A 40,372-nucleotide genomic window follows, 5' to 3' on the forward strand; every position below is an offset into this window, starting at 1 on the left:
AGCGCGCTGATCACCGGGATGGGCCTGTTCAGCCCGGTCGGACGGGGTGTCGAGGAGACCTTCGACGCGTTGACGACCGGCCGGTCCGGGCTGAGTGCTGTCGTCCAACTCGCCCAGGGCCAGCGCGGCGAACCGGGCGGCGAACGGCTGCCAGACCTCCTCGACGTCCACCATCACCGAGTCGCAGGCCGCGACCACCAGCTCCGGGTCGTAGCCCAGCTCGGCGAGCAGGGTCGAGTCGGTGGCCCAGTCGGCGATCATCGCGGTGTCGCACTCGATGTGGAACTGCACACCCCACGCCCGGTCACCGAGCCGGAACGCCTGGTGCGGATAGCGGGTGGAGGCCGCCAGCAGCGTCGCGCCCCGGGGCAGCTCGGTGATCTCGTCGGAGTGCCACTGGAGCACGTCCGGGATCAGCGGCACGTACCGGAACAGGGGGTCCTGCTCGGCGGCGTCCCGCCGGCCGACCACGCCGGGGCCGATCTCCGGCCCGGACGGACTCCGCTCGACCAGCCCGGCGTGCGCGGTGGCGAGCAACTGCGCGCCCAGGCAGACAGCCAGGGTGGGCACGCGGTACCGGACCGCCTTGCGCAGCAGGCCCTCCACGGCCGGAAACCAGGGCGCGCCGGGCGCGCCGTCCGACAGCGGGTACGCCTGCTGGTCGCCACCCAGCACCACCAGCGCCACGTACCCCTCAAGGTCCGCGGGGAGTTCGTCACCGGCGTGCGGGCGGAGCACCCGCAGCTCCAGCCCTGCCTCGGTCAGCCATTCACCCAACCGGCGCGCGTCGTCCGTCGGGTCGTTCTCGATCACCAGCGCGGTTGCCACCCGTCGAGGCTAGCGGGTGCCGAGCGCTCCGCCACGTCCCGGCACGGTCCGTGCCACCGGCTGGCGGCCTCCGTGCCGCGACGGTGGTTAGGCTCTGCGGTTGTGATCAACGAGGACACCGCCGCCGTCCGCCCTCCCGTGCTGCGCCCGGGTGACGCGGTGCTGCTCGTCTCGCCGTCCGGGCCGACCTCGCCGGAGCGGGTGGCCCGGGGCGTCGAGCTGCTCACCGGATGGGGTCTGCGCCCCATACCGGCCCCGAACGTGTACGCCCGCCACGGCTACCTCGCCGGCACCGACGACCTGCGGGCCGCCGACCTGAACGCGGCGTTCGCCGACCCGGAGATCCGTGGGGTGATCTGCACCCGGGGCGGCTACGGCGCCCAGCGGATCGTCGACGCCCTCGACATGGCCGCCGTCCGACGTGACCCGAAGGTGGTGGCCGGCTTCTCGGACATCACCGCGTTGCAGCTCGCCCTGTGGCGGGGCGCCCGACTGGCCGGGGTGCACGGCCCCGGGGCGGCCTGGCGGGACGAGCGGACGCCGTTGCGCTCCGCCGAGTCCCTGCACGCGGCGCTGATGACCACCGAGCCGGTGACCGTCGAGGCCGTGCCCACCGAGGAGACCTTCGGCGTACGCGTCCCGGGCCGCGCCACCGGCACCCTGCTCGGCGGCAACCTCTGCCTGATCGCCGCGTCGATCGGCACACCGGACCTGCCCGACCTGACCGGCGCGGTGCTGTTGATCGAGGACGTGCAGGAGCCCCCGTACAAGGTCGACCGGATGCTCACCCACCTGCGCCGGGCCGGCGCGCTGGACGGCCTGGCCGGCGTTGCGGTCGGGCAGTTCACCGGCTGCGGCGACGGCTGGGACACCACGATCGTCGACGTGCTCACCGAACGCCTCGGCGACCTGGGCGTACCGGTCCTCGGCGGCCTCCCCATCGGCCACGGCCCCGACCAACTGACCGTCCCGGTAGGCACCGAAGCGAAACTGGACACCGAAACCCAAACCCTGAAAGTCACCCCCGCAGTCCAGTAACCCCCACCCCCACCCCCACCCCGCCCCCGGCCCCAGCCCCACCCCCAGCCCCCAGCCCCCAGCCCCGGCCCCGGCCCCGGCCCCGGCCCCGGCCCCGGCCCCGGCGATCATGAAGTTGTTGTCACTCGCTACGGCGTGTCGCGGCAATAACTTCATGATCAGCGCGGGTCAGGTGGGCTGGTGCGGGTCAGGTGGGCTCGTGCGGGTCAGGTGGGCTCGTGCGGGTCAGGTGGGCTCGTGCGGGTCAGGTGGGCTGGTGCGGGTCAGGTGGGCTAGTGCGCCGGTTTCTAGGGCTGCCCATACTCCGTCGGGAGTTTGGACGATGCCGTGTGGTTCCGACTGCGGGGTGGGTAGGGCGTAGCTCTCGAATCGTCCGGTCGGATCGAGGTGACCGATCCGGTTGGCGCCCCACTCGGTGAACCAGGCTCCCCCGGCCGGGTCGGCCACGATCGCGTGCGGGCGCGCGGCGCGGTCCGGCAGCGGGAACTCGACGATCACGCCATCAACGTCGATCCGGCCGACCTGGCCGGCGGTGATCTCGACGAACCAGATGACGCCGTCGGGGCCGAGGGCGATGCCGACCGGCCCGGCGTCCGCGGTGGGCAACGGGTACAGCGTCACCGTGCCGTCGAGGGCGATCCGGCCGATCGCGTTCGCGCGGTTGAGGGTGAACCAGAGGGCGTGGTCCGCGCCGGCGGTGATCATCGAGGGGAGACCGCCGGTGACCGGCAGCGGAAAGGCGGTCACCGTGCCGTCGGTGGTTACCCGGCCGATCGTGTCGGAGGTCATCCCCGCGTACCAGAGTGCCCCGTCGGGTCCGACCGCGATGCCACCCGGCCCGGTGCCGGGCGGCAGGGCGACCGTGCGCTGCGCGCCGTCGACGGTGATCCGACCGATCCGGTCATCACCGGAGCGGGTGAACCAGAGCGCACCGTCCGGACCCGTCGTGATGATCAACGGGCGGCCGCCGGCCGGCTCCAGCGGATGGGTTCGGACCGAGCCGTCGGGGTCCAGGCGGGCGATGCCGCCGTGGAGCAACGTCAGCCACAGCGCGCCGTCGGGCCCGACCGTGATGCCGTACGGGCCGGCGTCCGGCTCGACGAGTGCGATCTCCCGGATCTCGACTCTCATCTGGGCGTCCGTCCCTTCGTTGGCGGTGGACTGACCCTGACCGCCCGACAAGCGACAACACAACCGATTTCCGCCTTCGATTGTCAGCCCGCTGACAGGTTCGCCACGGGTCGCACCCAGGCTTACCCGTCACTGTCGGTGACGACATCGCATATCACCTAGCCTTCTGGAGGAGAGCATGTCCCGCACCATCAGTAGGAAGCACATGCTGGCCGGCCTGGCCGCCGCCGGCGTCCTCGGCGTCGGGATCGCGGCCCCGACGATCGCCTTCGCCGCCGACACCCCGACGCCGAGCGCCAGCACCGCCCCGGCGCCCGGGGCCAAGGCCGACCGGCAGGGCCAGTTCGCCGAGGAGTTGGCCAAGGAGCTGGGCGTGCCCACCGACAAGGTGACCGCCGCGCTGGAGAAGATCCGCGAGCAGCACCGGCCGGCCGACCGGCCGCAGCGCCACTCCCCCGAGGAGCGCAAGGCCGCGCTCAAGGAGCGGCTGGACCAGGCCGTCAAGGACGGCAAGCTCACCCAGGAGCAGGCCGACGCCATCACCAAGGCCGTCGAGGCCGGCGTCTTCCCCGGCCCCGCCGGCCGCCCCGGCCCGTTCGGCCACGGCGGCCCGGCCGGACAGGGCGGCCCGGCCGGACAGGGCGGCCCGGCCGGACAGGGCGGCCCGGCCTGATCCACTCGACTTCCGTGAATTCGGGGTGTTCGGCGCTCCCGGATACCCCGACTTCCACGATGTTGAGGTGATCAGCGACTCCGGTTCGCCGATGTGGCGGTGTCCATCGCACTCGGACACCGCCACATCGGCTACCTGGAGTCGACCTTGCGCCTGGCGGGCCGCCGGGCACCCGCCCACCGGCGTCAGCCCTGCGCGGGTGGGGACGCGAACACGCCCAGGTGGTTGCCGGTCGGGTCGGTCAGCCGGGCCAGCGTGAGCCCGGTCGGCGTGGTCCGGGGCGGCATGAGCACCTGACCACCGGCCGCCTCGGCCCGCCGGCAGGTTTCCGCCACGTCGGTGACCTCGGCATAGAAGATCGTGTAGTTCGGCGCCGAGCCGTCGGTCGCCCGGATCGCTCCACCGATTCCGGTGTCGCCACCAGCCCCGGTCGTCCGGTAGGAGCCGGCGGCCCCGCCCTCCTCCGTGAAGGTCCAGCCGAACAGGTCGCCGTAAAAGCGCTCCGCCTCCTCCGGCCGGTCGGTGCCGATCTCGAACCACGTGATGGGCGTCGCGGACATGCTGCCTCCAGGTCTTCGCGTTGCCGGCCGTTCGGCCGGCTTCCGGTGCAGTCTCGAAGCCGCTCGCGACACCGTCCTGTCGGTGTTTCCCGATCACCTGGCCGGGTGACCGCCGGACGCGCGCTCACACCGCGCGCTCAGACCAGGCTCAGCGCACGGACACGCCCGTGCGGGATGTCCAGGTCCTCCAGGCGGAGGTCCCGGACCACCACCTCTGGCCGGGCCTCGACCGACCGGATGCGGTCGGTGCGGAAGCATCGCAGCTCGGCCCGGAGGCGGCACCAGGCCACCAGGTACCAGTGGTGGGTGTTGCCGAGGTAGCCCAGCGGTTCGACGTCGCGGAGCGAGCCGGTGCCGGCGCGGTCGGCGTACCGGATGCGCAGCACCCGCCGCGCGGCGACCGCGTGGGCGACGGTGGCCGGGACGGGCGTGGCCGGCCCGTCACCGACCAGGTGCACCCGGCCGGCGAGCCGGTGCGCCTCGGCGGCGTCGGCGGCCGGCAGCACCGCCAGCAGTTTGCGCAGCGCGGTGGCGCCCGGTGCGGCGAACGGCGAGCCGGCGAGCCGGTGCAGCGCCACGGCCATCGCGACCGCCTCGGCGGCGGTCAGGTTGACCGGCGGCAGCGTGTGGGCGCGGTCCAGGACGTAGCCGCCGGTACGGCCGGGCTCGGCCCAGATCGGTACGCCGGCCTGCTGGAGCGCGCCGATGTCCCGTTCGATGGTCCGGCTGCTCACCTCGAAGCGCACGGCGAGCCAGCGGGCGCTGCGCGGCCGTGGCGACACGGCCCGCAGCTCCTCGACCAGGGCGTAGAGCCGGTCCGTACGGTTCATGCCCGGCACGCTACGACCGGGGTACGACTGCGCTCAGGCAACGCAGGCTCAGGCGAAGCAGGCTCAGGCGATGCAGGCGCAGACGATCAGCGCGGCGCCGAAGTGCGTGGCGGCGCTGACCCGGGCCGCCGGGTGCGGCTCGGACGAGCAGATGACCTCACCGAGCTTGCCCGGGGTGAGCAGGTCCAGGACGAAGAACGCCAGCGCCATGATGGCCAGCCCGAGCAGCCCGAACACCACGGTGGAGGCGAGCCCCCTGGCGAAGTCGCTGTAGCTGGTCAGGATCGCCGTGAAGACGATGCCAGCGATGCCGAGCTGGTTGGCGGCGAGCAGCAGCCCCGCGTTGGCGTTGCGCTCGACCCAGATCAGCTCCCGCAACCGCCCCGGTGTCAGCAGGTCGACGAGCCCGAACCCGGCCGCCATGAGCCCGACGCCCACGACCCCGAACACGACGCTCTGCCAGGCACCGCTGAGCAGGTCCTCCAGCACCGACTGCCTCCCGAATCTCCGCCCGGAAGGGGTACCGGCGCGGTGATCGAGACGATAGCGGCAGCGGGCAACCGCGTCAGCCCCGCGCCTACAGCGCCAGGTAACGCTGCCGCTCGTACGGGGTGACCTCGCGGCGGTACTGCTCCCACTCGGCCCGCTTGTTGCGCAGGAAGAAGTCGAAGACGTGCTCGCCCAACACCTCGGCGACCAGTTCGGATTCGGCCATCACGTCGATCGCCTCGGCGAGGTTCTCCGGCAGCGCCTCGTACCCCATGGCGCGGCGCTCGGCGCTGCTGAGCGACCAGACGTCGTCCTCGGCCCCCGGCGGCAGCTCGTAGCCCTCCTCGATGCCCTTGAGGCCCGCTCCGAGGAGCACCGCGAAGGCGAGGTACGGGTTGGTCGCCGAGTCCAGCGAGCGGACCTCGACCCGGGCCGAGTTCGGCTTGCCGTACGCCGGGACCCGCACCAGCGCGGACCGGTTCAGGTGACCCCAGCAGACGTACGCCGGGCTCTCGGTGATCCGGTCGGGCAGGTGCTGCGGGAAGAGCCGCTTGTACGAGTTGACCCACTGGTTGGTGACCGCCGTGTACTCCCGGGCGTGCACCAGCAGGCCGGCGATGAAGGACTTCGCCACCTTGGAGAGCTTCATCGGGTCGCCACCGTCGTGGAAGGCGTTGCGCTCGCCCTCGAACAGCGACAGGTGGGTGTGCATGCCGCTGCCGGGCTGGTCGGTGAACGGCTTCGGCATGAAGCTGGCCTGCACGCCGGTGGAGAGGGCGACCTCCTTGACCACGTGGCGGAAGGTCATGATGTTGTCGGCGGTGGTCAGCGCGTCGGCGTACCGCAGGTCGATTTCCTGCTGGCCGGGCGCGACCTCGTGGTGGCTGAACTCCACCGAGATCCCGATCCGCTCCAGCGCCAGCACGCCCTGGCGGCGGAAGTCGCGGGCAACGGCGTGGGTGGTGTGCTCGAAGTAGCCGCCGGTGTCGACGGGCGTGGGCACCGAGCCGTCCTGCGGACCGTTCTCCAGCAGGAAGAACTCGATCTCGGGGTGGGTGTAGAAGGTGAAGCCCTTCTCGGCCGCCTTGGACAGCGCGCGGCGCAGCACGTGCCGCGGGTCGGCCCAGGAGGGGCCGCCGTCGGGCAGCAGGATGTCGCAGAACATCCGGGCGCTCTCGCCGCTGACCCCGCCCTCGAACGGGAAGACCTGGAAGGTGGTGGGGTCGGGCATCGCCACCATGTCCGATTCGAAGACGCGTGCGAAGCCCTCGATCGCCGAGCCGTCGAAGCCGATGCCCTCCTCGAAGGCCGCTTCCAACTCCGCGGGCGCCACCGAGACGCTCTTGAGCGTGCCCAGCACGTCCGTGAACCACAGCCGGACGAACCGGATGTCCCGCTCTTCCAGCGTACGGAGGACGAACTCCTGCTGACGGTCCACTTCCCCAACCCCTCGCGACACTCTTTGTCCGCCTTGGCCGGGCTGCGCCCGACCTGACCGCCCAGTGTTCCCGGGCCTGGTTACGCAGACGTTACGCGAACCGCCGCCGCCCGTCCCCTCGTGTCCCGCCCGCCGAGCGGTACCGATGCGGCACGACGGCCGCGCGGTGTCCGCGCGTGGCCGCCGTCTCGTCCGAGGGTACGGATTGCTCCGGCGAGGCTGAGGCAAGATGAGGACATGCCCACCCTGCGTCTCGCCCTGTCCCAGGTCAACCCGAGCGTCGGCGATCTCGTCGGCAACGCCGACCTGGTCCGCAGCTGGACCCGCCAGGCCGCCGACGCCGGCGCCCAGCTGGTGCTCTTCCCGGAGATGATGCTGACCGGCTACCCGGTCGAGGACCTGGTCTTCCGACGCTCCTTCGTCGCCGCGTCCCAGGCCGCCGTGCGGCAGCTCGCGGCCGACCTCGCCGACGACGGCCTCGGTGACCTGCCGGTCGTCGTCGGCTACCTGGACGCCGACGGCCCGCCGCAGGTCAGCGGGGACGCCGAGCCGGGGCGGGGCGCCCGCAACGCCGCCGCGCTGCTGCACCGGGGCGAGGTGGTCGCCCGCTACTTCAAGCACCACCTGCCCAACTACGGCGTCTTCGACGAGGACCGCTACTTCGTCTCCGGCGAGGAGCTGACCGTCGTGCGGATCGGCGGGGTGGACGTCGCGCTGACCATCTGCGAGGACCTGTGGCAGGCCGGTGGGCCGTTCACCGCCGCCCGGCAGGCCGGCGTCGGCCTCGTGGTCAACATCAACGGCTCGCCGTACGAGTTGAACAAGGACGACATCCGCCTGCCGCTGGTCCGCCGCCGGGCCGCCGAGGCGAACGCCACCATCGCGTACGTCAACATGATCGGCGGCCAGGACGAGCTGGTCTTCGAGGGCGACTCGATGATCGTCACCCCCGACGGCCAACTGCTCACCCGTGCCCCGCAGTTCGTCGAACACCTGCTCGTGCACGACGTCGAGCTGCCGGCCGCGACCACGACCCCCGGCAGCGACAGCGTCGCGGACGGCATGCGGATCAGTCACCACACGGTGGAGGCGATCCCGCCCGCGCCGTCCGGCCCGGCCGTCACCGGCGGGCTGATCGAGCCGGTCGCCGACGAGGCCGAGGTCTGGCACGCGTTGGTGCTGGGCCTGCGCGACTACGTCAACAAGAACCGGTTCGCCTCGGTGGTGCTCGGCCTCTCCGGTGGCATCGACTCGGCGGTGGTGGCCGCCCTCGCCGTCGACGCGCTCGGCCCGGACCGGGTGGTCGGTGTGTCGCTGCCCAGTCAGCACTCCTCCGAGCACTCCCGTGAGGACGCCGCCGACCTGGCCAAGCGCACCGGGCTCGACTACCGCGTCGAGCCGATCCAGCCGATGGTGGACGCCTTCCTGGCCAACCTGTCGCTGTCCGGGATCGCCGTGGAGAACCTCCAGGCCCGGGTACGCGGTGTCATCCTGATGGCGCTGTCGAACCAGGAGGGCCACCTGGTCCTGACCACCGGCAACAAGAGCGAGCTGGCGGTCGGCTACTCCACCCTGTACGGCGACTCGGTGGGCGGCTTCAACCCGATCAAGGACGTCTGGAAGACGCTCGTGTGGCGTCTGGCGAAGTGGCGCAACGCGGACGCGGCCCGCCGCGGCGAGACCGCCCCGATCCCGGAGAACTCGATCGGCAAGCCGCCGAGCGCCGAGCTGAGCCCCGGCCAGCTCGACAGCGACTCCCTGCCCGACTACGACGTACTCGACCCGATCCTCATCGGGTACGTCGACGGCGACCTGGGCCGCGACGGGCTGGTCGAGTCGGGCCACGACCCGGCCGTCGTCGACAGGGTGCTGCGACTGGTGGATACCGCCGAGTACAAGCGACGCCAGTCCGCGCCGGGCACGAAGATCTCCATGAAGGCGTTCGGCCGGGACCGTCGACTGCCGATCACGAACCGGTGGCGCGAGCACGGCTGACGTCGCACGGCTCCCGAGTGACATCTTCCACTGGGCCCTGCCGCCAGGCTGTCGCGCGGTGCGACGATCGGCGGAGCCCGGGGACCGCGCAGGCGGCCTCGAGGAAGGGAGACAGTCATGATCGAGTCCACTCCGCACGAGGTGACCGCGCTGTACGGCGGCCCGGTCACCCGACGGGTCCGCACCCGCGACCTGATCGCCGCCAAGGAGCGCGGCGAACGGTGGCCGATGCTCACCTCGTACGACCAGTACACGGCGGGCATCTTCGACCGGGCCGGCGTACCGGTGCTGCTGGTCGGCGATTCGGCGGCCAACAACGTGTTCGGCTACGAGACGACCCTGCCGGTCACCGCCGACGACCTGTTGCCGCTGGTACGGGCCGTGGTGCGCTCGACCCGGCAGGCCCTCGTCGTCGGTGACCTGCCGTTCGGCTCGTACGAGGAGGGCCCGGCCCAGGCGCTGCGCACCGCCGTACGGTTCATGAAGGAGGGCGGCTGCCACGCGGTGAAGCTGGAGGGCGGCCGACGGTGCGCCGCGCAGATCGCCGCGATCGTCGGCGCCGGCATCCCGGTGATGGCGCACATCGGTTTCACTCCGCAGAGCGAGCACACGCTGGGCGGCTACCGGGTGCAGGGGCGGGGCGACACGGCCGACGAGGTGCTGGCCGACGCGCGGGCGGTGACCGAGGCCGGCGCGTTCGCGGTGGTGCTGGAGATGGTGCCGGGCGTGGTGGCCAAGCAGATCACCCACGAGCTGCCGATCCCCACGGTCGGCATCGGCGCCGGCCCGGACACCGACGCCCAGGTGCTGGTCTGGCAGGACATGGCCGGCCTGCGCACCGGCAAGGCGCCGCGCTTCGTGAAGCGGTACGCCGACCTCGCGGACGTCCTCACCGACGCCACCCGCCGCTTCGCCGACGAGGTCCGCGGCGGCGATTTCCCGGCCGCCGAGCACACTTTCTAGCGCGGACCGCCAAGCGGCCGTCATTGATCATGGTCACTGGAATTGTCGTACACCTGTTCTAGTCTCGGATTGTGATTGACGAGTTGGCGCAGGCGCGGGGCGCGGTGGCGGCATCCGCCGCCGCGCCCGTCTGGGCCCTCGCGGAGCATGACCTGGTGGCTGCGCTCGACGCCGCGCACCGGCTCGAGCAGCAGCTCGCGGCGGTCAAGCTGGCCCTGGTTCGGGAGCTGGACGGCCGGGGCACGGCACAGGCGCAGGGCGCGTCGTCGACGGCGGTCTGGTTACGCGACCGACTCCGGCTGACCGTCCCCGCCGCCCGCCGACTGGTCGAGTTCGCCAGCACCCTCGACACGGGCGCTCCCGAAATCCGCCAGGCGCTGGCCGACGGAGATGTCAGCCTGGAGCAGGCCCGGGTCATCGCCGACACCGTCGACACCGTTCGGGCCACCGCCGGCACCGAGGTCGCCGGCAGGGCCGTCGACGTCCTCGTCGACTGGGCCGGCCAGTTCGACCCCACCCTGCTGCGCAAGCTCGCGACCCGCATCCTCGACCACGTCGCCCCCGAGATCGCCGACGCCGCCGCCAAGGCCGCCCTCGACGCCGAAGCCCGTCGAGCCACCCGGGATCGTCATCTCACCCTCTCCGAGCTGACCGACGGCCGGCTCCGATTGAGCGGCACCCTCGACGCGGAGACCGCCGGCCTGCTCCGCACCGCCATCGACCCGCTGACCGCGCCCTCCGGCCAGGACGACCACCGTTCGCCGGGGCAACGACGGCACGACGCGCTCGGCGACCTCTGCCGTCTCGCGCTGCGAACCGGTGAGCTGCCCGAGCACGGCGGCGAACCGACTCAACTCGTGGTCACCACCAGCTTCGACGGCCTGGTCCGGCAGCTCGGCACGGGCACCCTCGACACCGGCTTCGGGCTCACCGTCGAGAGCGTGCGACGGCTCGCCTGCGACGCCGCCATCCTGCCCACCGTCCTCGGCGGCACCAGCCAGACCCTCGACGTCGGTCGGCAACGCCGACTCGTCACCGGGCCCCTGCGCCGTGCGCTGGTCCTGCGCGACCGAGGCTGCGCCTTCCCGGGCTGCGACCGACCGCCCCGCTGGTGCGACGCCCACCACATCCGACACTGGGCCGACGGCGGCGACACCAGCCTGGCCAACTCGGTGCTCCTCTGCGGCCACCACCATCGGCACGTCCACCGGGGCGATTGGGCCGTCCGCCTCGGCGGCGACGGCCACCCGGAATTCGTCCCGCCAGCCTGGCTCGACCCGGAACAGGTCCCCCGCCGCAACCACTACCACCGGCGAACGTGACGGCAGCGAGTCAGCCACGCACCCGATCAGCGCGCCGTTCGACCCCTCCGCTTCCGTGCGCAGGCTAGTTTTCGCGCACCTCGCGGGTGTCGGGCAGATCGAGGTACGCCAGCAGCCGCAACAGCCCGCTCACGTGCGAAAGGTCGTGCCACAGCGACACGATGCCCTCTGGACCACCCCGCCGCAGGAGGCTCGTCAGCTCGGCGACATCGTCGCTGCTCTGCCCGCAGTCGATGTCCAGCTCGGGCTGCTTGACCATCCGAAATGCCGCGCCCAGGTCCATGTTCCACTAGTGGTCGACGTCGAGCTGTGACAGCTGGATCTCCGGACCGAATCGGCTCTCCGCCGCATCCAACAACATGGAGCACGCTCGGCGCAGATCCGCGATCCTCAACACCGCGTCAGCATCGGTCATGCCCCATGATCCCTCAGGGCACTGTCAGAGGTCGGTGACGCGGATGCCGGCGTGGGCCTTGTAGCGCTTGTTGATGGCGATCAGGTTCGCGGTGAACGCCTCGATCTGGTGGGCGTTGCGCAGCCGCCCGGCGTAGATGCCGCGCATCCCGGGGATTCGCGCGGCGAGCGCTCCGACGATGTCGACGAGTTCCCGGTCCTCGGTGCAGATCAGCACGTCGAGGTCGATCCGGTCGACCTCGGGGTCGGCCAGCAGTGGGGCGCTGACGTGGTTGAACGCGGCACACACGCGCGACTCGGGCAGCAGCGCGGCGGCCTGCTGGACGGCGCTGCCCTCGGCGACGGTGAGCGCGTACGGGCCCTGCTTGTCGAAGCCCAGTGGGTTGACGCAGTCGACGACGATCGTCCCGGCCAGCGGCTCGGCGAGAGCGGCGACGGTGGCGGCGTGACCGTCCCACGGCACCGCGATGATCACCACGTCGCTCCGGCGGGCCACCTCGTCGTTGGCGGCGCCGGTGATGCGGACGTCGGCCGGCATCCGGGGCAGCGCGGCGATCTCGGCGGCGGACTCGGCGGCCCGCTCCGCGGACCGGGAGCCGATCAGCACCGTCTGCCCCGCCCGGGCGAGGCGGTAGGCGAGGCCGCGTCCCTGGTCGCCGGTGCCTCCGATGATGCCGACCGTCAGCCCGGACACGTCGGGCAGCGTGCTCGCGTCGTATGCCATGGGCTCATCCTCGCAAACCGCTCGGCGGCGACTCAGGCCAGCTCGAACAGCACCGTACGTGCGGCCGGGTCGGCGGTGACCAGACGGACCCGGACCCGTTCGCCGAGGGGCAGTTCTCCGAGGCAGCGACTGCGGACCGGCGGGGCGTCCAGCGCCACCGTTCCACCTGGCGGGCGCGGCCGGGACTTGCCGTTGGGAGGGGCGTCGACGTCGAGCACCGCCGCGTCGAAGGTCTCCCCCACACGGTGTTCCAGGAGTACCGCCTCGGTCAGCTCGACAGCACCCCGGCTGGCCGCCGAGGCGACGCGGTCGGTGCTGGCCATCACCTCGGGCAGCCGGGGCAGCGCCGAGCGCGCCCAGTCGGGCACCTCCCGGCCCGTGTGCAGGGCCAGGCAGACCTCGGTGGCGTACCGGTCGGCGAGGCGTCGCAGCGGGGCCGTGACGTGGGCGTACGCGGCCGCCACCCCGCCGTGCTCCGGCTGCTCCGGTCGACTGCCGTCGAAGGCGGTGTACGCGGCGCCGCGCATCAGCTCGGCCGCCTGGTCGATGAACGCGGCGGAACGCGGCTGCGCGGCGTCCAGGGCGGCGATCACCTCGCCGGGGCTCATGCCGTCCGGCCAGCGCACGCCCAGCGGCGCGGCGGCGGCCCGCAGGCGTTGCACCGCGTCCGGCTTCGGCGGAGGCATCGTCCGCAGCAGGCCGATCCCGCCAGCCAGCATGAGGTCGGCGGCCGCCATTCCGGTCAGCAGCGAGATCTGGGCGTTGTGCTCCTCCATCGGAGCCGGCCCGCGCAGCACCAGCCGCCACCCGTCGCCGTCGGGCTCCACGTCCTGCTCGGGCAGTGGCAGGTTGATCGCCCCCCGGCGCAGTCCGCGGGCGGTCAGCCGGTCGCCGATCTCGGGCAGCAGCGCGATCGGCTCGGGCAGCCGACCGGCGTCGGCGGCCGCCTGCACCCCGACGTAGTCGAGCTTGGCCCGACTGCGCACCAGAGCGCGCTCCAGCTCGACGGCCACCGTGCCGCCGTCGGCGTCCAGGTCGATGGTCCACACCACGGCGGCGCGGTCGTCGTCGGGCAGCAGGCTGGCCGCGCCCTCGCTGAGCGTCACCGGGTGCAGAGGCACGTTGCCGTCGGGCAGGTAGACCGTCTGCCCGCGCCGCCAGGTCTCCTCCTCGAGCGCGCCGCCCGGCGGGACGTGGGCGGCGACGTCCGCGATGGCGTACCGCACGCGGTAGCCCCCGCCCGGCCGGCGGGCCAGGTGCATCGCCTGATCCAGGTCACGGGAGGTGGCCGGGTCGACAGTGACGAACGGTATGTCGGTGCGGTCGACGGACGGCCGCGGCGGCGCGGCCGCCGCCGCGTCGGCCTCCAGCTGGGCGGCGGCCGGAAAACCCTCGGGCAGGCCGAGCTCGCGGCGCAGCGCGCCGAAGTCGATGCGGGGAGCGAGTACGCGTCGGATGACCACGGATCAATCCTGACAGCGCCGCCGGTGATCCGCTTCCCGTGACCGGCCGGTGGGTCGGCCCGTTCAGCCGGTCGCCTTGCGGGCGGTGCCCGTACCCCGTGTGGTGGTGGCCCGCGCGGTCACCTTGCGGGCCGGCGCCTTGGCCGCGGTGGTCTTCTTGGCAGTCGTCTTCTTCGCCGCGGCCTTGCGCGCGGTGGTCGACGAGGTGGCGGTCACCTTCGCGGCCGGCGCCTTCTTCGCCGCCGCCGTGCGGACGCCGCCGCTCGGACGGGTGGACGTGGCCTTCTTCGCCGGGGCCTTCTTGGCGGGGGCCTTCTTGGCCGTCGTCTTCTTCGCCGGGGCCTTCTTGGCGGCCGTCTTCTTCACGGTGGACGCCTTGGTCGCCACCTTGCGGGCGGGCGCCTTCGCGGCGGCGGTGGCCCTCTTCGCGGCCGACGCCGTGGTCTTCTTCGCCGCGCTGGTGGTCTTCCTGGCGGCGCCTGTCGTCTTCCTGGCCGTACCCGTCGTCCTGGTCGCGGCGGTGGTGCTCTTGCGCGTCGCGGCGGCCGGGGTCCGCTTCGTGGCGGCGGTCGTGCTGCGGGCGGCGGTCGAGGTCCTGGCCGGGGCCTTCTTCGCCGCCGCGCTGGTCGTGGTCGTGGTCTTCTTCGCCGGGGCCTTCTTGGCCGTCGTGGTGGTCTTCTTCGCCGGGGCCCGCCCCGCGCCGCCGGCCGCCTTGCGGGCCGGGGCCGTGGCGGCGGCGGTGGACTTGCGCACGGGGGTGGTCCGGCTCGCCGACGTGCCGCGCTCCGCCGCGGCGGTCTTCTTCGCGGTGGTCTTACGGGCAGCCGGGCGTGTGGTGGCCTGCTGGGTAACGGCCATCGTCGTTCCCTCCTTGGGGACGTGCTCTCGCGTGCGTCCTCGCGGAGCACGAACTACCGCGACGCGGGCCGTCCCGCGCCGTCTACCTGTCCTCCCCGGTCCAACGCGCGTCCTCGGCCTCCCACGCCTCGTTCCGCTCCTGCACTCGCTGCAGGGCGTTCTCCGCGTCGGCCGCCGAGTCGTACGGGCCGAGGACGTGCTTCGCCGGGCACACGTCGGTGTCCGTCTCGACCCGGTGGTGTCGGGTGCACCAGTAGAACTGCCCACTACGTCCGCTGTCGCTCATGGGAAACACTGTGCACCGCGAACCGGCCGACCGCCACCGGATCACGCAAGTCGCCGAACCCTCTCCACAGTAGAGACGCTTGCCGCGGCGCGGGCGAAAACGCCGAAAGAAGTGCAGGTGGGGGCACTGGACGCGCGGAAGCCCGGGGTCGGGCGAGGCGGGACGTGCGGCCTATGATCGCCCGATGGCGGTACCGGACTACATCGTGCGGATGCGCAGGCACGTCGGCCACGACCTGCTGTGGCTGCCCAGCGTCAGCGCGGTCATCCGCAACGACGACGGCGAGCTGCTGCTCGGCCAACGCTCGGACGACGGACGCTGGTCGGTGATCAGCGGCTTCGTCGAGCCGGGCGAGCAGCCGGCCACCGCGCTGGTCCGGGAGGTGCGGGAGGAGACCGGCCTGGACGTGACGCCGCTGCGTTTGACCAGTGCCGTCTCCCACCCGCACACCTATCCCAACGGTGACCGTTGCGAGTACCTGAACCTGGGCTTCGTCTGCCGGGTGGTGTCCGGCACCGCGCGGGTCAACGACGACGAGTCGCTGGACGTGCGGTGGTTCCCGCTGGACCGGCTGCCCGCGTTGGACCGGCACGCGCTGCTGGTCATCGCCTACGCGCTGCGCGACAACCCGTCGGCCGGTCACCTGCCACCGGGCACCGGCTGGGACGACGTACCCGACTGACTCTCAGGCCGCGACCCGCTCGACGGGGATCCACAACTCGGCGTCCGCCGTGGTCCCGTCCGCGGACACCCGCACCCGGGAGATCTCCGGTCCGGGCCGGCTGCGGTACGGGTTCGACGGAAACCACTGGGTGAACACGTCCCGCCAGAGGAACTGCACCGCCTGCGGGAACGCGCCCGAGGTGGTGAACACCGCCCACGTTCCGGCCTGCACGGGCAGCGCGTCCAGGTCGTCCGGTGGCGTCGTACCGGTGACCACCCCGTGCCAGTAGTCCAGTTCGCTGCCCTCGGCGCGGCTGTCGGCGAGGTTGTCGCTGACGTTGACGATCCCGGCCGGCTCCTGGTCGGAGAGCGCCTCGATCCGAGCTGTCGTCTCCTTGTCGATGCTCCTGATGAACGCGACGATCGCCGGGTTCATCCCCTCGTGCACCAGCGGGACACGAGCCTTGCGCCCCACCAGCGCGAACGCGTCCTTGCTGACGATCCGGTACTCCATGCTGCCGCTCCCTTGCACGGTGAGTCGGAAGGACATCCGGGGCTGGGCGCGCAGCGCCGCCCCCGTACGCCGGGCCTCTCCGGGCCCCACGCCGTGTACGGCGTGGAACGCCCGGGCGAACGCCTCGGCCGATCCGTAGCCGTAGCGCACCGCGACGTCGAGCAGCGTCCGCTCCCCCGCCAGTACGTCCGCGCCCGCGACGGTGAGCCGACGTCGGCGGATGTACTCCGACAGCGGCATACCGGCCAGCGCGGAGAACAGCCGCCGGAAGTGGTACTCCGACGTGAGCGCGATCCGTGCCAGGTCGGTCACCTCGATCTGCTGATCGAGGTGCCGCTCGATGTGCGCCATCGCCTCGTTGAGCCGCTCCAGCACCCGGACCTCCTTCCCTTACGAGCAGCAACGCTAGGCGGCAGGGCAGGAGGCCCACCCGACATCCGGTGCCCGCATCGGTCGGGTACGTCAGCGGCGCGGTTGCTGCATGATCCAGGTGGGTACCGGCTCCGCCAGCGAGCCGACCACCTCCCAGCCGACGCGGCGGTACAGCTTGACGTTCGCCGGCTTGCTGGTCTCCAGGATGGCCGGCAGGCCGTCGGCCGCCGCACGCGCCAACCCGGCTCGCATGACCGCGCGACCCCAGCCGCGTCCGGCGCTGTCCGGGTGGGTGCCCAGGACGCCGAGATACCAGAAGGGGTACGTCGGCAGGGCCGCGTGTACGGCGTCGTCGTAGCCCTGGACCCGGGCCAGCACGTCGGTCACAGCGGTCGAGACTATCGCCGGTGGGGCATCCCGGCCTACCCGAAGGTGAAGGCGTACGCCTCGGCGCCCGGCTCGTCGAACACGATCTCCAGGGTCCGCTCACGCACCGCGCCGTCCTGGCGGACGAGCTGGTACAGGCGCCCGTCGGCCAGGACGCCGACGCCGCCCTCGTCGACGTCGACACCGTGCGACGGGCCGGGAGCGTCACCGTCGAGCAGGACCCGGAACGGGATCGGCTGTCCCGCCCCGGGGGCCAGCACGAGGTGCGCGTCGCGGGCGTGGAACCGGAAGGCGATGCCGCCGCCGGCCCGGTCCAGCACGACGTTCTCCGACCCGATCGTCCACTCCCCCGCGAGGGCCCACTGGTTGAGGCCGAGGCTCTGCGGCACCTGGTAGGCGCGGCGTTCGTCGAGCGCGGGGCCGTTCGGCGACGCGAAGTGTTCGCCACGGTCGAAGCCGAGGTACGTCTCGGGCGTCCGCAGGTTGTCCCAGTCGGCCTCCGCCTCCACACCGACCCCGCGCACGGGTACGAGGTCCCGCTCGATGCCGAGCAGACGCTGGATGGTCCGCTCGGACTCCTCGTAGCGGCCCTCACCGAAGTGCTCGTCGCGGATCACGCCGTCGGCGTCGACGACGTAGAGCGCCGGCCAGTACTGGTTGGCGAAGGCCCGCCAGATGACGTAGTCGCTGTCGACGGCGACCGGGTAGTCGATGTCGCGCGCCGCGACGGCGGCGCGTACCCAGTCGATCCGGTGCTCGAAACCGAACTCCGGGGTGTGCACCCCGACGACGACCAGGCCGTCGTCGCGGTAGGCCCGCGACCAGGCCCGGACGTACGGCTCCTGGCGCAGCCAGTTGATGCAGGTCAGCGTCCAGAAGTTTACGAGTACGACGCGACCGCGCAGCTCGGCGGGGCCGAGCGGCTCGGAGTTGAGCCACTCGACCGCCCCGCCGAGCGGCGGCACATGCACGGCCATCTAGCGCAGCGACCGGAAGGCGGTCCGCAGTTCCTCGGAGAACAGCTTCGGCTGCTCCCAGGCCGCGAAGTGCCCGCCGACGTCGAGCTTGTTGTAGTAGATGAGGTTCGGGTACGCCTGCTCCGCCCAACTCTGCGGCGCCTCGTACAGCTCGTCGGGGAAGACGCTCACGGCGACCGGAACGTTGACACCCTTGGTGGCGAAGAACGAGAGCTTGTTCTCCGCGTACAGGCGGGACGCGGAGACCGCGGTGTTCGTCAGCCAGTAGAGCGAGATGTTGTCCAGGATGTCGTCGCGGGTCAGGCCCGCCTGGGCACCCTCGAAGACCTGCGCGATCAGGGCGAGGCTCTTCGCGTCGTGGTCGAGCAGGAACGACGCCAGGCCGACCGGAGAGTCCGCCAACGCGGTGAGCGTCTGCGGACGCGTCGCCATCATCAGGGCGTACGCGACGTGCTTCCAGACGTAGTCCAGCTCGGTGGCCGCGCGCATCTCGTCGTCGGACAGGCCCGAGGGCAGCGATCCCATGGCGTTGTTCGCGCCGGTGGTGTCGCCCTGGAACAGCAGGTCGATCTCGGGCGGGACCGCGCCCGGCATGTTGGTGTGGATGCCGAGCAACTGCGGCGGGGCCTGCACGCCCATCTGGTCCACGACCACCGCTCCCCAGTCACCGCCCTGGGCGACGAACCGGTCGTAGCCGAGACGCGTCATCAGCTCGGTCCAGGCAGTGGCGATCTTCTGCGGGTTCCAGCCCGTCGAGGTGGGCTTGCCGGAGAAGCCGTGCCCGGGCAGCGACGGGATCACCAGGTGGAAGGCGTCCGACGCGCTCGCGCCGTGCGCGGTCGGGTCGGTGAGCGGCTCGATGATCTTCATCTGTTCGATCACCGAACCGGGCCACCCGTGCGTGACGATCAGCGGCATCGCGTCCTCGTGCTGGGAACGCACGTGGATGAAGTGGATGTCCACCCCGTCGATGGTGGTCATGAACTGCGGTACGGCGTTCAGCCGCGCTTCGACCTTGCGCCAGTCGTACTCGTTCTCCCAGTAACGCGCGACGGCCTGGATGGTCGCGAGCGGCACACCCTGCGACTGGTCGTCCACGATCTCCTTGTCCGGCCACCGGGTGGCCGCGATCCGCCGCTTCAGGTCGTCGAGGTCCGCCTGGGGAATTTCCACCGTGAACGGACGGATCTCCGTGGTGCCCGGCCGTGTCTTCGTCTTGACCGCCATACGTGCTTCCTCCCTGTCTGAGTTCGCGCCTCGCGAGGGGAATCATGCGGTGCGGGCACTGCCCGGACCTGCGCGCCACCGTGGAGAAGGGCACGCCGCCGCCATATCTCGGAGCCTAGAGCGCCGTCGACCGGGTCCGTGGCGATACGAGCAGTCGCGTGCGGTCGTCGCCGCCGCGATCAACGTGTCCCCAACCGGCGCGGGCCATGGGTCGGTTCCTAGCCAGCCGTCCAGGTCACGGTGGTCAGTCGGGCGCCGAGCACCTGCCGCGCCCGGGCCACCTGACGCGCGTTCGCGTTGACCAGCACCGCCTGCTCCGCTGCGGCGAGAATGGGCAGATCGGACAGCGAGTCGCTGTAGGCCACCCGCCAGGGCGGCGTCACCTGGTGGGCGGCCAGTTGCACCATCTTCGTCGCCCCGTGGTTGTGCACGATCAACCTCGGGCCGTTGATGTGCGAGGCCACGAGTTCGACCTCGGCGAGACCGATCACGTCGAGCACCGCACGCGCGAGGGTGTGCTCGCAGGCGGTCGCCACGACGACGCGGTCCCCCGCCGCGAGGTGGGTACGGATCATCGCCAGGGCGGGCGCGATGACGCGCCCTGGCTCTGCACCGAGGTCGGTGCCGAACCGCCCGAGCTCGGCCCGCAACTGCTCCGCGCCACAACCCCACAGGCCGATCCGACTCATCCACCGCGCCGCCCGCACGCGCGAGGCCGGGATGATCATCATGGGCGCGAGGAGGACGAGCAGGACAACGGCCAGCGGCAGTCGGGCGCCCGCGAAGGCGACGCGCCGCAGAAAGAGCCCGAACGCGTCCCCGCGCAGCAGTACACCGTCGAGGTCGAAGATGACGGTGTCGACGGTCGGGGCGGTGCCCTCCTGCTCCGGAGCCATCTCAGCGGTGTGCGGGAACGAGCCGGCGCAGGTAGCTGACGATCCGGTCCTCGTCCGGGTCGGTGGCGCGGACGCCGACGTAACCGTCGGGTCGGACGAGAACGAGGGTGCCGTCGGTGGCGTCGTAGTTGGCGAAGACGTCACCGGTGGGGTCGGTGTACCGACCGTCGGCCGCCTGCCCTGCGCCAAGAACGCGGTACGCGCGCACGTGCTCCGGGAAGCGCTCGACCAACCTGCCGGCGACCTCGGCGCTGCCGGCCCCGAAGGCCAGGGCGGTGACGTGCGTGCCGCGGAAGAGGTCGAACAACCGCACCGCGTCACCGTTCGCCGCCACGAGCATGCCGCCGGGTGCCCGATCCCCGGCGGTGAGCACGCCGGCCGCCACCTCGCCGTGGAGTTCGCTGAGCGAGCTCGTCGGGTACCGGACGCCGAGCTGAGTGACGGACTGCTGCTGACCGTCCTTCGGTAGCACGGTGGCGAGCCCACCGCCGAACATCTTCGCGGAGAGACCCAGTACGTCGAGGGCGACCGGCTGGCGTTCCTCCTGATACGTGTCGAGCAGCGCGTCGGGTGCGCCGGACACGGCGTGGGCCAGTTTCCAGCCAAGGTTGTACGCGTCCTGGATGCCGGTGTTCATCCCCTGTGCACCGGCCGGAGTGTGCACGTGGGCGGCATCGCCGGCCAGGAAGATCCGCCCGACCCGGTAACGCTCGGCCAACCGCGCGTTGGCCCGCCAGATCGACTGCCACCGTACGTGCTGGATCAGGATGTCGGCGCGGCCGCTGATGTCGCTGATCAACGCCTGCATCGCGTCGGTGGACAGCGTGGTGGCACTGTCCGCCGGCACAGCGGTCTGCAGCTGGAACGCATTGATGCCGGGCAGCGGGCACAGGGCGAGACCGGCGCCCGACGCGTGTATCCACTGGTACCAGAAGTCACGGTCCAACCCGGCGAGCTCGACGTCGGCCACCAGCCACCGGGAGTCCTCGTCCGTCTCACCGACGAAGGCGATGCCACTCTGCTTGCGGACGAGGCTGGAGCCACCGTCGCAGCCGACCAGGTAGGCGACGCGGACCTCGGCTTCTGCACCGTCCGCGTCGAGCCAGGCGGACACGCCCGCCTCGTCCTGACTGAACCGCAGCAGTCGGGTGTTCTGCTCCACCTGCACCCCGAACTCGGCCAGCCGGGTTCGCAACAGCGCCTCGGTGCGGTACTGCGCGATCATCAAGGGCCTCGTGTACGGCGTCGCCGCGCTGGGCTCGGCGGCGTTGGCGAGCACCTCGTGGGTGATCGTCTCGCCGTTCGGCAGGTACTTGCGCAACAGCATTCGAAAACGCCCATTGGCGACAGCCGCAGCAGCAAGGCCGAGATCGTCGAGTACCTCCAGGGTTCGTGGTTGCATACCTTTGCCCCGAGAACCAGCGCGGGGCTCGGCAGCCGCCTCGATGATCCGAACCGGTATGTCGCGCCGAGCCAGCTCGCACGCCAGAGTGAGGCCTGTCGGCCCCGCCCCTACCACCAGAACAGCCGGGTCCGGCACAAGGTCAGTCACGACACCGACTGTAGGGCCGACCTCTTGACGCTCTGACGACTTTCGCTGGTGACCAGCGCAAGTACGTAAAGCGTCCGTCAACTACCGCCCGCACCGCTTTGCGCTGCGGCATCCGGGTACGGCAGCATCAGCCGCCGTGAGGGTAAGCGGCACCGGAATCGAACAGAACGCCCCCGACGGGACGAACAGAAGATTTCGGCTGACTCGGCGCGGCCAGCACTGGTTCGCCGGTGTCGGGGTTGCCGCCCTGGCCGCCGTCCTCGGCGTCACCCTCGCCGTCCGTGGCGGTGCCGCACCGGCCTGCGCCGCGCCACCGAGCGGCAACACGGTCCACAGGGCAATGGCGAGCTTCTACGACGCGGGCCGCTCGGGTGGCACCTGCTCATTCCCGGGTCCGCCCGCAGACCGGCTCTACGTGGCCCTCGGCTCCTCCCAGTACGGCAACGCTGCCGCCTGCGGCAGCTACCTGGACGTCACCGGCTCGAAGGGCACGGTCCGGGTGATGGTCATGGACCAGTGCGGCGGGTGCGGCAGCAGCAAGATCGACCTCTCCGACGAGGCGTTCACCCGGATCGCCGACCGGTCGCAGGGCATCGCCCGCGTGACGTACCGGGCGGTGGTCGACCCGTCACTCGACGGCGGCCTCACCTTCCGGATCAAGGGCGGTGCGTCGCAATACTGGTTCGCGGTGCAGGTCGGCAACCACGGCAACCCGCTGCGCTCGGTCGAGGCGAAGGGACCGACCGGCGGTTTCCGCACGACTGCCCGCCAGGTCGACAACTACTGGACCGTCGAGGACGGGATCGGCCCCGGCCCGTACACCATCAGGGTCACCGACGTGTACGGCCACCGGAGCACCGCCACGGGCATCCGCATGACGCCGAAGCAGGTCCAGCGCACCACGGCCTCCCTCGTCGCCCCTGAGCCCAGCGCGGCCGCCACGCCGTCGCCGTCGCTCCCGCCGTCGCCCTCGCCTTCGCTCTCGCCGACGCCGGCCGAGGCAGCCGCTCCGACGGCGACTGTCGAGGCCCTGGCCGGCGCGGCCCCGCTGGTCGCACGCTGCTGACCCGCGCCAGCGCTGGTCGCACGCTGCTGACCCGCGCCAGGCGGCCTGGGCGTGGGCCGGCGGCGAATCAGGTGCTGATCGCCCCCAGCACGGCGGCGTTGTTTCCGCGAGCGGCGCGTTCTCCGGCGGCCACCACCTCTTCCGGGGTGGCGCCACGGGCCATCGCCTTGGCCATGGCCTCCTGACGCCGCTGCTCGATCTGCTCGTGACGCCTCTGCTTCAACCGACTCCAGAAAGACATGCGTCAGACCATCCCCGCGCGCCGGCTGCGGCAAACCGGTCAGGGGCGATGTGCCGTCGTCAGCCGCAACCTGCGCCGGCGAGGACGCACAGGTCCAGCCTGGTGGTCGGGCCCGCGAAGGAGAGAAGAGAAACTCTCCGAGCTCGTTGACAGACGTTTCGGGCTAGTGACAGCGTTGTCATCGACTCATTTCCTCCATATGAGACGAGGAGCGCATCTTGCTCTATCGGAACTCACCGCACCGCCGTGCGACAGCAGCCGCTGCGGCCGGCATTCTCGTCACGGGGCTGGCGCTCGCCCCGGCCGGCCCAGCGCAGGCCAGCCACCACCAGGCGCAGGACGGGGCCGTACGGTCGGGCAACGCACGCTTCGAGGTGCTGTCCCCGACCCTGATCCGCACCGAGTACCAGAAGGACGGCCGGTTCACCGACGCCGCCACGTTCAACGCCATCGGGCGCGACGACTTCCCCCGTACGCGTTTCACGAAGCACGTCGAGCACGGCTGGCTCACCATCGACACCGGCGCGATGACGCTGCGCTACCAGGTCGGCTCGGGCGCGTTCACCGCCGACAACCTGACCGTGCGGCTCAAGGCCGGCAAGCAGAACGTGCAGGGCCAGCCCTGGGCCGGCCACACCGCTCCGGCCTGCGAGTTCGGCGCGCTCTGCGAGGCCGAGTCGCTGCAACTGAACGGGCCCGGCGTGGCCACCGACCACCAGGGATACACCGGGCGCGGGTTTGCCGCCGGCTTCTCGTCGTCCGGCGACTCGGTCACCTTCGCGCTCGACGCCCCGGAGGGCGGCACGAAGCAACTCGCCGTCCGCTACGCCAACAGCACCGGGGGCGACGGCCAGAACGTGGACCGCACCCTCACGGTTCAGGTCGACGGCGACGGCGGCCACACGCTGACGCTGCCGCCCACCACCAACTGGGACACCTGGGGCACGGCCAGCGTGCCGGTCGACCTCACCGCCGGCCGGCACGAAATCAGCGTCGTACGAGGTGCCGACGACTCCGGCAACGTGAACATCGACAGCCTCGCCGTGGTCAACCCGGGTGACCCGTTCCCCGCGCCGGCCACCTCCCCCGCCGCAGCCCCTACGGTTCGGCACGCCGGGGGAGGCCGAGACCGGCGCGCTCATCGGCGGCGCACGGCCCGCGAACGACCACAACGGCGCTTCGGGTACGGGATTCCTGGCCGGCCTGGAGAGCACCAGCGCCGCCGTCGCGCTCACCGTCACGGAGGTACCCGCGGCGGGCGACTACCAGGTGCAGATCCGCTACGCCAACGGGCAGGCCGGCGCCCAGCCGAGCCAGACGCGCACCATGTCGGTGACGGCGGGAACAGCGGCACCGGTCACGGCGACCCTGCCACCGACCAGCGGGTGGGACTACTGGAACACCGTCTCCGTCCCGGTCCACCTCGATCGGGGCACCACCACCGTGACGCTGGGCTGCCCTACCGACGCCAGCTGCAACGTCAACGTCGACACGGTCGCCGTCACGGGCAAGGCCTCCCCGCTGCTCGCCCCGCACGCGCCGCTCGGCGGCTACCGCCGGGGCCTGGACGGCGTGACCGGTTCCGCGCTCACCGCCCCGGGCCTGCTCTACCAGGATGGCTGGTACCTGCTCGACGACTCGGCATCGGCCCTGCGCACCACCAAGCCCCGGCCCGCGCCCGAACAGGACGGCTACGTCTTCGCGTACGGGCAGGACTTCACCCGCGGCCTGGCGGACCTGTCGACCCTGACCGGCCCCACGAAGCTGCTACCCGAGTGGGCGTACGGGGTGTGGTACTCCGAGTACTACGACCGCACCGCCATCGAGTTCCAGAACCTGGTGGCCCGGGCGAAGGCCGAAGGCGTACCCCTGGATGTTCTTGTCCTTGACACCGACATCAAGGCGCCGGACAAGTGGAACGGCTGGAGCATCGACCCCACCCGCATTCCCGACCCGAAGGCGTTCTTCGACTGGGCGAAGAAGCAGGGCCTGCATACCGGCATCAACATCCACCCGAGCATCCTCGGCTCGGACCCGAAGTTCGCCCAGGCGCAGGCCACCGCGAAGGGCAAGCTCCAGCGCGTCGGCTGCAACGGCGGTCCCGACTGCTACGCCTTCGACTTCGGCGACCCGGACCAGCTCAAGGCGTACCTACAGCTCCACGACGCGATGATCCCGAAGGGCAGCAAGGGCCCGGACCTGTGGTGGCTGGACTGGTGCTGCGACAACACGAAGTCCTCGCTCGCCGGGGTGACCGCCGACGCGTGGATCAACCAGCAGTACGCCGACAAGACCGGCTTCGCCTTCTCCCGGGCCTACGGGTCGTTGCAGGCCGGCGGCTACGGCAGCCCGACCCCGGTGTCGACCGGCCCGTGGGCCGACAAGCGCACCACGCTGCACTTCACCGGCGACACCACCAGTGACTGGGCGACGCTGCAGATGGAGGTCGGCTACACGCCGGGCGAGTCGGCCGCGACCGGGCTCGCCGCCGTCAGCCACGACATCGGCGGGCACACCGGCGGCCTGCGGGAGCCGGGCAGCGAACCGGGCAGCACCAAGCTCCCCGACGACCTGTACGCCCGGTGGGTGCAGTTCGGCACGTTCCAGCCCATCGACCGGCTGCACTCCAACCACAGCGACCGGCTGCCCTGGCAGTACGGCCCGGCAGCCAACGCGTCGGCCAAGAAGTTCCTCAACCTGCGTAAGGAACTACAGCCGTACACCTACGCCGCCGCCAAGGAGGCGACCCGCACGGGTACGCCCATCGTCCGCTCGATGTACCTGGCGTACCCGAACGAGCAGGCCGCGTACGCCACCGCCGGCTCGGAGTACCTCTACGGCCCGGACTACCTGGTGGCACCGGTGACGACGCCCGGCGACACCGCCACCACGTCGGTGTGGTTCCCGCCGGGCGACAACTGGACGGACATCTTCACCGGGAAGACGTACCGGGGCGGCACCACGCAGAACATCACCACCACGCTGGACACCATGCCGGTGTTCAAGAAGCACTGACGTTTCAGAGATCAGGACGCCGGCCGGGTGGGGTGACCCACCCGGCCGGTTCGTCAGTTGGTGTGACGTTGCTCCGCGAGTTCGGCGAAGGGCAGCGGGCAGCAGGGGCTTCCGGCGCAGGTGACCAGGTCGTCACAGCCGGCCGAGATGGCGTCCCGCAACGTGTCGCGGATGACCATCAGGTCCGCCAACCTCTGCTCGATCTCGACAAGCTTCTCCCGCGCACGCGCCTGGAGGCCGGTATCGGACCGGCCCCGGTGCTGGTGTTTGCCGGCGTCGAGCAGGTCGGCCACCTCGTCGAGGGTGAAGCCCAGGCGTTGCGCGGTCTTGATGACTCGCAGCAGGGCGACCGTCTCGGCCGGGTAGAGCCGGTGCCCGCCCGGCGAACGCGGCGGCGAGTCGAGCAGTCCCCGGCGCTCGTAGTAGCGCAGGGTCTGCTGGTTGACCCCTGCCGCGTCGGCCAGTTGACCGCTGCGCAGGCGCGACCCGGTCAACTCTGGCTCCCCGAAAACACGGCCCGCTCGGCCAGGGCGTCGAGCACGTCGACGTGGGCCGCCGGCACCCGGACGTCCAGAAAGAGCGAGTCGGGGTCCGGCCGCGAGAAGTCGAAGGTGAAGAACGCGCAGCAGGACGACTCTCGGGCCGTCAGGTCCCGCGCCAACTCCTCGACCCGGGCGGCACCGTCGACTCGCAACCGCAGATGCCGCGCCGACAGTCGGTCGACGCCTCGTACCGCGGTGGTGAAGAACCGATCGAACTCGGCGAGCCGCAGCGGCCGTTCGGCCGTCGGGAGGTTGCAGGCATCCGGCACCCAGGCCTCGTCCGTCGTGACGTGGCGATCACTCATACCGTCGACGGTAAGCCTGTACCCGGGTACCAGATGCAAGCCCGACGGCACTGCCTCGCCGTCATCCGCGGATCGCTCGCGCGGCGATCGTCAGTAGCACGTCGAGGAGTCCCAGCGTGCGGTACAGCGCGTAGAGGATCCACACACCGAACAGGCAGACGGCGGTGATGAACAGGACAGGCCCGACAAGTGACGCATCCCCGCCCGCCCAACCTCCCCCGATCCCGACGGTGGCCACGACGCCGAGCAGCACCACAGCGCGCCCCATCCCCTTCAACGCCTGCCAGAGGGCAGTCGCGTACGCGGAGGTGGGCACCACTGCCGATGGGGGCATGATGGGCGACGCCTCGGGTGCCCACATCGCCAACTCCTGGAGTCGCCGCCCAGCGGCCCGGTCCCGTTCGTGCGGAGAGACACGCAGAACCGCCTCCAACGCGCAGAGGTCGTCCCGGCTGCGTAGCCGTCCGGTGCGCGGATCGCTGAGCAGCAGGATGGCCCCCGGACGTCCCTTGTGTCCCCGCTCAGTGAGCAGCCACGCCTTGCCGTAGCCCTGCAGAGTGCCAGGTGGCAGGATGTCGACAATTCCGGAACGCAGGCTCGTCGGGTGAGTCGGGACATCATTGCCGACCACGAGGTTCGTCCCGCTGACCATCGCCGACCCTTCCGCGAGGTTCCGGCAGTCACCAAAGATCTGCCAGATTCCGAAGGTGGTTGCGCCGACCGCGACCAGGCCCACGACCAGCATGATGACGCCGAGCAGCTCGTTGCGCTGCGCCCCCAGGCCGATGAACAACAGCGTAGGGACCAGGACAAGCAGGTACCAGCCAGCGAACAGCAGGGCCTTCCGCCGATCCAACCACCGTGTCAACCGGGCGTGGTCGGGCTCGTCGGGAAAACAGCGCAGCGGGATCGCGCCGGCTGGCCGGGTCAGCTGTCGGCAGAGGTTGTGGAAGCGGTCGCCGGCCAGCGCGGCCACGTCGCGCAGGAGCAGGTCATCTCCGTAGTCCACCTCGCCCAGGTGGAACAGTTCCACGGCAGCCTGGCCGCCCAACCCGGTCTCGTCGGTGAGCGGAACGCCCAGGTTCACCCCGGCCGCCGGCACCAGTAGCAGCCGCGGAGACGCCATGCTTCTCCGCCGAGCCGTTGCGGGGGCGTCGGCGAGCACGACCGCCGCGATCTCGTCCCACCGCAGATCCCGACTGAGCTTCGGTGTGCGCACCGACCAGCCTCGCGCGTCGACATCGACGCGGAACGGCATCACCGCGTGCCGCAGCATCGGACCAGCGATCGCCAAACCGAACAGCACAACCGCCCCGCAGAAGAGCAGACCAACCCAGCCGAGGCCCTCCGTTACCGCCTTGTACGCGACCGAGGCTGCTCCGCCGAGCATCAACAACCCGAAGAGGAAGGGATTCAGGCGGTCGATGTACGGGCGGCGCAGCTTCACCAGATCATCATCGGACGCCGAGTCAAAGCGCCTGCCGCGCTGGCACAGGCGCTCAGGCTCGACCCGACCAGCGAGGCCGCCGCGCCAGGGACAACCACCCGAGGAACCTGGCGTGCATCGCCGGCGGGTCCGGGCGCAACCCCAGGCCGTACGCGTCGTCGATCGCGTCGTGCATCGACGCGCCAGGTAGAACGCCAAGGCGATGGAGTGGCCGTGGAACTCGGCCGCGAGCGCTAGTTGGGCCGGGCGGCACGGCCAGGGCGCGGCGCAGTTGCGGCACAGCCACGCCGGACGCATCGGCAGGTGCGAGCGGGGGCGGAGTCGGGCGTTCATCAGACCCGCACCATGCCTCGCCGTTGTCTGGCCGGCAGGGCCTGCATTCGCACGCCCGCCCGTCGCACGTACAACTCGCGCCGCGCGACCGCGTCGCCCGCCGCGTTCAGCTGGTAACCCTCGATCCAGACCCACCCGTCGTACGTGTGCCACTCGGGCAACTCGCGGATGACGCGTACGACGATCGGCCGCAGGAACTGCACGCTAGCGGCGGTGGTCAGGTGGATGACGTCGCCGGCCTTCATCTTCTCAGGCACGGTCTTCCCTCTGGTGCTGTTGGGTAGGGGCCGCTCTCGTGAGTGCTCGCCCGCCGGAAGCGGCCCCGCTACGAACGCGACCGCCGGTCTCGTGGTCCCTACCAGCCGCGCCGCCTGGTGACACTCTGCTGTGCAGGCCACTACGCTCGGAAGGCGTCCGTGGGGTCCGGGCCGGAGCTGGCAGAGCAGCCTCCAGCGTGTAGCGCCCCGGGTAGTCGATCTCCAATTTGAGGAGCGTTGCATGGCTGACGTGCCGAGTCCGCTGGCGGACTTCATCGTGGGCGAGATCCGCCGTGCTCGCGGAGCGTCCGGGATGACGCAGGAGGCGTTCGGTCGGGCGGCGGGCTTCAGCGCCTCACACGTCAGCGCCGTGGAGAGCGGCACCCGCGCCCTGACGATGGACTTCATCAAGGGCGCCGATCGTGCGTTCAGCAACGACGGGCTGTTCGGACGCCTGGTGATGAAGCTCGGCGCGCCGTCGTGGTTCCTGCCGTGGCTGGACGCCGAACGCGGCGCGCGACAGCTTCGTCTCTTCGAACCACTCCTGATCCCCGGCCTACTACAGACCGAGAACTACGCCCGCGTCGTGATGCGGTTGAATGACCTCATGTCCGCGGCGGAGGTGGACCACCAGGTCAGTGCCCGCATGAGTCGGCACAAGATCCTCACCATCGACGCTCCGCCGCAGGTGGTGGCCGTCCTGGATGAGTCCGCGCTCCACCGGGGCGGCGACGAATACGCCGGCATCATGGCGGAGCAGGTCGCCCACCTCATCGCCGTCGCGGAACTGCCGCACGTCCACGTACACGTGATCCCGGCAGGCGCAGGCCTGCACATCGGGCTGTCCGGGCCGTTCGCATTGGCGCGGGCCAGCGACGGGGCGTGGGTCGGGCACCTTGAGAATCAGCTAGGCGGGATCGTGGTCAACACGGAAGATGGGCTGGATATTCTCCAGGCGAGGTGGGAGAACGTTCGTAACGAAGCACTCCCGCGCCGACAGTCCAACGAGCTGATGAAGGAAGTGCACAGCCATCATGGACCTCACTAACGCCACCTGGCGCAAGTCCCGGCGCAGCGGATCGTCCGGCGGCAACTGCGTCGAGGTCGCGGACAATCTGCCTGGCATCGTCGGCGTGCGGGACAGCAAAGACCCTGGTGGTCCGGCACTGACCTTCGGTCCGTCGGCCTGGCGGGCGTTCGTCACTCAGGTCGCCACGCGGCCGTAACCGGCGACCGTTGCAGGTCGCGCGATGCCGACGGATGTGGGCGCCGAATCGGCCGCCGTCTCAAGGTGCCGTGCGACCGTCAGCAGGTTGGAAGCTCGGTAGTAGGCGCGCGGGTCATCGCGCCACGTCTCAGGTCCCACCCGCTGCCGCAGCGCTTCGACGGATGCGCTCAACATTTCTCGTTGGGCGGGGCGCAGTGCGCCGCCTGCTTCCAGGGACACGCCGACGCAGGCGGCCAGCTCCAAGGTGGTCGAATCCGGCTCTGCCAGCAGCGTAGGTGCCTCATGACGTTGCCAGTACCGCACGGCGTGCAGGGCAGCCGGTCCGGGGGCGCCGTACCAGCAGCGAGGAGAGCCGTTCGGGTTCGGATCGGTCGGGCGAGGGCTTCGCTGGCCACGGCGCTTGGCGAGCCTCCGTTCGGCGGCGTAGTCGCGGAGATCGGCATGCCAGCCCGCACGACTCGCCACGAGAGCGTCCAAGGCGCGCAGCAACGCCGACTCGTCACGTTGCAACGGCCCCGCGATCTCCTCAAGAAAACTCAGCGTGGCGTGGAACCCGATCGGCCGGTACATCTGCACACAGGACCTCAGCGCTGACACTCGCCGCCGGTAAGGCAGCTCGGGGTTGCGCACGTGGCGGGCGTAGGTGCCGAAACTCACCCGCCGCAGGCTAGACCGGCCGGTCAAGCCTGCCTAGGTCCCGGCGACACCGTCGAGGTTGGCGGCCAGGTCATCCCGCACTCTCTAGGGAAGCTCCACAAGCTCACACAGGGCAGAGCGAAAGCAGCGGATGTCGGATCATCGCGTTCGCGGACCACCGAGTCGGGTTAGTTCGCCTGCGCCACGCATTGTCCGCCCGAGTCGCGCGAATCGGCGACGTGCAGATCGAAGGTGCCCGACACCGGAAACCAAAGATTCATGTACACCATGTCACCGTCAAAGTCCTTGCTCGCGCAGAACCTGGCGGATCCGGCATCTGCTGGCGCCACGAGCCACGCCTCCCTCTTCACTACGTGCTCGTAAAAAGAAAAAATGGCCTGCTCGTTCACTGCACCGTGATACTGGCGACCGGCATAGGCAACCAGCCGGTCCACGTCGCATCCCGAGTACAGGCTGTCTGGCTGCGCCCCGTCTGGTCGCTCCATCAAGAGCGGGAGCGCCTCCATTGACGTGGCCCGACTCTGACAGTCGGTAAGTCTGACGCCCTGCCACCGGGAAAGCGCTGCGGCACCAGCAGCAACTACCACTATCACGATTGCGACAATGGCTGTGCGTCTGAACATCACGCCATAGTATCGGCGTCCAAGCACCAGCGAAGACCTGACTCGATCTTGAATTGGTCCAGCGTCAAGCCTCTGAGCTGGTGCGCCTGGTCCCCGCGCTACACCTGGTGCCCGGGTCCGTCATCGTCCGTCGACGACCGCTGGTTCGGCTGCTCACGCTCGGACCTCAACCGCGAGTGATGCTCGCTCAGCACGTCGATCGCCTCTCTCAGACTGCAGCCGAACTGCTCGTGGATCATTGCGAGCGCTTGTATGTTGCGCCCGGCTCCGCTCAGCTCGTCGAGGTTCTGGTTGTCCACCTGTCCAGGATGCCGGACACTTAACAGCCCGGAACAGCCGTGGGCCGGGCTGACGCTTCGCCTGCAAGCGCCTCAGGCTCCCGCTCGAATTCCATCGACGCCAGTTCCCGCGACATCCGAGGGTCGTGGGCTCGCTCGACGAACCTGAGACCCCTCGCTCTTGGGCAACCAACGGCCGCAAGCCGGAACCTCCACGCCGTACAAGCGCCAGCCAGAGCTGGGATCCTGATTCGAGGGACCCGCCGTGTCAGAGGCGGTGAGTAGCTTCTCTGCAACATGACCACCACGCCGAGGAAGGGCGCACATGGAACTACCGCTCAGGCGAGTCGAGCGCGCCGAGACACCGGTCATGTTCGTGGCCGTCAAAGACGGATCAGACGAGATCGGGCCGGCCTGGGACCGCTTGGAGACCCTGCTCGGGTCGCTGCGCGGGCGCACATTCCTCGGCGTGTTCGACTTCGGCATCTACCGCTGCTGCGTTCAGCTCCGGGCTGGTGACGACCCCGCCCGACTCGGCCTGCAATCAGGCGTCGTGCCGGGCGGCCAATACCTGAGCGCAACCATTCGTGGTTCCCAACCCGCCGCCTACGCCCTGCTCACCCCGACCTTCGAACAACTGCGGCGCTCCGGGGACCGGGACGACACTCGCCCCAGCATCGAGTACTACCGCCGCCACGACCGGAGCGACCTGCTCATGCCCATACGAGACGGAGCCTGACCGACCGAGCACCACAGCCGGGCCCTTCCGCCCCGAACATCACCCGCCGTCGACGAGGAGCACGCGCGGCGGCTCACTGCCCTCTCGCCTGACGTGCATGAGCGACAGCCTTGAGGCGAGTGCGTCTGCGAGCACCCGCAGTTGGGTCCTCGCTGCGAATGTCCGCCCGTTGATCGAGTCACTGGCAGCCCTGGTCGATTACGAGGCCGACGCCTGGGACTGGGACGCCGTCGAGGCCGGGTTGGAGGGCACGGACGCCGACGATCCGCACGGGTGGTACGACTACCCACTCATCGGGACCGTCGCCACGCTCCATATAGAGCTGGCGAACGACCCCGGATCCATCATCACCACGGTTCAGGTCCATCACGCGCCCGACAAGCTGCTAGGAGCCCGCATCGAAACTGTCCTGTCGATGCTTGCCCGCTATCAGGTCATGGCGTAGTCGAGCCCTCGATCTTTAGCCGTACATCGCCGCGACCGGGCGTCTCCAAGACGTCAGCGCGTCCAACGCCGGCCGAAGTTGGCCAACGACGACCATTGACGCCCCGACATGGAACGAGTTCAGAACCTTGATCAAGGCTCTGAGCTGGTGGACGACGGACGAGTCGACCTGTACGCCGGATTCTGTGCGCGGCGCGTACCCCGAGGGGTTCCGCGCCGGCGGCGGCCATCCATCTCGGCCTGCCGTTGCCGGCAGGCTCTAGCGGCCTACCCGCAGACATCGGGCGGGCAGCCCTCGAGCGTCTGCGCCGGGTCGTCATCTTGCGGTGACGGCCCTTGCTTGGCCTTGCTCCGGGTGGGGTTTACCGAGCCACCCCGGTCACCCGGGGTGCTGGTGGGCTCTTACCCCACCGTTTCACCCTTACCGTCCCCGTTGGGGTCGGCGGTCTGTTTTCTGTGGCACTGTCCCGCGGGTCGCCCCGGGTTGCCGTTAACAACCACCCTGCCCTGTGGAGTCCGGACGTTCCTCGGCGGCGGGCCGAAGCCCGCCGACGCGACCGCCCGGTCGACTCGTCCGTCGCGCCTCCATCCTAACGACGCCGCGGGGACGCCCCTTTCCGCCCACCTCGGCTCGGCCGATGACGATGACGGACCGGCGCGGCCGACACACGCCCGAGGGCGCTCAGGCCTCCAGACGCGCCGTCCACGACGCCACGTCGGCGACCGTGGAGTTGCCGCCGCAGAGCACGAGACCCAACCGGGCGTCATCACCCACCCGCTCCCGTACCTGGCGGGCGGCCGGCAGCAGGCATCCGGCGGCCGGCTCGGCCCAGACCTTCGCATGCTCGGCCAACTCCACAGTCCCCCGCACCGCCTCGGCGTCGGAGACCACCAGCACGTCACTGACCAGGGCGGTCACGTGGTCGTAGGTGAGCGGCGAGACGGTAGGCGCGCTGAGCGTGGTGACGATCGACGACAGCGGTACCTCGACCGGCCCGCCCTTGGCCAGGGCCTGCGACATCGCCTGCGCGCCCTCGGTCTCCACGCCCCAGACCCGTACCCCCGGCCGGCGTGCCCGCAGCGCCGCGGCCACCCCGGAGATCAGTGCCCCGCCGCCGACGCTGACCAACACGTCGGTCAACTCACCGGCGTCGTCGGCGAACTCCAGTCCGACCGTGCCCTGCCCGGCGAGCACCACCGGATCGTCGAACGGGTGCACCAGGGTCAGGCCGTCCTCCCGTAACCGGGACACGAGCGCGAACGCGGCGGGCATGCCGTCGGTCAACTGAACGTCGGCACCTGCCGCAAGGGCCACCTCGACGGCACGCGCCGGCGCCGTCCGGGGCATCACCACGGTCGCCGCCACGCCCAGGGCGCCGGCCATCACCGCGACCGCGATGCCGTGGTTGCCGCCACTGACCGCCACCACGCCCGCCGCCCGCTCGGCGTCGTCCAGGACGAGCAGCTTCGCCGCCGCGCCACGCGCCTTGAACGACCCGGTACGTTGCAGCAGCTCCAGCTTGGCGGTGACGGGCACGCCGAGCAGCTCGGACAGGCCAGGGCTGGGCACGGTGGGTGTGTGGACCACATGGCTGGCGATCCGGCCGGCGGCCGCCTTGATGTCCGCGAGCTCGATCATCGCTGAAGCGTGCCACAGCAGCGGGACGGGTCAGATCGCGGATCAGGAGGAGACCATCAGCGGTACCCGGTGAGCAGTTCCGCCCGAAGGTCGACGCCGGTGGCGGCGGACACCGAATAGACGTCCCCGAGCTGACCGAGTCACCCCGGCCACCCGGGCGATTAGCCGGCCGATTGTGCGGGGCTTCAGTGGGCCGGGCTAGCCTCGTGGGGCTATGGATCTCTCCCACGCCGCGCTGCTGCTCGCCGCCGGTCTCGCCGCGGGCACTGTCAACGCGGTGGCCGGTGGTGGTTCGCTGATCACGTTCCCGGCGATGATCGCGGTCGGGTTGCCGCCGGTGCCGGCGAACGTCAGCAACTCCGTCGCCGTGTTCCCCGGGTACGTCGCCAGTGTGGCGGGCAGCCGCCAGGACCTGCCGCGCCCCCGCGCGCTCGCCACGCTGGTGCCCACCACGATCGTGGGCACGATCGTCGGGGCGCTGTTGTTGCTGGCGACCCCGGCTCGCGCGTTCGAGCTGGTCGTACCCTTTCTGGTTCTCGGCGCGACCGCGGTCCTGGCCTTCCAGGACCCGCTGCGCCGACTGGTCGGTCACCCCCGGGATCTGTCACCACGCCGGCGGACGGTCGCGGTTCAGACGATGGTCGCGCTCGGTGCGGTGTACGGCGGGTACTTCGGCGCGGCGCTCGGGGTGATGCTGGTCGCCGGCCTGGCGCTGGTGCTCGACGCGACCCTGGCGCGGGTGAGCGCGATCAAGAATCTGCTCTCCGCCGTCGTGGGGCTGACCACGCTCGTGGTGTTCGCCCTGTTCGGCCCGGTGAACTGGGCGGCGGTCGCGGTGGTCGCGCCCGCCACCCTCATCGGGGGGTACGCGGGCGCGCGGCTGGTCCGCCGGCTGCCGCCGGTGCTGCTCAAGGGGCTGATCGTGGTGTTCGGTACGGCGATCGGCCTCTACCTGCTCTACCGCGCCCTGCGCTGACGAGCCGGACGCCCAAGATCCGCGCAACTTCCGGGATACTGCTGCCTCAGCGCGCGTCGAGGCAGCAGTATCCGTGAAAGTGCGCGGATCTTGAACCAGGTCCCTCAGTACGCCTCGCCCACCGGCTCCTCGGACGCGTGCTCGGTGTTCGCGGCGGCGCGGTTCCAACGGGACCACAGGACGCGCTCGCCGTAGCCGGCGGCCATCATGTGCGCGAACGCCAGGTAGACCAGCACTCCGACGGTGAGCACCCCGAACCCGACCCAGAACGGCAGCGCCAGGGACTGCTCGGCGAGCTTGCCGGAGATGATCGGCGCGGGCGCGGCGGCACCCCAGCGGACCAGGTTGAACGCGCCGGTGGCGAGCCTGCGGTCGCTGGAGCCGAGGCCGAGCGCCAGGTCGGTGAGGTTGGCGTTGGCCATGCCCATGCAGAGGCCGGCGAGCACGAGCACGACGAGCGCCTCGGCGGTGCTGGTGGACGTGGCGAAGAGAACCATGCAGATCAGCAGCCCGCCAATGGCCACGCCCACGGTCTGCACCGCGCCGATCCGGTGCGCGAGCCGGTGGCCGATCACCAGGATGCCGGTGGCCAGGCCGAGCCCCCAGCCGGTGAACGCGAGCCCCAGCGGGACGACGTCCAGGCCGAGGAACAGCGGCGTGTAGCCGAGTACGACGAAGAACACGAAGTTGTACGCGGCGGTCACCACGCAGAGGGCGATGAAGGCCGGCCGGCGGTAGGTGGCGAAGATCTGGCCGACGCGTACCGGGGCCTGGCGGTTGGTGGGCTCACGCAGCTTGCCGGCGGCCACACCGAGGGCGAGGACCATGAACACGCCGCAGACGAAGAACGGCAGCCGCCAGGAGACCTGGCCGAGCAGGCCGCCGATCAGCGGACCGACGGCGAAGCCGAGGCCGAGGGCGGTCTCGAACAGGCCGACCACCCACTCCCGGTCGATGGCCAGGTTGACCAGCACCACCATGGCGGTGGCGAAGAACATGGCGTTGCCCAGACCCCAGACGCCGCGCAGCACCGAGAGCTGCGCGATGTTGCCGCTGAACGAGGCGAGGATGGCGGCCAGGCCGACCACCGAGACGCCGGCGACCAGCACCGGCTTGAAACCGAACCGGCCGCTGGCGAGCGTCGCCGGGATCATGCCCAGGGCCATGACCGCGATGTACGCGGTGAACAGCAACTCGACCTGCCAGGCGGTGACGCCGATCGCCTCCCCGATGGCGGGCAGGATCGGGTCGACGACCGCGATGCCCGCGATGGCGAGGAAGGCCACCAGCGTGGTGGCGTAGATGGCACTGCGGTTTGGTTCGGATGACCGATCCACTCCGACTCCCCAATTAGCTGTATCGTACAGGTACTTACCCTGTATCCTACAGCTATGAGCGACGACGACGAGAGCACCCTCGGACTGATCGAGACCGAGGTCGCCCTGCTGATGCGCTTCGGCGAGGCCACCCGGCGGGCCAGCGGGTCCGCCGAGCACCGGGTGCTCGACCGCGCGGCGTACGTGATCCTGCGGCACCTCGACGCGGCCGGCCCGCAGAACGTCTCCGCGCTCGCCGCGCGCCTCAACCTGGACGGCTCGACGGTGACCCGGCAGGTCTCCGCCCTGCAACGCGACGGCCTCATCGTCCGCGCCCCCGACCCCACCGACGGACGCGGCACGGTCATCTCCCCCACCACGGCCGGCCTCCAGCGGATGGCCGCCGTGCAGGCCGCCCGCACCCGGCTCTACGGCGACATGCTGTCCGACTGGACCCCCGAAGACCGGGAAATCCTGGCGCGGCTCCTGGGCCGCCTCAACCAGGCCCTGGTAAACCGCAACCGCCCCCGCTGACCCCCACCGACCCCCACTGACCCCCGCCGACCCCCAAGATCCGCGCAACTTCACCGATGTTGCTGCCTCCACCGCAGCCGAAGCAGCAACATCCCTGAAGTTGCGCACACCCCACCTGGCCTTCGGCCCGACCGCCGCCAAGATCGCGCAACATCCTGGATGTAGTGGCATCCCCGCCGCCCGACACCACTACAACGCGCAAGGGGCGACAGGCGACAGGCGGCAGGCGCGCGACGGGACCGCCAAGCAGCCCGGGCGCCAGCCTCGCGGCGGGCGCCCGGGGAACGGGTACAGCAACAGGGGATGGGTGTCAGGCGACCGGTTCGCGGGCCGGGTCGGCGTCGCGTTCGACGCCGGGGGTGACGCGGGGGTCACCCTCGTCGGCGAAGTAGTCGTCCGGCGTGGTGCCGTCGACTCCCTCGGGCGCCTTCGCGGCCCGCAGGATCAGCGTCAACAGGGCGGCGACCGCCAGGTTGACCAGTACCGCCACGATGCCCACGTAGATCGTCTTGGGCGTGTCGAAGCCGAACTTCTCCAGCGGGAAGGCCGAGCCCCCGAAGTGCTTCTTCGTCGGGCTCGCCACCTGGTAGAGCATCCACATGCCGAGGCCCATGCCGGCGACCCAGCCGGCGATCAGGGCGGTGCGGTGGAACCAGCGGGTGTAGAGGCCCAGCGCCACCGCCGGCAGCGTCTGGAGGATGATCACGCCGCCGATGAGCTGGAGGTCGATCGAGAACTGCGGGTCGAGGAACACGATGCAGGCCACCGCGCCGACCTTGACCACCAGTGAGGTGATCTTCGAGACGTTCGCCTCCTGCGCGGCGCTGGCGTCCTTCTTCAGGTACTCCTTGTAGATGTTGCGGGTGAACAGGTTCGCCGCCGCGATCGACATGATCGCCGCCGGCACCAGCGCGCCGATGCCGATCGCCGCGTACGCGACTCCGGCGAACCAGTCCGGGAACTGCTGGTCGAACAGCAGCGGCACGATCGTGTTGTTGTCCACGCTGCCGGCCGAAGCCCCGGGCAGCGGCTTCACGCCGGCCGCGATGGCCATGTAGCCGAGCAGCGCGATCAAGCCGAGCAGCAGGCTGTACGCGGGCAGCGCCGACATGTTCCGCTTGATCACGTCCCGGTTCCGGCTGGCCAGGACGCCGGTGATGCTGTGCGGGTAGAGGAACAGGGCCAACGCCGAGCCGAACGCCAGCGTGACGTACTGGAGCTGGTTGTTGCCGTTGAGCAGGATGCCGTCGTTCGGGTTCGGTGACGCCTGGAACTTCGCGTCCGCCGCGTCGAAGATGTCGCCCCAACCGCCCAGCTTGTAGGGCAGGTAGATCACCGCCACGAGGATCACGATGTAGATCAGGCTGTCCTTGACGAACGCGATAAGCGCCGGCGCCCGCAGCCCCGACTGGTAGGTGTACGCGGCGAGGATGGCGAACGCGATGATGATCGGCAGGTGCCGGGCAACGGTGCTGTCCCCGGTCACGCCCATCGTCTTGAGGACCGCCTCGATGCCGACCAGTTGCAGCGCGATGTAGGGCATGGTGGCGACGATCCCGGTGATCGCGATCAGCAGCGCCAGCACGGGCGAGTCGAACCGCGTACGGACGAAGTCGGCCGGGGTGACGAAGCCGTGCCGGTGCGAGACCGACCAGAGCCGGATCAGCACCAGGAAGACCAGCGGGTAGACGACGATCGTGTACGGCACCGCGAAGAACCCGGCCGCCCCGGCCCCGAACATCAGCGCCGGCACCGCCACGAACGTGTACGCGGTGTAGAGGTCACCGCCGACGAGGAACCAGGTGATCCAGCCGCCGAAGCTGCGCCCGCCCAGGCCCCACTCGTCGAGGTGCGCCATGTCCTTCGGCGCACGCCACCGCGCGGCCACGAAGCCCATCGCGCTGACCAGCAGGAACAGCAGCGAGAAGACGATGATCTCGGTGAGATGGTCGCGCCACATCAGCAAACCCCCTTCGTTCGCGACTGCGGGGCTCGCAAAACCGGCTCACTCCTCGCGCTCACCGCACACCCCGCTTCTTCGTCAGCTGGTAGACGAACGTCGTGGTGGAGACGCCGAGCAGGATCCAGGCCAGTTGCAGCCAGTAGTAGCGCGGGAACCCGAAGATCCGGGGCGCGTCACTGTTGAAGAACGCCGGGATCAGCGGCACCACGATGGGGAGAAAGAGCAACCAGTTCCAGGGACTGTGGTCCTTCGCCCGGGACGGCGCCGTGGTGGGCGCCTCCGGTTCCGGTGCAGGCATCTGACACACCTCCGGGGAGTCGTGGCACGCGATGTAACGGCCGGAGGCTACGACTCTGTGACCGCCGTCACGATCAGCGCGCGGACGGCTCTGCGCCGAACGGCGCATCGGCTGCGCCGAACGGCGCGGACGCGCTGCTCAGGTAGTGGGGAGGTGCGCGGTGTCGTTGACCGTGCGGACCGCGATGCCGCCGTCGGGCCACAGGTCGAGCACCGAGATGCCCGCCGCGTCCAGGAAGAGCCGGTGCAGGAAGGCGTCGCTGGCGGCGAGGGCGTCGCGCAGCGCCAGCTTGATCGGCGAGACGTGCGAGACGACCACCACGGTCTCCCCGGGGTACGCCTTCGGCAGCGCGTCGACGACCCGGTGGACGCGTTCGGCGACCTGGGTGAACGACTCACCGCCCGGCGGGGCGATCCGCGCCGACGCGAGCCAGGCGTCCATCTCGCCCGGCCACTGCTGGCGTACCTCGGCGAAGGTGCGCCCCTCCCACTGCCCGAAGTCGCACTCGATCAGGTCGGCCTCGGTGCGGACCGGTACGTCACCTATCGCCTCGGCGATCGCCGCCGCGGTGGCCGTACACCGGGACAGGGGTGAGCTGAGCACGGCCGCGACGGACGGGGCCAGCGCGGCCACGCGCGCGCCGGTGGCGGCGGCCTGGGCGCGGCCGCGCTCGGAGAGCGGCACGTCGCCGCGACCGGAGTAGCGACCCTGTTCGGTGTACGCGGTCTCGCCGTGCCGCACGAGGATCAGCCGGGTGGCCGTGAAGCTCGGACGCGGCTCCCAGGAGGCCGGGGCGGTGGCCGGGTCGCTGCCGGTCGAGGCGCCGCCCGTCGGGGCGCTGGCCGAGGCCGGCGCGCTGGCCGCCGGCGGC

At 70.8% G+C, this 40,372-nt stretch carries 44 protein-coding genes, 1 other RNA gene and 1 pseudogene; 15 read left to right on the plus strand and 31 right to left on the minus strand.

The genetic code is table 11. The annotated features are described in order from the left end of the window. Window positions 1-828, minus strand: an 828-nt coding sequence (locus ABZV06_RS26945; protein WP_355624956.1) for a type 1 glutamine amidotransferase, incomplete at its 3' end; no start/stop codon positions are given. Window positions 829-930: 102 nt separating this feature from the next. On the opposite strand from ABZV06_RS26945, the gene ABZV06_RS26950 reads away from it, so the two are divergent. Beyond that, a complete protein-coding gene (locus ABZV06_RS26950; protein WP_355624958.1) occupies window positions 931-1,866 on the plus strand; it encodes an LD-carboxypeptidase in 936 nt (311 codons plus the stop codon). A 225-nt stretch (window positions 1,867-2,091) separates the two neighbouring features. Here ABZV06_RS26950 and ABZV06_RS26955 read toward each other — a convergent pair whose 3' ends face one another. Further along, entirely contained in the window at window positions 2,092-2,997 is a 906-nt protein-coding gene (locus ABZV06_RS26955) for a virginiamycin B lyase (RefSeq protein WP_355624960.1), read from the minus strand. Window positions 2,998-3,175: 178 nt separating this feature from the next. Here ABZV06_RS26955 and ABZV06_RS26960 point away from each other — a divergent pair, with 178 nt between their 5' ends. After that, the gene (locus tag ABZV06_RS26960; RefSeq protein WP_355624962.1) at window positions 3,176-3,670 is read left to right on the plus strand and encodes a hypothetical protein; all 495 of its coding nucleotides are present in this window, start codon (window positions 3,176-3,178) and stop codon (window positions 3,668-3,670) included. A gap of 185 nt (window positions 3,671-3,855) precedes the next feature. On the opposite strand, the gene ABZV06_RS26965 is transcribed toward ABZV06_RS26960, so the two are convergent. From ABZV06_RS26965 to glnA, 4 genes are all read right to left on the minus strand, one after another. Then, a complete protein-coding gene (locus tag ABZV06_RS26965; RefSeq protein ID WP_355624964.1) occupies window positions 3,856-4,230 on the minus strand; it encodes a VOC family protein in 375 nt (124 codons plus the stop codon). 137 nt (window positions 4,231-4,367) lie between these two features. Then, complete coding sequence (locus ABZV06_RS26970) at window positions 4,368-5,060, minus strand: WYL domain-containing protein (protein WP_355624966.1); 693 nt, start codon at window positions 5,058-5,060, stop codon at window positions 4,368-4,370. 63 nt (window positions 5,061-5,123) lie between these two features. Then, a complete protein-coding gene (locus tag ABZV06_RS26975) occupies window positions 5,124-5,549 on the minus strand; it encodes a DUF350 domain-containing protein (protein ID WP_355241443.1) in 426 nt (141 codons plus the stop codon). 88 nt (window positions 5,550-5,637) lie between these two features. Then, entirely contained in the window at window positions 5,638-6,987 is a 1,350-nt protein-coding gene (gene glnA / locus ABZV06_RS26980; RefSeq protein WP_355241440.1) for a type I glutamate--ammonia ligase, read from the minus strand. A 237-nt stretch (window positions 6,988-7,224) separates the two neighbouring features. Between glnA and ABZV06_RS26985 the strand changes: the two genes are divergently transcribed. From ABZV06_RS26985 to ABZV06_RS26995, 3 genes are all read left to right on the plus strand, one after another. After that, window positions 7,225-8,982, plus strand: a complete 1,758-nt coding sequence (locus ABZV06_RS26985; RefSeq protein ID WP_355624968.1) for an NAD+ synthase — start codon at window positions 7,225-7,227, stop codon at window positions 8,980-8,982. 117 nt (window positions 8,983-9,099) lie between these two features. Beyond that, window positions 9,100-9,945: a 3-methyl-2-oxobutanoate hydroxymethyltransferase gene (gene panB / locus ABZV06_RS26990; RefSeq protein WP_355241435.1), complete on the plus strand. Its 846-nt coding sequence runs from the start codon at window positions 9,100-9,102 to the stop codon at window positions 9,943-9,945. Between the two features lie 71 nt (window positions 9,946-10,016). Next, on the plus strand, window positions 10,017-11,267 hold the full coding sequence (locus tag ABZV06_RS26995; protein ID WP_355624970.1) for a DUF222 domain-containing protein: 1,251 nt from the start codon (window positions 10,017-10,019) through the stop codon (window positions 11,265-11,267). A gap of 64 nt (window positions 11,268-11,331) precedes the next feature. On the opposite strand, the gene ABZV06_RS27000 is transcribed toward ABZV06_RS26995, so the two are convergent. From ABZV06_RS27000 to ABZV06_RS27020, 5 genes are all read right to left on the minus strand, one after another. Beyond that, window positions 11,332-11,550, minus strand: a complete 219-nt coding sequence (locus ABZV06_RS27000; protein WP_355624972.1) for a hypothetical protein — start codon at window positions 11,548-11,550, stop codon at window positions 11,332-11,334. A gap of 156 nt (window positions 11,551-11,706) precedes the next feature. Then, on the minus strand, window positions 11,707-12,405 hold the full coding sequence (gene npdG, locus ABZV06_RS27005; RefSeq protein ID WP_355624974.1) for an NADPH-dependent F420 reductase: 699 nt from the start codon (window positions 12,403-12,405) through the stop codon (window positions 11,707-11,709). Window positions 12,406-12,437: 32 nt separating this feature from the next. After that, the gene (locus ABZV06_RS27010) at window positions 12,438-13,868 is read right to left on the minus strand and encodes an RNB domain-containing ribonuclease (protein WP_355241424.1); all 1,431 of its coding nucleotides are present in this window, start codon (window positions 13,866-13,868) and stop codon (window positions 12,438-12,440) included. A 63-nt stretch (window positions 13,869-13,931) separates the two neighbouring features. Beyond that, window positions 13,932-14,726: a histone gene (locus ABZV06_RS27015; protein WP_355624976.1), complete on the minus strand. Its 795-nt coding sequence runs from the start codon at window positions 14,724-14,726 to the stop codon at window positions 13,932-13,934. A gap of 82 nt (window positions 14,727-14,808) precedes the next feature. Beyond that, window positions 14,809-15,012: a hypothetical protein gene (locus ABZV06_RS27020; protein WP_355624978.1), complete on the minus strand. Its 204-nt coding sequence runs from the start codon at window positions 15,010-15,012 to the stop codon at window positions 14,809-14,811. Window positions 15,013-15,196: 184 nt separating this feature from the next. Here ABZV06_RS27020 and ABZV06_RS27025 point away from each other — a divergent pair, with 184 nt between their 5' ends. Beyond that, complete coding sequence (locus ABZV06_RS27025; protein ID WP_355241417.1) at window positions 15,197-15,694, plus strand: NUDIX domain-containing protein; 498 nt, start codon at window positions 15,197-15,199, stop codon at window positions 15,692-15,694. A 3-nt stretch (window positions 15,695-15,697) separates the two neighbouring features. On the opposite strand, the gene ABZV06_RS27030 is transcribed toward ABZV06_RS27025, so the two are convergent. From ABZV06_RS27030 to ABZV06_RS27055, 6 genes are all read right to left on the minus strand, one after another. Further along, entirely contained in the window at window positions 15,698-16,564 is an 867-nt protein-coding gene (locus tag ABZV06_RS27030) for an AraC family transcriptional regulator (protein WP_355241414.1), read from the minus strand. A gap of 87 nt (window positions 16,565-16,651) precedes the next feature. After that, the gene (locus tag ABZV06_RS27035) at window positions 16,652-16,948 is read right to left on the minus strand and encodes a GNAT family N-acetyltransferase (RefSeq protein WP_355624980.1); all 297 of its coding nucleotides are present in this window, start codon (window positions 16,946-16,948) and stop codon (window positions 16,652-16,654) included. Between the two features lie 35 nt (window positions 16,949-16,983). Then, complete coding sequence (locus ABZV06_RS27040; protein ID WP_355241409.1) at window positions 16,984-17,925, minus strand: redoxin family protein; 942 nt, start codon at window positions 17,923-17,925, stop codon at window positions 16,984-16,986. Further along, window positions 17,926-19,152 (minus strand): epoxide hydrolase family protein, encoded by a 1,227-nt coding sequence (locus ABZV06_RS27045; protein WP_355624982.1) that lies wholly within the window; start codon window positions 19,150-19,152, stop codon window positions 17,926-17,928. 218 nt (window positions 19,153-19,370) lie between these two features. Beyond that, window positions 19,371-20,048 (minus strand): haloacid dehalogenase-like hydrolase, encoded by a 678-nt coding sequence (locus tag ABZV06_RS27050; RefSeq protein ID WP_355624984.1) that lies wholly within the window; start codon window positions 20,046-20,048, stop codon window positions 19,371-19,373. A 1-nt stretch (window position 20,049) separates the two neighbouring features. Continuing rightward, window positions 20,050-21,600 carry an FAD-dependent monooxygenase gene (locus ABZV06_RS27055; RefSeq protein ID WP_355624986.1) on the minus strand — a complete coding sequence of 517 codons (1,551 nt, stop codon included), beginning with the start codon at window positions 21,598-21,600 and terminating at the stop codon, window positions 20,050-20,052. A gap of 136 nt (window positions 21,601-21,736) precedes the next feature. Between ABZV06_RS27055 and ABZV06_RS27060 the strand changes: the two genes are divergently transcribed. After that, on the plus strand, window positions 21,737-22,666 hold the full coding sequence (locus tag ABZV06_RS27060) for an expansin EXLX1 family cellulose-binding protein (RefSeq protein WP_355624988.1): 930 nt from the start codon (window positions 21,737-21,739) through the stop codon (window positions 22,664-22,666). A gap of 67 nt (window positions 22,667-22,733) precedes the next feature. Here the strand turns inward: ABZV06_RS27060 and ABZV06_RS27065 are convergent, their stop codons facing one another. Beyond that, window positions 22,734-22,907: a hypothetical protein gene (locus ABZV06_RS27065; protein ID WP_355241397.1), complete on the minus strand. Its 174-nt coding sequence runs from the start codon at window positions 22,905-22,907 to the stop codon at window positions 22,734-22,736. 527 nt (window positions 22,908-23,434) lie between these two features. On the opposite strand from ABZV06_RS27065, the pseudogene ABZV06_RS27070 reads away from it, so the two are divergent. Beyond that, window positions 23,435-23,896 (plus strand): annotated as a pseudogene (locus ABZV06_RS27070) (carbohydrate-binding protein); the annotation flags it as partial. Window positions 23,897-23,963: 67 nt separating this feature from the next. Next, entirely contained in the window at window positions 23,964-25,922 is a 1,959-nt protein-coding gene (locus ABZV06_RS27075; protein ID WP_355624990.1) for a TIM-barrel domain-containing protein, read from the plus strand. A gap of 53 nt (window positions 25,923-25,975) precedes the next feature. Here the strand turns inward: ABZV06_RS27075 and ABZV06_RS27080 are convergent, their stop codons facing one another. The 4 genes from ABZV06_RS27080 to ABZV06_RS27095 all read right to left on the minus strand — a co-directional run bounded on the left by ABZV06_RS27080 (window position 25,976) and on the right by ABZV06_RS27095 (window position 28,794). Continuing rightward, window positions 25,976-26,416 (minus strand): MerR family transcriptional regulator, encoded by a 441-nt coding sequence (locus tag ABZV06_RS27080; RefSeq protein WP_355624992.1) that lies wholly within the window; start codon window positions 26,414-26,416, stop codon window positions 25,976-25,978. Next, complete coding sequence (locus ABZV06_RS27085; RefSeq protein WP_355624994.1) at window positions 26,413-26,769, minus strand: hypothetical protein; 357 nt, start codon at window positions 26,767-26,769, stop codon at window positions 26,413-26,415. Before ABZV06_RS27085 ends, ABZV06_RS27080 begins: the two co-directional genes overlap by 4 nt. A gap of 61 nt (window positions 26,770-26,830) precedes the next feature. Next, a complete protein-coding gene (locus ABZV06_RS27090; protein WP_355624996.1) occupies window positions 26,831-28,216 on the minus strand; it encodes a hypothetical protein in 1,386 nt (461 codons plus the stop codon). 332 nt (window positions 28,217-28,548) lie between these two features. Continuing rightward, window positions 28,549-28,794 (minus strand): hypothetical protein, encoded by a 246-nt coding sequence (locus tag ABZV06_RS27095; RefSeq protein ID WP_355625019.1) that lies wholly within the window; start codon window positions 28,792-28,794, stop codon window positions 28,549-28,551. Window positions 28,795-29,047: 253 nt separating this feature from the next. Here ABZV06_RS27095 and ABZV06_RS27100 point away from each other — a divergent pair, with 253 nt between their 5' ends. After that, window positions 29,048-29,854 carry a helix-turn-helix transcriptional regulator gene (locus tag ABZV06_RS27100; RefSeq protein ID WP_355624997.1) on the plus strand — a complete coding sequence of 269 codons (807 nt, stop codon included), beginning with the start codon at window positions 29,048-29,050 and terminating at the stop codon, window positions 29,852-29,854. Further along, window positions 29,841-30,032, plus strand: a complete 192-nt coding sequence (locus tag ABZV06_RS27105; protein WP_355624999.1) for a DUF397 domain-containing protein — start codon at window positions 29,841-29,843, stop codon at window positions 30,030-30,032. Before ABZV06_RS27100 ends, ABZV06_RS27105 begins: the two co-directional genes overlap by 14 nt. Here the strand turns inward: ABZV06_RS27105 and ABZV06_RS27110 are convergent. The 3 genes from ABZV06_RS27110 to ABZV06_RS27120 all read right to left on the minus strand — a co-directional run bounded on the left by ABZV06_RS27110 (window position 30,011) and on the right by ABZV06_RS27120 (window position 31,613). Continuing rightward, the gene (locus ABZV06_RS27110; protein WP_355625001.1) at window positions 30,011-30,691 is read right to left on the minus strand and encodes a hypothetical protein; all 681 of its coding nucleotides are present in this window, start codon (window positions 30,689-30,691) and stop codon (window positions 30,011-30,013) included. The two genes, ABZV06_RS27105 and ABZV06_RS27110, sit on opposite strands and share 22 nt — an antisense overlap. A gap of 167 nt (window positions 30,692-30,858) precedes the next feature. Then, window positions 30,859-31,125 carry a hypothetical protein gene (locus tag ABZV06_RS27115; RefSeq protein ID WP_355625003.1) on the minus strand — a complete coding sequence of 89 codons (267 nt, stop codon included), beginning with the start codon at window positions 31,123-31,125 and terminating at the stop codon, window positions 30,859-30,861. A 287-nt stretch (window positions 31,126-31,412) separates the two neighbouring features. After that, a complete protein-coding gene (locus tag ABZV06_RS27120) occupies window positions 31,413-31,613 on the minus strand; it encodes a hypothetical protein (RefSeq protein ID WP_355625005.1) in 201 nt (66 codons plus the stop codon). 304 nt (window positions 31,614-31,917) lie between these two features. On the opposite strand from ABZV06_RS27120, the gene ABZV06_RS27125 reads away from it, so the two are divergent. Together ABZV06_RS27125 and ABZV06_RS27130 are read left to right on the plus strand one after the other, a co-directional pair. Further along, window positions 31,918-32,331, plus strand: coding sequence for a GyrI-like domain-containing protein (locus ABZV06_RS27125; RefSeq protein ID WP_355625007.1), 414 nt, complete (start codon window positions 31,918-31,920; stop codon window positions 32,329-32,331). A 97-nt stretch (window positions 32,332-32,428) separates the two neighbouring features. Further along, complete coding sequence (locus ABZV06_RS27130) at window positions 32,429-32,776, plus strand: hypothetical protein (RefSeq protein WP_355625009.1); 348 nt, start codon at window positions 32,429-32,431, stop codon at window positions 32,774-32,776. Between the two features lie 155 nt (window positions 32,777-32,931). Here the strand turns inward: ABZV06_RS27130 and rnpB are convergent. Both rnpB and ABZV06_RS27140 read right to left on the minus strand, forming a co-directional pair. Next, window positions 32,932-33,348, minus strand: an RNA gene (rnpB, locus tag ABZV06_RS27135) — RNase P RNA component class A. A 109-nt stretch (window positions 33,349-33,457) separates the two neighbouring features. Next, window positions 33,458-34,414: a threonine/serine dehydratase gene (locus ABZV06_RS27140; RefSeq protein ID WP_355625011.1), complete on the minus strand. Its 957-nt coding sequence runs from the start codon at window positions 34,412-34,414 to the stop codon at window positions 33,458-33,460. A gap of 214 nt (window positions 34,415-34,628) precedes the next feature. Between ABZV06_RS27140 and ABZV06_RS27145 the strand changes: the two genes are divergently transcribed. Further along, on the plus strand, window positions 34,629-35,390 hold the full coding sequence (locus tag ABZV06_RS27145; RefSeq protein WP_355241379.1) for a sulfite exporter TauE/SafE family protein: 762 nt from the start codon (window positions 34,629-34,631) through the stop codon (window positions 35,388-35,390). Window positions 35,391-35,494: 104 nt separating this feature from the next. Here ABZV06_RS27145 and ABZV06_RS27150 read toward each other — a convergent pair whose 3' ends face one another. Then, window positions 35,495-36,727, minus strand: coding sequence for an MFS transporter (locus ABZV06_RS27150; RefSeq protein ID WP_355625013.1), 1,233 nt, complete (start codon window positions 36,725-36,727; stop codon window positions 35,495-35,497). Between the two features lie 54 nt (window positions 36,728-36,781). Between ABZV06_RS27150 and ABZV06_RS27155 the strand changes: the two genes are divergently transcribed. Beyond that, the gene (locus ABZV06_RS27155) at window positions 36,782-37,240 is read left to right on the plus strand and encodes a MarR family transcriptional regulator (protein ID WP_355241374.1); all 459 of its coding nucleotides are present in this window, start codon (window positions 36,782-36,784) and stop codon (window positions 37,238-37,240) included. A gap of 310 nt (window positions 37,241-37,550) precedes the next feature. On the opposite strand, the gene mctP is transcribed toward ABZV06_RS27155, so the two are convergent. From mctP to ABZV06_RS27170, 3 genes are all read right to left on the minus strand, one after another. Beyond that, window positions 37,551-39,200, minus strand: coding sequence for a monocarboxylate uptake permease MctP (mctP, locus tag ABZV06_RS27160; RefSeq protein WP_355625015.1), 1,650 nt, complete (start codon window positions 39,198-39,200; stop codon window positions 37,551-37,553). Window positions 39,201-39,258: 58 nt separating this feature from the next. Beyond that, window positions 39,259-39,501 carry a DUF3311 domain-containing protein gene (locus ABZV06_RS27165; RefSeq protein ID WP_355241368.1) on the minus strand — a complete coding sequence of 81 codons (243 nt, stop codon included), beginning with the start codon at window positions 39,499-39,501 and terminating at the stop codon, window positions 39,259-39,261. Window positions 39,502-39,639: 138 nt separating this feature from the next. Further along, on the minus strand, window positions 39,640-40,372 hold a 733-nt coding region (locus ABZV06_RS27170; RefSeq protein ID WP_355625017.1), incomplete at its 5' end, for a histidine phosphatase family protein.

This window comes from Micromonospora sp. NPDC005172 (assembly GCF_040608555.1).
GTDB lineage: Bacteria > Actinomycetota > Actinomycetes > Mycobacteriales > Micromonosporaceae > Micromonospora.

Excerpts from the sequence above, each read along its gene's own strand:
- ABZV06_RS27020 (WP_355624978.1), bottom strand. The coding sequence starts at position 15,012 with ATGAGCGACAGCGGACGTAGTGGGCAGTTCTACTGGTGCACCCGACAC.
- ABZV06_RS27050 (WP_355624984.1), bottom strand. The coding sequence starts at position 20,048 with ATGGCTCCGGAGCAGGAGGGCACCGCCCCGACCGTCGACACCGTCATC.
- ABZV06_RS27140 (WP_355625011.1), bottom strand. The coding sequence starts at position 34,414 with ATGATCGAGCTCGCGGACATCAAGGCGGCCGCCGGCCGGATCGCCAGC.
- ABZV06_RS27125 (WP_355625007.1), top strand. The coding sequence starts at position 31,918 with ATGGAACTACCGCTCAGGCGAGTCGAGCGCGCCGAGACACCGGTCATG.
- ABZV06_RS27045 (WP_355624982.1), bottom strand. The coding sequence starts at position 19,152 with ATGGCGGTCAAGACGAAGACACGGCCGGGCACCACGGAGATCCGTCCG.
- ABZV06_RS26960 (WP_355624962.1), top strand. The coding sequence starts at position 3,176 with ATGTCCCGCACCATCAGTAGGAAGCACATGCTGGCCGGCCTGGCCGCC.
- ABZV06_RS27100 (WP_355624997.1), top strand. The coding sequence starts at position 29,048 with ATGGCTGACGTGCCGAGTCCGCTGGCGGACTTCATCGTGGGCGAGATC.
- ABZV06_RS27015 (WP_355624976.1), bottom strand. The coding sequence starts at position 14,726 with ATGGCCGTTACCCAGCAGGCCACCACACGCCCGGCTGCCCGTAAGACC.
- ABZV06_RS26955 (WP_355624960.1), bottom strand. The coding sequence starts at position 2,997 with ATGAGAGTCGAGATCCGGGAGATCGCACTCGTCGAGCCGGACGCCGGC.
- ABZV06_RS27105 (WP_355624999.1), top strand. The coding sequence starts at position 29,841 with ATGGACCTCACTAACGCCACCTGGCGCAAGTCCCGGCGCAGCGGATCG.
- npdG (WP_355624974.1), bottom strand. The coding sequence starts at position 12,405 with ATGGCATACGACGCGAGCACGCTGCCCGACGTGTCCGGGCTGACGGTC.
- ABZV06_RS27155 (WP_355241374.1), top strand. The coding sequence starts at position 36,782 with ATGAGCGACGACGACGAGAGCACCCTCGGACTGATCGAGACCGAGGTC.
- ABZV06_RS27065 (WP_355241397.1), bottom strand. The coding sequence starts at position 22,907 with ATGTCTTTCTGGAGTCGGTTGAAGCAGAGGCGTCACGAGCAGATCGAG.
- ABZV06_RS26970 (WP_355624966.1), bottom strand. The coding sequence starts at position 5,060 with ATGAACCGTACGGACCGGCTCTACGCCCTGGTCGAGGAGCTGCGGGCC.
- ABZV06_RS27085 (WP_355624994.1), bottom strand. The coding sequence starts at position 26,769 with ATGAGTGATCGCCACGTCACGACGGACGAGGCCTGGGTGCCGGATGCC.
- ABZV06_RS27130 (WP_355625009.1), top strand. The coding sequence starts at position 32,429 with ATGAGCGACAGCCTTGAGGCGAGTGCGTCTGCGAGCACCCGCAGTTGG.
- ABZV06_RS27040 (WP_355241409.1), bottom strand. The coding sequence starts at position 17,925 with ATGGCCGTGCATGTGCCGCCGCTCGGCGGGGCGGTCGAGTGGCTCAAC.
- ABZV06_RS27095 (WP_355625019.1), bottom strand. The coding sequence starts at position 28,794 with ATGAAGGCCGGCGACGTCATCCACCTGACCACCGCCGCTAGCGTGCAG.
- ABZV06_RS27165 (WP_355241368.1), bottom strand. The coding sequence starts at position 39,501 with ATGCCTGCACCGGAACCGGAGGCGCCCACCACGGCGCCGTCCCGGGCG.
- panB (WP_355241435.1), top strand. The coding sequence starts at position 9,100 with ATGATCGAGTCCACTCCGCACGAGGTGACCGCGCTGTACGGCGGCCCG.
- ABZV06_RS26965 (WP_355624964.1), bottom strand. The coding sequence starts at position 4,230 with ATGTCCGCGACGCCCATCACGTGGTTCGAGATCGGCACCGACCGGCCG.
- ABZV06_RS26985 (WP_355624968.1), top strand. The coding sequence starts at position 7,225 with ATGCCCACCCTGCGTCTCGCCCTGTCCCAGGTCAACCCGAGCGTCGGC.
- ABZV06_RS27145 (WP_355241379.1), top strand. The coding sequence starts at position 34,629 with ATGGATCTCTCCCACGCCGCGCTGCTGCTCGCCGCCGGTCTCGCCGCG.
- ABZV06_RS27025 (WP_355241417.1), top strand. The coding sequence starts at position 15,197 with ATGGCGGTACCGGACTACATCGTGCGGATGCGCAGGCACGTCGGCCAC.
- mctP (WP_355625015.1), bottom strand. The coding sequence starts at position 39,200 with ATGTGGCGCGACCATCTCACCGAGATCATCGTCTTCTCGCTGCTGTTC.
- ABZV06_RS27000 (WP_355624972.1), bottom strand. The coding sequence starts at position 11,550 with ATGGACCTGGGCGCGGCATTTCGGATGGTCAAGCAGCCCGAGCTGGAC.